A 57,671-nucleotide genomic window follows, 5' to 3' on the forward strand; every position below is an offset into this window, starting at 1 on the left:
CCGAGCGCGTCCCCGAGACCATGCCCGGCGACACCCTGCTCGCCGAGGTCCGGAGCCGCGGCTACCAGATGGTGATCGTCGTCGACGAGTACGGCGGCACCGCCGGTGTCGTCACGCTCGAGGACCTCGTCGAGGAGATCGTCGGCGAGGTGTCCGACGAGCACGACCGCGCACGCATCGACGTCGTGCGCTCCCGGAACTGGTTGACCTTCCCCGGACTCCTGCGTCCCGACGAGCTCGAGGACCGCGCCGGCGTGACGGTCCCCGAGGACGGTCCGTACGAGACCGTGGGCGGGTTCATCATGTCCTCCCTCGGACGCCTGCCCGCCGTCGGTGACGAGGTCGCGCTCGACGACGGCGTCTTCCGCGTCGAGCGGTTGGACGGTCGCCGTGTCGACCGCGTCCGCTGGACCCCGACGCACCCCGATCCCGTCCCGACCACCGGCAGCACCGCGACCGCGCAGCGCCCGGCCACCGGGATCATCATCCCCGCCACGAAGGAGGGCTCCCGATGAGCGCCGCGTCCGTCCACGACGGCATGGTCGTCCTCGCCGCCGGTGAGTCCGCGTCGAGCGGCTCCGACTGGTGGGGCATCTTCTGGCTCGTCGTCCTGCTGCTCGGCAACGCGTACTTCGTCGCCGCCGAGTTCGCCGTGATCTCCGCCCGCCGCTCGCAGATCGAGCCGCGCGCCGAGGCCGGGTCGAAGGCCGCCCAGACGACGCTCGCCGCGATGGAGCACGCCACGCGCATGCTCGCCACCACGCAGCTCGGCATCACGGTCTGCTCGCTCCTCATCCTCAACGTGTCCGAGCCGGCCATCCACCACCTGCTCGAGGTCCCGCTCGGACTGACCGGCTGGAGCGTCGAGGTGATCGGCACCGTGGCGTTCGTCTTCACGCTGCTGCTCGTGTCCTTCCTGCACGTCGTGTTCGGCGAGATGGTGCCGAAGAACATCTCGTTCTCGATGCCCGACCGGGCCGCACTGCTGCTCGTCCCGACGCTCTGGTACATCGGCCACGCCCTGCACTGGGTGATCGTCGGCCTGAACGAGACCGCGAACGCCGTGCTCCGTCTGTTCAAGGTCGAGCCGAAGGACGAGGCCGTCAGCGCGTTCACCGTGGAGGAGGTCCAGACGATCGTCGAGCAGTCCCGCCGCGAGGGCACCCTGACGGACGACGGCAAGCTCGCGATGGCGTTCGAGTTCACGGAGAAGAAGGTCAAGGACGTCGCGGTGCCGATGTCCGACCTGGTCACCCTCCCCGAGGACGCCACGCCCGAGGACGTCGAGCGCGCGGTCGCCCAGCGTGGCTTCTCGCGGTACGTGCTCGTCGGCGACGACGGCGACCCGACGGGCTACGTGCACGTCAAGGACGTCATCGACCTGCGTCCGGACGAGTTCGACGTGCCGGTGCCCCCGAAGCGGATCCGGCAGCTCATCTCCCTGTACACGGACATGGACCTCGAGGACGCCCTCGCGACCATGCGTGCGGCGGGCCGTCACGTGGCGCGGGCGTTCGACGCCGAGGGGCGCACGATCGGTGTGCTGTTCCTCGAGGACATCCTCGAGGAACTGGTGGGCACCGTCGAGGACGCGACCCGGCGGCGCTGACCGCACCGGACGACGGACGGGCGCGCCCAGCTCAGCGGCGACGCGAAGCGTTGCGCGGGGCGCGCCGACCGAGCCTGCGAGGGAGGACGGTGCCAGCTGGCACCGCGCCTCCCGTCCGTCTGTCGGTCCTGGTCGAGACTCGGCCAGGCGGACACGTTCGGGGCGGTGGGACCGCGAAACTGTCCGTGGAACCGAGACTCGCGCCAGCGGCCGACCACCCCGCGCCGCTACCAGCTCACGGGGAGCGGCTTGCCCTCCTCGTACCCGGCGGCCGACTGGATGCCGACGAGCGCCCGCTCGGCGAACTCGGTCAGCGAGGACGCCCCCGCGTACGTCGCCGAGCTGCGGATGCCGGTGGTGATCATGTCGAGCAGGTCCTCGACGCTCGGCCGCTCCGGGTCGAGGTAGATCGTCGACGACGAGATGCCCTCGGCGAAGAGCGCCTTGCGGGCCCGCTCGTACGGGTCGAGGCGCTCGAAGCGCTCCCGCACGGCCTTCGCCGACGCCATGCCCCAGCTCTCCTTGTAGGCCTTGCCCGCGGCGTCGCGGCGGAGCACGCCCGGCGCCTCGAGCGTGCCGGCGAACCACGAACCGATCATGACGGCGGAGGCTCCGGCGGCCAGCGCGAGTGCCACGTCGCGCGGGTAGCGGACGCCGCCGTCGGCCCAGACGTGTGCGCCGAGCGACCGGGCGGCCGCGGCGGTCTCGAGCACGGCGGAGAACTGCGGGCGACCGACGGCCGTCATCATGCGCGTGGTGCACATCGCGCCCGGTCCGACGCCGACCTTGATGATCGTCGCACCGGCGTCGACGAGGTGCGCGACGGCGTCGGCGGTGACGACGTTGCCGGCGACGATCGGCAGGCCGAGACCCAGCGCCGAGACCGTGCGGAGCGCGCGGAGCATGCCCTCCTGGTGGCCGTGCGCGGTGTCGAGCACGAGCACGTCGACCCCGGCGGCGGCCAGGGCCTTCGCCTTCGCGGCGACGTCGCCGTTGATGCCGACCGCGGCGGCGACCCGCAGGCGACCGTCCCCGTCGACGGCGGGCGTGTAGATGTCGGAGCGGATCGCGCTGGTCTGGCTCGTGGTGCCGACGACCCTGCCGTGCCGGACCACGGGCGCGAAGTCGACCTCGGCGGCGGAGAGCACGTCGTACACGTGCCGCGGGGTACCGGCGTCGTCGGCGTCGATTGCCGTCGAGGGTCCGTGCAGCAGGTCACCGATCGTCGCGTCCGCACCCGCGGTGCCGAGCCGGGCGGCGGGCACGCAGCCGAGGTACTCCCCCGCCCCGTCGCGGACCACGACGCCCCGGCCCGCCACCGGCAGCAGCTGCTCGAGCGCCTCGGCGACGGTGGTGTCGGCGCGCATGTCGTAGGCGGTGTCGAAGTCGACCGGCTGCTCCTTGACCCAGCGGATCGCGGCGTCGAGGTCCTGCAGGTGCATGTCCTGCGGCAGCACACCGAGCCCACCGCGGCGGGCGAGGGTCGCGGCGAGCCGCGGGCCGGTCACCGAGTTCATGTTCGCGCTGACGATCGGGATCGTGGCGCCCGTGCCGTCGTTCGTGGCGAGGTCCACGTCGAAGCGGCTCGTCACCCCGGACCGACTCGGCACGAGGAAGACGTCGGAGTAGGTCAGGTCGTGCGTCGGCCGCGTCTCGTAGAACCTCATGGGTGCCACTGTACGGCTCCGCAGCCGCGCGGACACGCGTGCGGGAGGTCTCCCCGGCGCACCGTCGACGCCGGAGCAGGACCCCTGCTGCGCGACACCCGTCGTCGGGTCCACCGGTCCGGCGGGCGGCCCCCGTCCCGACACGCGCGAGCACGGCCGGGAGGCGCGGCGCGCGTCCGACGGTCACCGAACGGTCGGCGCGGAACGGCTAGGCTGGCGGCCAGTGCGGAGCAGGGTTGCCCCGCACGACACACACGAGCATCTATCGACGGAGAGTGGGCGATCGGCTGTGTCGAGCCATCTGACGGGTACGGACGAGACCGCGGGCGAATTCGGGGCGAACGAGTGGCTGGTCGACGAGCTCTACGAGCAGTTCGTCGCCGACAAGGAGTCCGTCGACAAGTCGTGGTGGCCCGTGCTCGAGAGCTACCACCGCTCGCAGACCGGGGGCGACGCCGCCGCCGGCTCGGCGCCCAGCGCACCCGCCCCCGCGCAGTCCTCGTCGCAGTCGACCACGCAGCAGCCCGCCACGGGTGACGCCCCGGGCGAGGCGAAGCCCGCCGGTCCGATCCAGGCGAAGACGACCTCGCGCCAGCCCACCCCGCAGCCGATCCCGGCCGAGGCCAACGACGAGGCCGACGACCACGAGGAGACCCACGAGGACGTGGCGACCCCGCTCCGGGGCATGGCGAAGACGCTGGCCTCGAACATGGACGCCTCGCTCACGGTCCCGACCGCGACCAGCGTCCGGACGATCCCGGCGAAGCTGATGATCGACAACCGCATCGTCGTCAACAACCACCTGCGCCGGGCCCGGGGCGGCAAGATCTCCTTCACCCACCTGATCGGGTGGGCGATGGTGCAGGCGCTGAAGGACTTCCCGAGCCAGAACGTGTTCTACGAGGAGCGCGACGGCAAGCCCTTCGTGGTGGAGCCCGCGCACGTGAACCTCGGCATCGCGATCGACGTCCCCAAGAAGGACGGCACCCGCTCGCTCCTCGTCCCGAGCATCAAGCGCGCCGAGACCCTGACCTTCGGCCAGTTCCTCGCCGCGTACGAGGACCTCGTCAAGCGCGCCCGCGACAACAAGCTCACGCCGGCCGACTTCCAGGGCACGACGATCTCGCTCACCAACCCGGGCGGCATCGGCACCGTGCACTCGGTCCCGCGCCTGACGAAGGGCCAGGGCTCGATCATCGGCGCCGGTGCGCTCGAGTACCCGGCGCAGTTCCAGGGCTCCGCGACGAAGACCCTGGTCGAGCTCGGCGTCGGCAAGACGATCACGCTGACGAGCACCTACGACCACCGGGTCATCCAGGGCGCCGGCTCGGGCGAGTACCTCAAGAAGGTGCACGAGCGACTCATCGGCGAGCACGGGTTCTACGAGGGCATCTTCTCGGCGCTGCGCATCCCCTACAAGCCCATCCAGTGGGCGAACGACATCAACGTCGACCTGGCCCACCGCGTCAACAAGACGTCGCGCGTGCAGGAGCTCATCAACAGCTTCCGCGTGCGCGGGCACCTGATGGCCGACATCGACCCGCTCGAGTACCGGCAGCGCACCCACCCCGACCTCGAGCTCGAGAACCACGGGCTGACGTTCTGGGACCTCGACCGCGAGTTCGTCACGGGCGGCCTCGCCGGCACCACGACGGCACCCCTGCGCGACGTGCTCGGCATCCTGCGCGACGCCTACTGCCGCACCGTCGGTGTCGAGTACATGCACATCCAGGACCCGGAACAGCGCCGCTGGGTGCAGGGCCACATCGAGGTGCCGTACTCGAAGCCGTCGAAGGACGAGCAGCTCCGCGTCCTCGGCAAGCTCAACGAGGCCGAGGCGTTCGAGACCTTCCTGCAGACGAAGTACGTCGGCCAGAAGCGCTTCTCGCTCGAGGGCGGCGAGTCGACCATCGCGTTCCTCGACACCCTCATCCAGCACGCGGCGGGCGCCGGCCTCGACGAGGTCGCCATCGGCATGGCCCACCGCGGCCGCCTCAACGTGCTGACGAACATCGCCGGCAAGACCTACGGGCAGATCTTCCGCGAGTTCGAGGGGTCGTCGCTCCCGGGTTCCGTGTCCGGTCAGGGCTCCGGTGACGTGAAGTACCACGTCGGCACCGAGGGCGTCTTCCGCGCGTCGGACGGCTCGAGCATCCCCGTCACGATCGCCGCGAACCCGTCACACCTCGAGGCCGTCGACGGCGTGCTCGAGGGCATCGTGCGCGCCAAGCAGGACCGCACCCCGCCCGGCACCTTCGGCGTGCTGCCGGTGCTCGTGCACGGCGACGCGGCCATGGCCGGCCAGGGCGTCGTCGTCGAGACCCTGCAGATGTCGCAGCTCCGGGGCTACCGCACGGGTGGCACGGTGCACCTCGTCATCAACAACCAGGTCGGGTTCACCACGCCCCCGGAGTCCGCGCGCAGCTCGGTGTACTCCACCGACGTGGCGAAGACGATCCAGGCGCCGATCTTCCACGTCAACGGGGACGACCCCGAGGCCGTGGCCCGCGTCGCCGAGCTCGCCTTCGCGTACCGCGAGGAGTTCCACCGCGACGTCGTGATCGACCTCGTCTGCTACCGCCGCCGCGGCCACAACGAGGGCGACGACCCCTCGATGACCCAGCCGCTCATGTACAACCTCATCGAGGCGAAGCGCTCCGTCCGCACCCTGTACACCGAGGCCCTCGTCGGTCGCGGCGACATCACGCAGGAGGAGTACGACGAGGCGCACCGCGACTTCCAGGACCGCCTCGAGCGCGCCTTCGCCGAGACCCACGAGGCGCAGACCGGCACGATGCCCGTCATCACGACGGACGACGACGGCGCCGTGGACGGTCTCGAGCGTCCGACGGCCCAGCGTGACGACGCCGAGATCGAGGTGCACGAGACGGCGATCTCCGAGGAACTCGTCCGGGCCATCGGCGACGCGCACAGCAACCCGCCCGCCGGCTTCTCGATCCACCCGAAGCTGCAGCAGCTCCTCACCAAGCGCACCGAGATGACCCGCTCCGGCGGCATCGACTGGGCGATGGCGGAGCTCATGGCGATCGGCTCGGTGCTGGTCGAGGGCAAGCCCGTCCGGCTCGCCGGCCAGGACGCCCGACGCGGCACCTTCGTGCAGCGCCAGGCGGTCTTCCACGACCGGGTGAACGGGCAGGAGTGGCTGCCGCTCGCCAACGTCGCCGAGGACCAGGCCCGCCTGTACATCTACGACTCGCTGCTCAGCGAGTACGCGGCGATGGCGTTCGAGTACGGCTACTCGGTCGAACGTCCCGAGGCCCTCGTGCTGTGGGAGGCGCAGTTCGGCGACTTCGCGAACGGCGCGCAGACCGTCATCGACGAGTTCATCTCGTCCGCCGAGCAGAAGTGGGGACAGCGCTCCGGTCTGGTGCTCCTGCTCCCCCACGGCTACGAGGGTCAGGGGCCGGACCACTCCTCGGCGCGCATCGAGCGGTACCTGCAGCTCTGCGCCGAGGACAACATGATCGTCGCGCGTCCCTCGACGCCGGCGTCGTGGTTCCACCTGCTCCGTCGCCAGGCGTGGGAGCGCCCGCAGAAGCCGCTCGTCGTCTTCACGCCGAAGGCCATGCTCCGCCTCCGCCAGGCGACGAGCCCGGTCGAGGCCTTCACGAACGGCTCCTTCCACGAGGTGCTCGACGACGACCGCGTGACCGACAAGGCCGGGGTGCGCCGCGTCGTGCTGCACTCGGGCAAGGTGCACCACGACCTCCGCGCCGAGCTCGACAAGTCCGGCGCGACCGACGTCGCCCTCGTCCGGTTGGAGCAGCTCGCGCCGCTCCCCCTCGACGAGCTGCTCCGGGTGCTCGCGGGCTACCCGCAGGCCGAGGTCGTCTGGGCCCAGGAGGAGCCGGAGAACCAGGGCGCCTGGCCGTTCGTGTGCATGAACCTGTCCCCGCACCTCGACGGCCGTCCGCTCTCCGTGGCCTCGCGCCCGGCGAGTGCCGCACCGGCGACGGGCTCGTCGAAGCGTTCCGCGGGTGAGGCCGCCGACGTCGTCCGCAAGGCACTCGGCTGATCCGCCGCGCCCCCTGACGCACGATGCGCCCCGTGGAGACGGGGCGCATCGTTCGTCAGGGCGCGCATCTCCCGGGCACGCAGACGCACCGACGGCGGCGGCAGCAGCGGCGGCCGCACGCGGCACGCAGCAGCACCGACGTGCAGCGCCAGGGGCTGCCCGACGCTACTTCAGCTTCGTGTAGCGGACCCCGGCCTCGTGGTACCCGCGCTTCTGGTAGAACCGGTGCGCGCTGTCCGTGGCGGCGGCGGACACGGCGCTCAGCCGGTGCGCCCCCTGCTCACTCGCCCACGTCTCGAACGTGTCGATGAGCGCGGAACCGGTCCCGAGCCTCCGGGCCGACGGGTCGACCACCAGCAGCAGGAGCTGCGCGGTGGGCTCGTCGCTCGCGTACGACCACGTGACCTGCGCACCCGCCACGGCGACCGCTCGGCCGTCGTCGCCACGGACCAGCCACGTGCGGTGTCCGGCCTCGGGCACGAGCCGTTCCAGCCGTGCGCGCATCGCGGACTCGTCGACGACGTGCCCGAGCAGACGGACGAGGGCGGTGACGTCGGCGACGTCCGTGTCGGACCAGGTGGTGATCGACTCGGCGGTGAGGGTCATGGGGCGACCCTACCCAGCGCCGGCGACGTGTGACGACCGCGGACGGTCGCGCCTAGTGCGTCGCCTGCTCCACGCGGATGCGCGCGAGGATCTCGGTCCGGAGCTGGTCCGGCGCGGTCTCGGCGCAGGCGCGCTTCACCGTCTCCATGAGGACGACGCCCACGCGGTGCTCGCTCGTGCAGTCCTCGCAGGACTCCATGTGCTCGCGGATGTCCGCGGCGTCCTCGCGGCAGAGCTCGTCGTGCAGGAACTCCTCGAGCTCGGCCTTGGCCTTCGAGCAGTCGCAGCCGCTCATCGTGCGTCCTTCCCGTCGGTGCGACCAGCGGCCGCAGTCGTCTTCCGGCCCCGCCCGCGCATCGTCGCCGTCGATGCTGCGTCCGGGACGATGCCGGTCTCGCGTGCGTGGTCCGCCAGGAGCCCGCGGAGGAGCCGGCGTCCACGGTGGAGACGGCTCATGACCGTCCCCACGGGGGTCTTCATGATGTCGGCGATCTCCTGGTAGGAGAAGCCCTCGACGTCCGCGAAGTACACGGCCATCCGGAAGTCCTCGGGGATCGACTGGAGCGCGTCCTTCACGGCGGAGGACGGCAGGTGGTCGATCGCGTCGGCCTCGGCGGAACGCGCCGAGACGGACTGCGTGACGCTCTCGGCGCCGCCGAGCTGCCAGTCCTCGAGCTCGTCGATCGTGCCCTGGTACGGATTCCGCTGGTTCTTGCGGTACGTGTTGATGAACGTGTTCGTGAGGATCCGGTAGAGCCACGCCTTGAGGTTCGTGCCCTGACGGAACTGCCGGAACGCCGCGTACGCCTTGACGAAGGTCTCCTGCACCAGGTCCGACGCGTCGGCCGGGTTACGGGTCATCCGCATCGCGGCGCCGTAGAGCTGGTCCATGAACGGGAGCGCCTGGTCCTCGAACAGGGAGCGCAGTTCGGCCTCGGACACGGTCTTCTCGTCCGCCGGTTCGGCCTCGGGCTCGAGGGCGTCCGCCTCCTCGGACACCGCGTCGAGCTGCGCCTCGGTCTCCTCGACCAGGTCGTGCGGTGCTGCCTGCGGTTCGTCGGTCGTCATCACGGACGAGTCTAGGCCGAGCCCGCCGAGCGAGCCGTCGATCGTCGTCCGCACGGTCGGCAGTGCCGTCCGTGACCGTTCGAGTGTCGCTGTCGCCAATGGTCCTCCCGCGGTGTTCAGTACCCTGGTGAACCGATGGCCCAGTCGACGCATTCCCAGCAGCCCGATCCCTGGATCGCACCCCTCGCCCGCGGACCCCTGCGCGGCGACGTCGCCCTGCCCGGCTCGAAGTCGCTGACGAACCGGGAGCTGGTCCTCGCGGCGCTGGCCGACGGCCCCTCGACCATCCGGCTCCCCCTGCACTCGCGCGACTCCGCCCTGATGGTCGCCGCGCTCCGGCAGCTCGGCGTCGGGATCGACGAGGTCGTCCCCGCGGACGGCACGGCTCCGAACCCGTACGGGCCGGACCTCCGGATCACACCCGCGCCGATGCACGGCGACGTCGCCGTCGACTGCGGGCTGGCCGGCACCGTGATGCGCTTCCTGCCGCCGCTCGCCGCGCTGGCGACCGGCCCCGTGACGGTCGACGGCGACCCGTACGCGCGGAGGCGACCGATGGGCGCGATCATCCGCGCCCTCGCGGACCTCGGGGTCGACGTGACGGACGACGGCGACGGCGCGATGCCGTTCTCGTTCACCGGCACCGGATCGGTCCGCGGGGGCCGTCTCGAGATCGACGCATCGGCGTCGTCGCAGTTCGTGTCCGGGCTGCTGCTGTCGGCGCCCCGCTTCGACGAGGGCCTGCACCTCACCCACGTCGGCGAGCGGCTGCCGAGCCTGCCGCACATCGACATGACCGTCGCGGCGCTCCGCGCTCGAGGTGTCCGCGTGGGCCAGCCGACCGTCGGCGAGTGGGTGGTGCACCCGGGCCCGATCGCGGCGCGCGACGTCGTCATCGAGCCCGACCTGTCGAACGCCGCGCCGTTCGCGGCGGCTGCGCTCGTCGCGGGCGGCACCGTCCGGATCCGCACCTGGCCGACCCACACCACGCAGGTCGGTGCCGACCTCGAGACGCTCCTGCCCCTGTGGGGCGCGACCGTCACGCGGGACGGCGACGACCTCGTCTTCGACGGCGGCGTCGGGGTGGCGGGTGGAGCCTCCCTGCCGGGTGTGACGCTCGACCTGTCCCGCGGCGGCGAACTCGCACCGGCGCTCGTCGCGCTGTCGGCCCTGGCCGACGGGCCGAGCGAGATCACCGGGATCGGCCACCTGCGTGGCCACGAGACGGACCGCCTCGCCGCGCTCGCGGCGGACGTGAACCGGTCGGGAGGCTCGGTGCAGGAACTCGACGACGGCCTGCGGATCGCGCCCGCCCGCCTCCACGGCGGTGGCTGGGCCGCGTACGACGACCACCGGATGGCAACCGCGGGCGCCCTCGTCGGTCTCGTCGTCGACGGCGTCGCCGTCGACGACGTCGGCTGCACGGCGAAGACGCTGCCGCAGTTCCCCGAGCTCTGGGCGGACCTGGTGGCGACCGGTGCGGACCAGGCTGCGGGCCACCGGGACGGGAGCGTGACGCCGTGAGCTGGTGGGACGACGTCGACGGGGACGACACCGACGAGGACGAGCCGTACGGACAGTACGAGTCGAAGGTGCGGATCCGGCCGAACCCGAAGGGCAACCGGCCCCGCACGAAGACCCGTCCGAACTACGACGACGCCCCGACCGGCTGGGTGACGAACGTCGACCGCGGGCGCTTCGGCGTGCTGGTGTCGGCCGGCCAGGACGACGAGCGGGTGATCACGGCGACGAAGGCCCGGGAGCTCGGCAAGAAGTCGGTCGTGACCGGCGACCACGTGTCGCTCGCCGGGGACGTCTCGGGCGACGCCGGTTCGCTCGCGCGGATCGTCAAGGTCGCCGAGCGGTCGACCCTGCTCCGACGGAGCGCGGACGACAGCGACGAGGTCGAGCGCGTGATCGTCGCGAACGCCGACCAGATGCTGATCGTCGTCGCGGCGGCGGACCCCGAGCCGCGCCCGCGACTCATCGACCGGTACCTCGTCGCGGCGTTCGACGCCGGCCTGGACCCCGTGCTCTGCATCACGAAGACCGACCTGGCCGACCCGGCACCGTTCCTGGCGCACTTCGCCTGCCTGGACCTCCGGATCGTCACGAGCCGGTCGGACGACGTGCCGTTCGACGCCCTGCACGAGGTGCTCGACGACACGGTGACCGTCACCGTCGGGCACTCCGGCGTCGGCAAGTCGACGCTCGTGAACGCCATCACCGGCTCGACCCGCGCGACCGGCGTGGTCAACGCGGTCACCGGTCGCGGGCGGCACACCTCGTCGTCCTCGATCGCGCTGCGCGTCCGTGACGGTGGGTGGATCATCGACACCCCCGGCGTCCGGTCGTTCGGGCTCGGGCACGTGCAGCCGGAGAACGTCTTCCGGGCCTTCGCGGCGCACGCCGTCCCGGTGCGCGAGCCCGCCGACGGCATCCCGCTCGCACAGGCGCACGACTGGGAGATCGTCGACCGCGTGCACGACGGGGAGCTCGGGGCGACCGGCGTCGAGCGGCTCGACTCCTTCCGCGCCCTGCTCACCGGCATGGGTGCGGACGACCCCGGCGCGGACTGACCCGAGGCGGGGGTCGTCCCGCGCGTGGGGACCGTCGCGTGCGTGGTGACCGTCGCGTGCGGCGCGGGTGTACCGTTGCCCCTCGTGCCCGAAGTTGCAGAACACAACACAGCCAGACCCGAACCGGTCCACCACGGTGACCACGCGGCGGAGCACCCGTCGCGAGCCGACCGCCCCACGGCGGCGATGGCGGCGGTCCTGCACCCCGAACACCTCGGACGGTCGCTGCGGTCCTTCGGGTCGCACATCCTCGTGCCGCTGTTCCTGGCGGTCGGGATGAGCCTCGCCTACCTCGGCGCGTTCCACGCCCCGACCCCGCACGAGCTCCCGGTCGGGATCGTCGGCCAGGGCCCGGAGGCCCAGGTGTTCGCCCAGACCGTCACCGACGGCTCCGACGGCCGGCTGGTCGCGCACGTCGTCGACTCGCCGGCCGAGGCCGAACGGCAGGTCCGGGACCGCGACCTCGCCGCCGTGTACGCCCCGGGGACGGACGGCGCCGTGCTCTACGTCTCCACGGCCGCGAGCGAGACCACCGCGACCGCAGCCCAGAAGGTCTTCCTGCCGATCGCGTACGAGCAGCACCTGCCGTTCACCGTGCACGACGTCGTGCCCACCGGTGACGAGGACCCGACCGGCCAGGGACTCTTCTTCCTGCTCGTCGGCCTGAGCGTCGGCGGGTACGCCTCGGCGATCGCCGTCGCCGCGGCGGCCGCGAAGCTCCGCGCGCTCTGGACGGTCGTCGTCGGCGCCGTCACCGCCGGGGTCGTCGCCGGCATCGGTGTCCTGGTCGCCGGACCGCTGTACGGCGTCATCCCGGACCACCGCTGGCAGGTCTTCCTGTTCGCGTGGCTCTACGACGCCGTCATCGTCGCCCTCGGCGTCGGGATGCACCCGCTGCTCGGGCGGTGGACCACCCCGATCCTGACGATGCTCTTCGTGATGCTCAACTTCACGAGCTCCGGCGGGATCTTCCAGCCGTCGTTCCAGCCCGGCTTCTTCGCGGCGCTCAACACGTTCTGGAGCGGCGCGGCCTGGCTCGGCGCCGCGCAGGACCTCGTGTACTTCCCCGGAGCGTCGCTGACCCGGTCGGTGGTCGTGCTCGTGCTGTGGCTGGTCGTCGCGGTGCTGCTCGGCGTCCTCGTGCACGGGCTCGCCGCACGCCGGACCCGCATCGCGCGCGAGCGCGCGGTGTCACGCTACGAGGAGGAGCAGGTCGTCGCGGCCTAGGGCGCTAGCCTGACCTCCGTGGACCTCAGCGCCGACCTGGACTTCGCCCGCTCCCTCGCCGACACCGCCGACGCGATCAGCCTCGAGCGGTTCCGCGCCGCCGACCTGCACGTCACGACGAAGGCCGACAGCACGCACGTCACGGACGCCGACCAGGCGGTCGAGCGCGCCCTGCGCGAGCGCCTGGCGGCCGAGCGCCCGGACGACGCGTTCCTGGGCGAGGAGACGACGGCGGACACCGGCGCCGATGCCCTGAGCGAGGGGCACCGGCAGTGGGTGGTCGACCCGATCGACGGCACCGCGAACTACCTGCGGGGAGTGCCGGTCTGGGCGACCCTCATCGCCCTCGCCGTCGACGGCCGCCCGGTGCTCGGCGTCGTCAGCGCCCCGGCGCTCGGCAAGCGCTGGTGGGCCGCGGAGGGGCTCGGCGCGCACTCGACCGACGGACCCCTGCGGGTCTCCGGCGTCACGGCGCTGTCCGAGGCGAGCCTCAGCTACAACAGCATCCAGCAGTGGGACGAGGACGACCGGCTCGACGCCCTCGTCACCCTGTCCCGCAAGGTCTGGCGCACCCGGGCGTACGGCGACATGTGGTCGTACATGCTCGTCGCCGAGGGGGTCCTCGACGTCGCGGGCGAACCCGACCTCAAGCCGTGGGACATCGCGGCCCTCGTGCCGATCGTCGAGGAGGCGGGCGGCCGCTTCACCTCTCTCGACGGCGACCCGGGCCCGTGGCACGGCAGCGCCCTCGCCACGAACGGGCACGTGCACGACGCCGTCGTGGACGTCATCCGGCGTCCGTAGCCCCTGGTCGTCCCGACAGGGGCGGCACCGGGGCAGGGCGGGCGCTGCGCCGCGGTGTACCCCGCTTGTCCCCTGCGCGCGGCCCCGCCGACGGTGCCGGACCCCCGGACGGGGGCAGGGACCCCCCGGACTGGGGCCAGGCGAGTCGGACACTCTGCTGACGAGCACTTCGGTGGCGTCCGATGGGCGGGTTATCGTGCTCACGACTGATCGGACGCACCGGGTTCCCTAGACCCGGACCGTGTCGGGTCCGTCGTCCATTACTCGTCCGAAAACCCTGACCCGAGGGGTGGTCCAGACGATGACTTCATCGTTCCCAGGCGGAACCGAGTGCACCCTCACTCGTCGTCCGCGTTATCTCACCGACAGCCCTGGTGTGCGCTCCGTCGCCGCCTCGCGTCCGTCCGTCGCCACGGTCCCTGCCCGTGACGCCGACCGGATCCCGTCCGTCGCCGTGGTCTCCCGCCGCGCTGCCGACCGGACGCCCACCGCAGTCTCCGTCCCCGGACCCGGAGGCCGGTGAGTCATGGCACTCACCGGTCGCCGTCTCGAGGTCGACCGGATCGCGACCCTCGCTGTACTCCCTCGTGAGTCCGCGATGGTCGTCGTCGGCGACCCTGGTTCCGGGCGCAGCAGCGTCCTCGACGCGGTCGCTGACCGCGTCTCCCTCCCCGTCGTGCGGGTCGGTGTCAACGGGAGCGAGTCCCGCTGGCCCCTGGCCGGCGTGACCTCCCTGTTCACCGCACTCGACGATCCGCGGGCGACCGCCCACATCGCGCACCTGCTGCAGGCCGGTGGCGCGACGAGCGGGCTCGCCGCCGCGCACGACTTCCTCGAGGCCGTGCAGACCCTGACCCTGCCGCCGACGGTCGTCCTGATCGACGACCTCGACCGGATGGACCGCGAGAGCCAGGAGCTCATCGCGTTCCTGGCGGGTCGGCTCGCCGGCACGGCACTGCGCCTGGTCGCAACGGTCCGGACCGTGCCGTCGGACGGTCCGCTCACGGCCCTCCCCGTGCTGCGGCTCGAGCCGCTGGCCGCCGACGTGTCCCTCGCGCTGGCCCGGTCGATGGCACCGGAGGGCGCGAACGACGGCGTCCTCGCGATCCTCGCCGATGCGACGGGCGGCAACCCCGGTGCGCTCCGCGAGCAGTTCGACATGCTCTCGACCGCCCAGCTGACCGGCACCGAGCCGCTCGTGCTGCCGTTGCGCCCGACCGCCACGACCGAGGCCATCGCGGCGCTGACCCTCGACGTGGTCGAGGGTGCCGCCGACACCGACACCGACACCGACGACGCGGGACGTGGTCTGGACGTCCTCGCCCGGCTGTCCCTCGTGCCGGTCGCCAGGACGACCGGATGGGACCGCGACGCCGTCGACGACCTCGCCGACGCCGGGCTCGTCGTCGTGCGCGGCCAGACCGTCACGGTCCGCGACCCGCTGCTGCGGTCGGCGCTGTACTGGCGGATGTCCGCACGCACCCGGCGCACGCTGCACCGTGAGCTCGCCGTGGCGAGCGCCGAGGCGGACGAGCGCGCCGCCGCGTGGCACCGGAGCTTCGTCGACGACGTCCCCGACGTGGTCGCGCTGCTCGACGCCGCCGCGGGCTACGTCGCCGACGGGGCACCGCACGCCGCGGTCGCCCTGGCCGAGCGTGCCCTGCACGTCGGCTCGGGCGGTGAGGACGAGCGGACGGCACTGCTCGCCGTCACCGAGGCGCTGTTCGCACAGCGTCAGCTCGGGCTCGCCGCGCGCTACCTCACCGCGATGCGCCCGTTCCGGCGCGGGTCGGACGAGGTCCGGCGCCTGCGGGTCCTGTACTCCGTGCAGTACCTGCGCGGCGAGACCGTGCACGCGGACGAGCTCCTCGTGCCCGTGGACGCGGAGGCACCCGAAGCCCCCGCGACCGCCGGGCTCCTGGCGATGGTCGCGAGCTTCCGGGCGGAGACGTGGGACCTCGAGCAGGCCCGCGACCTGCTCGCCCGGGTCGAGCAGCTCGGTCCGGTGATCACCCCGCACACCGCGGAGATCGCCGGCGCCGTGCAGTGCCTCGTCGCTGCGCTCGACGGTTCGCTGCCCGCCGACACGGAGCTCTACGACGGACTCTCGACGGCGCGGCTGATGGCGATGTCCGACCCGGCACTCCTGCTCGTCGCACACGCGCTGAGCCTCGCCGAGCGGTACCGGAGCGCACGTCGCGTCTTCGCGCTCGTCGTCGCCCGCGGGCAGGACACCGAGGCCGTGTGGGTCGAGGGAGCCCGCTACCTGTCCGCCGAGAACGAGCTGCGCTCCGGCAACTTCCGGCAGGCCCTCCGCGCGATCGACGCCTGGGAGGCCGGGAGCGCCCTGTCCGCGCAACGGCTCCGCGAGCCGTCGCGGGCGGTCGCGGTCGCGTGGCGCCACTTCGCCGAGGGTCGTTCGCTCGAGGCGCTCGAGGTGGTGGACCGGTGCCTGGCGCTCCGCTCCACGGTGCTGCTCTGGGGCACCACGGCCCGGCTGCACGCACTCCGCGGGCGTGTGCTGCTGCTCGACGGTCGTGTCGACGAGGCGGTGACCGCCCTCGAGGCGGCGGACGCCGTCGGCCGGTCGCTGCGCAACCCGACCGTGCTGCGGCACCTCGGCGACCTGGTCGAGGGCTACGTGCGCCTCGGCCGGATCGACGACGCCCGGAACGCGACGGCCCGGCTCGCGGCCGACCACCACGCCCGGCCGTCCCGCTGGGGGGCGCTCGTGCTGGCCCGCAGCCTGGCGCTCGTCGCCGACGACGCCACCCGTGAGACGGCGCGTCGTCGAGCCCTCGAGCTGTTCCAGCCGCACGACTCGCAGTACGAGCGCGCTCGCACCTTCGCCGCCCTGACGGCGGTGGGCACGGACGCCGAGCGGCCCCGCCTCGGCGCCGCCGCCGCGGCCGCGTACGAGGCGGCCGGTCTGCGACGACCGCTGGCGACGCCCGCGCCGACGGCGGTCATGCCGGCCTTCGGCGTGCCGACGTCACTGCGGTCCGGACCGGTGCTGTCCGCCCCGGTCCCCGGGTCACCGCGGAGCGCACCGGACGCGTCCGTCGTGCTCACCCAGCTGACCGCGGAGGAGCGCGCCGTGGTGCAGAAGGTGACCGAGGGCTACCGCAACCGCGAGATCGCCTCGTCGCTGTTCATGTCCCAGCGCACCGTGGAGCTGCGCCTGACGCAGATCTACCGGAAGGTCGGTGCGCGCTCACGCTCGCACCTCGTCGCGCTGCTCACCTGATCGCGCGACCCGCGGACGCAGGGCGACCGCTCGACGGACGGGAGGCCCGGTACCAGCTGGTACCGGGCCTCCCGTCCGTCACGCCCGACGTCGGACCGCGAGCCGGCTTGCGGGAGTCCGCACCGACGACACGTCGGGTCGCACCGCTCGCGCGGTGAACCGCAAGAGCCGCTGCGCGGTGTTGTCCCGGCGGACCCGCCGGGCGAGGCTCGTGGTGCACCGACCGTCGTGCCCTTCCCGGAAGGGCCCGTCCGCGGATCACGACCGTCCGGTACCCGAACCGCCGACCCTCCCGGTCCGCCCCCGCCTGATCCGCGGGTGGACCGGCCGGGCGACGGACCCGGACCCGCGGCAGACCCGGCGGCGGTCGGTGCCGCTCCCCGGCACCGGGCCGGTCCACCACCCGAACGGACACCGTATGTGCGGCATCATCGCGGCGCGCGTCAGCGACGACGTGACCCCCTTCCTGCTCGACGGTCTCGAACGGCTGGAGTACCGGGGGTACGACTCCGTCGGCGTCGCGGTGCGGACCGCCGCCGGTCGGATCGCCACGGTCCGGTCGGTGTCCCGCGTCGCGGACCTGCGGGCGGACCTCGCTGCACGGGCGGCCGCGGTACCGGCAGAGGACGCCTCGACCGGGCTCGGGATCGGGCACACCCGCTGGGCGACCTGCGGGACGGTGCGCGAGGAGAACGCGCACCCGCACGCCGACTGCTCCGGCCGGATCAGCGTCGTGCACAACGGGACCGTCGAGAACGCGGGACGGGTGCGGGCGACGCTCGAGCAGCAGGGGCACGTGTTCCGGTCCGAGGTCGACTCCGAGGTCATCGGGCACCTGGTCGAGCGTGCACTCCGCGTCGATCCCGACCTCGTGCTCGCGGTGCAGATCGCGACCGCGCAACTGCGGGGCTCCTGGGCGATCGTCGTGCTCGACGCCCGGGACGGCCGCATGGTCGCCGCCGCGAACCGGTCGCCCCTCGTCGTCGCACGCTCGGCACGGGGTGACTTCGTCGCGAGCGACGTCGGCACCATCGCCCGGTGGTGCGAGACCTTCGTGCCGCTCCGGGACGGCGACGTCGTCGAGCTCGGCGAGGCGTGGAGCTGGTCGTCGGAGGGCATCGCCGTGCCCGTGCCCTTCCCCACCCCGTCCCCGTTCGCCACGACCGCGCTCGACGTCGACCTCGGCGACCACCCGGACCACACGGCCAAGGAGATCGCCGAACAGCCCCGGGTCATCGCCGACCTGCTCGAGCGCGTCCGGCAGCGCACGGCGGACGGCAGCACCTGGACGGGGCTCGGGCTGCCGGCGTTCGAGCGGCTCGCCGTCGTCGCCTGCGGGACGTCGCTGCACGCCGGCCAGGTCGTCGCCGGCACCGCGCGCACCCTCGGCGGCGTGCCCACCGACATCGTCGTCGCGAGCGAGGTGGACCACGCCGTCCTCGGTCGCGGCACCCTCGTCGTCGCCATCAGCCAGTCCGGGGAGACCGCGGACGTCCTCCGGGCGCTCGACCGGCTCGACGACCGGTACCCGGTCCTGGCGCTGACGGACGACGTGCACTCGTCCCTCGCCCGCCGAGCCGACGCGGTGCTCGCCTGCCACACCGGCCCCGAGGTCGGGCTCGCCGCGACGAAGACCTTCACGGCGCAGGTGGTCGTCGGCGTGACCGCGGTCCTGTCGGCACTGGTCGCCTCGGGCCGGCTCGAGCCGACCCGCGCCGCAGCCCTGGTCGACGAGCTCTCCGGACTGCCCGAGCGGATGGCGGCCGCCGCCGCGGTCGCAGCTGAGCGCATCCCGCTCCTGGCCGCGACGGTCCGTGACGCGCCCGGCTTCCTGTTCGTCGGCCGCGGGCCCGGGCTGCCCTACGCAGCCGAGGGTGCGCTGAAGGTGGAGGAGCTCGCCTACCGGTGGGCACGGTCCTGCCCCGTCGGTGAGCTCAAGCACGGTCCGCTCGCGCTCGTCGACGACGGCACCCCGGTCGTGGTGGTCGACCACGGGGACCCGCGCATCGCCTCCGCCGTCGCCGAGGTCCGGGCCCGCGGGGGCCTCGTCGTCACGATCGGCGGTGCGGGCTCCGACGTACCGGCGATCACCGACCGCGCGGAGGCCACCGACCTGGCCTGGGGACGGTCGCTCGCACCCTGGGGTCCGGTCGAGGCGGTCGTGCCCCTGCAGATGCTGGCGCGTGAACTCGCGCTGCAGCTCGGTTGCGCGGTGGACAAGCCCCGCGCCGCCGCGAGGTCGGTGACGGTCGAGTAGCCAGGCACGTGCAGCGCAACCGGGTGACGGTGTTCCTCGTCGTCCTGACCGGCCTCGCGGTCGTCGCGACGGTCGTCGTGGTGGTGCTCGTCGTCGTGGACGCCGTCCACTGACCCGACGGCCCGCGCGGTCAGCGTCCTCTTGGTGGGTGCTGCCATCCTGGCGTCTTGACCGCAGCAGCCCCGCCCCTCGTGTTCGTCGCCGTCCTGGTCGGCGCCGTCCTGCCCGTCGTGCCCCTGGTCGGCCGGGTCGCCCGGATCGCGGCCACCATCGTGCACGAGGTCGGCCACTGCGTCGTCGTGGTGCCGTTCGGCGGACGCATCGACCGGATCGACCTGCACGCCGACGGCTCCGGCGAGGCCTGGGTCCGACTCGGGCGCGTGCCGGCGGCGATCCGCTGGCTGGTCCGGGTCCTCAACCTCTTCGCCGGGTACAGCGCGCCGCTCTGGGCCGGGGTGCTGCTCGTCTCCGGGGTGCTCCAGGGGTCGCGGTGGCTCCCCGTGGTGGTGCTCGCCGTCGTCGGCCTGCTGGCCCTGGCGTTCGTGCGGAACTGGTTCGGCCTGCTCGTCGTGCTCGGCTTCGACGCGCTCGCGCTGTGGGTGGCGGTCCGGCCGTCGGAGGCCACCGTGCTCGTCGTCGCGGCGGTCGGCACCGCGTTCGTGGTGGACGGTCTGCGGTCCCTCGTGCACGTCGCCCGCTGGCTGCTGACCGGCGCCCGGGTGCAGACGGACTTCCACATCGCCGCCGCCGAGATGCGGGTGCCGGCCGTGCTGTGGTTCGTGCTCTTCGTGGCGGTGAACGGGGTGGCGGTGTGGCTCGCCCGGGAGCCGCTCCTCGCCACGTGGGACACCGTCGCCGCCGGGGTGCGCACACTGTTCTGACCCGGGGCCGAGGCGTCGGCGGGCCGGCGTCGGCAGCCCGGCCGCGCTCCTGCGACATCGCACGCGTCGATCGACCGGTGCGGTGTCGTACGGTGCACACGCACACGATGCCGGCGCACGAACCGTCCCACGCGTCGATCGACACGCGTCTCGTCGCGTGCACGTACCCGTCCGCCGTGCCACGATCGTCGGATGCGCCCCGCCGATGCCCTCGCCGCGCTCACCGACGCGCCGTCGCCCGACCGCGAGCGGTTCGTCGGGTTCGTCCGCGGCACCGGGGACGCTGCACTCGACCGTTCCCTCGGCACGGAGCACCTGACGGCGTCGTGCTTCGTGTTCTCGCCCGATCGGTCCCGCGTCCTGCTCTGCCTGCACCGCAAGGGCCGGTTCTGGGTGCAGTTCGGCGGGCACCTCGAGCCTCGGGACGCCGACCTGGCCGGGGCGGCTCGGCGCGAGGCCCGCGAGGAGTCCGGCATCGTCGGTCTCGAGCTCGACGACGGCGTCGTGGCCGACCTGGACCGCCACGACCTGCACGGCGGCTTCTCCTGCGCGGCGCACTGGGACGTCGGCTTCGTCGCCACGGCGGACCCATCCACCCGGACGACGGTGAGCCACGAGAGCGAGGACGTCCGGTGGTTCCCGGTCGACGCGCTCCCGGAGCCGATCGCCCCGGGACTCCCCCGACGCCTCGCCGCACTGCTCGCCGGAGCAGACGCAGACACAGACACAGACCCAGACGCAGACGTGAGCACGGCCGCTCCCGCTCGGGATGGCACCGCCGGCCCGTAACCCGACGCCGCAATGCCCCACCGGCCCGTCCGGCCTGCGAGAGTACCCGCACGACGGACACGCCAGGAGGACCCCATGTCGAACGACGGCCACGGCTTCGCCACCGAGCAGGTGCACGGCGGCTTCCTGCCCGACAGCGCACACGGAGCGCGGGTCCCCGCGATCCACATGACCTCGGGCTTCCTCTTCGGCGACTTCGAGCAGGCCCGCGAGCGCTTCGCCGGTGTCGACGACGGGTACACCTACACACGGCTGGGCAACCCGACGAACGCCGACGTCGAGCGCCGCGTCGCACTGCTCGAACGGAGCGCCGAGGCGATCCTCGTCGGCAGCGGCCAGGCGGCGGTGACGGTGGCGCTCCTCGGGCTCCTGCAGGCGGGCGACCACGTCGTGAGCGCCCGGAGCATCTACGAGGGCACGAAGGGCCTGCTCCTGCAGAACCTGGCGCGCCTCGGCATCGAGGTCGACTTCGTCGCGGACCAGCGCGACCTCGACGCGTGGGCCCGCGCGGTCCGACCGAACACGAAGCTCTTCTTCGCCGAGACGATCCCCAACCCGAAGAACGACGTCCTCGACATCGCCGGGGTCGCCGACACCGCGCACCGGGCGGGCGTGCCGCTCGTCGTGGACAACACCCTGGCGACGCCGTACCTGGTGCGGCCGGTCGAGCACGGCGCCGACGTCGTGGTGCACTCCGCGTCGAAGTTCCTCTCCGGGCACGGTGCCGGCCTCGGCGGGCTCGTCGTCGACGGCGGGACCTTCGACTGGGGCCGCATACCGGAACGCTTCTCCCACCTCACGACGCCGGACCGCGCCCTCGGCGGGCAGAGCTACGTCGAGCGCCACGGCAGCCGGGCCTTCGCGGTGTACGCGCGTGACGTCGTCGCGTCACGGATCGGTCCGACGCCGTCGCCCTTCAACGCCTTCCTGCTGCGTCAGGGCATCGAGACGCTGTCGCTCCGCGTCGAGCGCCACGTCGCGAACGCGCTGGCCGTCGCGTCCTTCCTGGAGCGCCAGCCGGAGGTGACGAGCGTCGACCACGCGGGGCTCGCCTCCAGTCCGTACCACGACCTCGCCCAGCGCTACCTGCCCCGTGGGGCCGGCTCGGTCTTCGCCTTCACGCTCGCCGGTGGCGAGCCGGCCGCCCGCGCCTTCATCGACGCGGTGCAGCTCATCAGTCGGATGACCCACCTGGGTGACGTGCGCTCGCTCGTGCTGCACCCCGCGACCACCACGCACGCCGGCCGCACCGCGGCCGAGCGGGCCGAGCTCGGCATCGGCGACGGCCTGGTCCGGCTGTCCGTCGGCATCGAGGACGTCACCGACCTGCTCGCCGACGTGGAGCGCGGCCTCGCGGCGGTCCGTGCGGCCACCGGACGGGACGGCGCCGGCCGGGAGGCCCGCCCCGCCCCCGCCACGGAGGTCGCGGCCCTCGCACGCGCCGTCCCGCAGGGCCACCTCGTCGGGCAGGAGGTCTGACGGTGGGCGACCTGCAGCACTTCGGGTACTTCTTCTCGCGGGGGTTCGGCCCGCAGGCCTGGGGACGGTCCGACTGGGACTGGGGCCACGACTGGACGGAGCCCGACCTGTACCAGCAGTCCGTCCGGGCGCTCGAGCAGGCGGGGATGGACCTCGTGATCGCCGAGGACGCGATCTCCCTCGGCAGTCCGGCGACCCTCGACCTGCGGATCCGGCAGGCGTACGGCGGTCCGAAGCACGACCCGCTGCTGCTCGCGCCGTACCTGTTCGCGGTGACGCAGCACATCGGCATCGCACCGACGGTGAACGCCGGCATCACGCCGCCGTACCTCGCCGCGCGGCAGGCCGCGACACTCGCGCACCTGTCCTCGGACCGCTTCGGGCTGAACGTCGTGACCGACACCGGCAGCGCCCGGCACGTCGGTGCGGCACCGCTCCCGCACGACGCCGCGTACGACCGCGCCGAGGAGTGGATCACGCTGCTCCGACGGCTCTGGCACTCGTGGGGCGACGGCTACGTCGGGGACCCGACGGACTGGCACTTCGCCGACGGCGACGCACTCGACGCATTCCACCACGAGGGCGCGTACTTCACCGCCGACGGCCCGCTCAACGCGCTCCCGCTCGACGCTGACCCGGTCGTGGTCTCCCCCGGCGGATCCGGACGCGGGCTCGGGTTCGCCGGGACGCACTCGGACGTGCAGCTCGCACTCGCACCGTTGACGGCCGAGGCGGTCCGTGCGTACCGGTCCCGGGTGCTGACCGCCGCGGCCGACGCCGGGCGCAGCGCGGACGACCTGCGGGTGCTGTTCGTGCTCAAGCCGGTCCTGGTGCCCTCGGTCGAGGAGGCCGAGCGGGTCGTCGCCGCGTCACGACACCCGTCGGATGCTGATCTCCGAGCCGCCGCCGTCGCGTGGTCGAGCGACTCCGAGACGGATCTGCTCGCCCTCGACCTGGACGCACCGATCCCGGACGGGACCTTCGGCGACCACGTGTCCGCGGGCACGGTCCGTGGGCTGGTCGGGGACACGCCGGACGCGCCCCTCCGGGAACTCCTGACCCGGAAGGCCCGGCTCGGGCGGATCAGCGCGCGCGCGGGGTTCGTCGGGACGGCCGAGGAGTTCGCGGACTTCGTGGAGGAGCTCGGGGCGGACGCGGACAACGACGGGTTCATCCTGTCCGGCGACCTGCACCCGGCGCAGGTGTACCGGCTGACGGGCGACCTCGTGCCCGCACTGCGCCGCCGGGGGCTGCTGCGCCGGGAGTACGGCGACGGCGGCCTGCGGGCGAACCTGTTCGACTTCTGACCCGGCCCTACCGCGTGGTCCTACTGCTTCTTGTCGGACTGCTTCTTGTCGGACTACTTCTTGTCCTTCTTCTTGCCGGACTTCTTCTTCTTGTCCTTCTTCTTCTTGTCCTTCTTCTTCTTGTCCTTCTTCTTCTTGTCGGACTGCTTCTCGTCCTTGTCCTTGGTCTTCGTGCCCTCGTCCTGCTCGCCGGGCTGTTCCGCCGGGAAGTCGTCGTCGACCACCGGGCGCGAGGCGCGGACACCGGAGGGCGCGATCCCGTCGACCGGCTCGACCACGACGGACGTGCCGGTGTCCGAGAGCACGTCGACCTGCTGCTCCTCGACCACGGGTGCCAGGGCGTCCTCGACCCGCTCCACCACGAGCTCTGCCCCGTCCTCGGCGAGCCGCAGGAGCGCCTGGGCAGCACGGACCCGCGTGGTGGTCCTCCGTGCGAGCACGTCGGCCCGGGCTCCCTCGAGGAACCCACGCAGCGCCAGCTCCACCGCCGAGCGACCACGCGGCGCCGACCGATCGAGGCGGTCGAACTCGCCGGCGATGCCCGCGACGTCGTCCTCGACGTGCTCGTCGCGCACCGACGTCACCAGCGCGGCCACCGCCGACGCTGCCCGTTCCACCGCGGCCGAGCGCTGGTCGAGCACGACGAGCATCTCGAACACGGTGCCGTACGACACCGTCTCGAGGCGCACCGGCTCGGCACCACGACCGCGGACGACGAGCCGTGACCCGGGCGTCGGCAGCCAGGCGACGACGGCGGCGACGGTCGCGACGGACCCCACGATCCGCTCGTACTCCGCCAGTCCCAGACGGTCCTGCTCGCGCAGACGGACTCGGATCGCGATCTCCTGCACCACGTGCTGCCCTCCCGGTCGGCTCGACGCAGGACCAGCCCCGCGCTCGCTCCGGACAGTAGTCCGGGACCCCGGGGGAACGACGAACGCCCCGGCGCCGTCCTGGGGGACGACGACGGGGCGTTCGGGTGGCGATCTCGGTTCGATCAGCGCGACAGCGGCTCGACGGCACGGCGTTGGTGGAGATGGGGGGAATCGAACCCCCGTCCATCGCTGCGGTTCGACGTCTTCTACGGGCGTATCCGGATGAGTCGTTCTGCTCGGCCCCGTCCTTTGCTACCGGCTTCTAGGACGACGGGCCCAGTCTCAGTGCAAGTCCCGCACGGCCCTGAGGCGCAACCGTGCAGCAAGTCCTCTGGATGACGCCGGAACTCAGGTTAGAAGACGATCACCTGGCCGACGGACTTCATGTGCTGGGCTGCTTACGCAGCGAGAGCGAAGTCAGTGCGCTTGGAATTGGCACTTGTTGTTTTCCACGGATCGTTCACGAGATGACCGTGGGTCCTCGGCCCGCTTCCCGTCGGCACACAGGCAATGTCGAAACCGATCATCCCCGTACGGGCCGTGACGTGCGAGCCGCTGTCACGCTGTTGAGTTGCCAATGCTCCCCGTGAGGAGCGGACCCCAGCCTAGCGGGGTGTGCTGGACGACGCCACCGACGTTCGCCGAGGGCTCACCCCGCCGCGCTCACTCGCCGAGGCGGTTGCGCGAGCGCATGGCGCGCTCGGCCTCGCGCTTGTCGGTCTTCTCGCGCAGGGCCTGACGCTTGTCGAACTCGCGCTTGCCCTTGGCGACCGCGATCTCGACCTTCGCCCGGCCGTCGTGGAAGTAGATCTTCATCGGCACGAGCGTGTACCCGCCCTGCGCGGTCTTGTGCGAGATCTTCACGATCTGCTGCTTGTGCAGGAGGAGCTTGCGCTTCCGCCGCGGCGCGTGGTTGTTCCACGTCCCCTCGGTGTACTCGGGGATGTGCACGGAGTCGAGCCAGGCCTCGCCACCGTCGATGAACGCGTAGCCGTCGACGAGTGAGGCCCGCCCCTCGCGGAGGGACTTCACCTCGGTACCCGAGAGCACCATGCCCGCCTCGTACGTGTCCTCGATCAGGTAGTCGTGGCGCGCGCGACGGTTGGTCGCCACGATCTTCTCGCCGCGTTCCTTCGCCATGGTGACTCCCTTCGTGACCGGGCACGGGCCCCGGTGCTGCTGCGCAGCCCTACAGCCTAGTGAACACGACGACCGCGGCGCACCTTCCCGGCGCGCCGCGGTGCGCCGGCAACCCCAGGCTCGCGCAGGCGGACACGTTCTTGGCAGGACCACCGCGAAGATGTCCGCCACGGCGAGCCTCGCGCCGGACGATCGACCGCCGCCCGGGCCGGGTCAGACGCGCAGGTACCGGCGGATCGCGATGAGCGCCGAGACCCCGGCCAGGAGCACGCCGATCACGATCACCGCGGGCACGACCACGGCCGCGTCGCTCATGCCGATGAAGGCGGTGCCGGAGAACCGCTGCGCCAGGTAGTTCCGGACGAAGAACCAGACCACCGCGGTGATCGCGCCACCGGCGAGCACCGCTCCGATCGCGGCGGCGATCACCCCCTCGAGCACGAAGGGTGTCTGGATGAACCGGTTCGACGCCCCGACCAGGCGCATGATGCCGAGCTCGCGTCGCCTGCTGAACGCCGAGAGTCGGATGGTGGTCGCGATGAGCAGCACGGCCGCCACGAGCATCAGCGACGCGATGCCGATCGCCGTGTACGACGATGCGTTGAGCAGGTTGAAGATCGGCTGCAGGTACCCGCGCTGGTCGACGACGCTCTGCACACCGGCGACCTTCGACAGGCTCTCGACGAGCACGTCCGCCTGCGACGGGTTCTTCAGGTTCACCCAGAAGGTCTCGTTGAGGTACTCCGGCTTCACGAACTCGGTCGCGGGCGAGTCCTTGAACTGCTCCTTGAACCGCGTGAACGCCTGGTCCTGGTCCTCGTAGTACGTCTTCTCGATGTACGGCTTCAGGGTGGACGAGTCGAGCTGCGCCTGGACCTGCTCGCGCTGGTCCTCGGTCGCCTTGGCGCCGGTGCAGTTGCCGGTGGTGTCGGTGTCGGTGCACAGGTACACCGCGACCTGCGCCCGGTCGTACCAGTACCCCTTCATCTGGTTGATCTGCATCTGCAGCAGGATCGCCGTGCCCACGAAGGTGAGCGAGATGAAGGTCACCAGGACGACCGAGACCACCATCGACGCGTTGCGCCGCAGGCCCGAGCCGACCTCGGACATGACGAGCCCGAGCCTCATCGGATGAGCCCCGGGATCGTCTGGATGCCGGTCGTGTTCGAGACGCCGGAGCCGCGCTGGATCGGCAGCGCCTGCGTCTGGTACCCGCCGGACTGCTCGTCGCGCAGGACGGTGCCGTTCGAGAGCTCGATGACCCGGCGCTGCATCTGGTTCACGATGCTGGCGTCGTGCGTCGCCATGAGCACGGTGGTGCCTCCCTGGTTGATGCGTTCGAGGAGCGCCATGATGCCCGCCGAGGTGGTCGGGTCGAGGTTGCCGGTGGGCTCGTCGGCCAGCAGGATCGCCGGCTTGTTGACGACCGCACGGGCGATCGCGACGCGCTGCTGCTCACCACCGGAGAGCTCGTGCGGCATCCGGGTGGCCTTGCCGGCCAGGCCGACGAGCTTGAGCACGTCGGTGACGGCCTCGCTGATGAAGCCCTTGCTCTTGCCGATCACCTGGAGCGAGAACGCGACGTTGTCGAAGACGTTCTTGTTCGGCAGGAGCCGGAAGTCCTGGAAGACCACACCGAGGTTGCGGCGGAAGTACGGGACCTTGCGCGACGACAGCGCGCCGAGGCGCTGGCCGAGCACGTGGATCTGCCCGCGGGTCGGCTTCTCCTCCTTGAGCACGAGGCGGAGGAAGCTCGACTTGCCGGAGCCGGACGCGCCGACGAGGAAGACGAACTCACCCTTGAGGATCTCGAGGGAGAGGTCGTCGAGCGCGGGACTCGGGTTGCCCGAGTAGACCTTGGTGACCTGGTCGAATTTGATCATGACCGGATCAGGCTAGGTCGGGTGGGCCGGAAGTCAACCGAGGCGCGCGGCTCGACTCCCCCGCGAGCTCGCTCAGGAATCGTCGCCCTGCTTGCGCCAGCGGATGCCCGCGTTGATGAAGCCGTCAAGGTCCCCGTCGAACACCGACGACGGGTTGTTGACCTCGTGCTCGCTCCGGAGGTCCTTGACCATCTGGTACGGCGCCAGGACGTACGAGCGGATCTGGTCGCCCCAGCTCGCCGTGATGTTGCCGGCGAGCTCCTTCTTCTTCGCGTTCTCCTCCTCCTTCTTCAGGAGCAGCAGGCGCGACTGCAGCACGCGCATGGCGGCTGCGCGGTTCTGGATCTGCGACTTCTCGTTCTGCATGGACACGACGGTGCCGGTCGGCAGGTGGGTCAGGCGGACGGCGGAGTCCGTGGTGTTGACCGACTGGCCACCGGGGCCGGAGGACCGGAACACGTCGACCCGGATGTCGTTCTCCGGGATGTCGATGACCGCGGTCTCCGGCATGAGCGGGATGACCTCGACCGCGGCGAACGAGGTCTGGCGCTTGCCCGCGGCACCGAACGGCGACATGCGGACGAGGCGGTGCGTGCCGGCCTCGACCGAGAGCGTGCCGAAGGCGTACGGCGCGTCGACCTCGAACGTCGCGGACTTGATGCCCGCTTCCTCCGCGTAGGAGGTGTCCATGACGGTGGTCTTGAAGCCGTGCTGCTCGGCGTAGCGCAGGTACATGCGGAGGAGCATCTCGGCGAAGTCCGCCGCATCGACACCGCCGGCACCGGCGCGGATCGTGATCACCGCGGGGCGCTCGTCGTACTCGCCGTCGAGGAGGGTCTGCACCTCGAGGTCGCCCATGGTCTTCTGGATGGCCTTGAGCTCGTCCTGCGCCTCGGCCGCGGAGTCGGCGTCGTCGGCCTCGTTCGCCATCTCGACGAGGACCTCGAGGTCGTCGATGCGCTGCTCGGTGTCGGTCATCTTCCGGAGCTCGGCCTGCTTGTGCGAGAGCGCGCTCGTCACCTGCTGCGCGTGCTCGACGTCGTCCCACAGGTCCTGGGCACCCGCCTGCTCGCTCAGTTCGGCGATCTCGCGCTGGAGCCGGTCGACGTCGACGACCGAGCGGATGTTGCCGAAGGTCTCGCGGAGGGCGGACAGCTGCTCGGTGAAGTCAAGTTCGACCATGGTCACCGATCCTACCGGTGCCCACCGGCCGGGAGGCTCGCCGCACTCCGCCGTGTGGGCTCGCGTCCGGCAGGTGGCCGCTGTGGAGAGCCGTGGGGACCTGGTCGCTCAGCGTCCGAGCAGAGGCGTCCGGGACGCCAGGCCGGCTGCGCCGGCCCGGGCGACCGCGTCGGGCAGCGCGGCGAGGAAGGCGTCGACGTCGGCCTCGGTCGAGGTGTGCCCGAGCGTGATGCGCAGGGCGCCGCGGGCCTCGTCCTCGGACAGGCCCATGCCGAGCAGCACGTGCGACGCCTCGGGGACGCCGGCCTGGCAGGCGGACCCGGTCGACACGGCGACCCCGGCCGCGTCGAGCAGGAACAGCAGCGAGTCGCCCTCGCACCCGGGGAAGGTGAAGTGGGCGTTGCCGGGGAGCCGGTCGACCGGGTCGCCCATGAGCACGGCGCTCGGGACGCGTTCCAGGACCCCCGCGACGAGCCGGTCGCGCAGGGCCGACGCGTCGTGCAGCCCGGCCTCCGCGGCGACACCGAAGGCCGCCGCCGCCGGGGCGTCCTGCGTCCCGCTGCGGACCTGTCGCTGCTGGCCACCGCCGTGGATGAGCGGCTCGACCGTCGCACGGCGCCCGAGGACCAGCGCGCCGATCCCGACCGGCCCACCGATCTTGTGCGCCGACACGCTGAGCGCGTCGAGGCCGGAGGCCGCGAACGACACCGGGACCTGCCCGTACGCCGCGACGGCGTCGCTGTGCACCGGCACACCGGCGGCGTGCGCCAGCTCGACGATGCGGTCGACCGGCTGCAGGGTCCCGACCTCGTTGTTCGCCCACAGGAACGTGACCAGGGCGACGTCCGAGGCGTCGGCGAGCCGTGCCTCCAGGCCGACGAGGTCGACGCGACCCTGCGCGTCCAGCGGGACCACGTCGACGACGGCGCCCTCGTGGCGCTCGAGCCACTCGACCGTGTCGACGGTGGCGTGGTGCTCGCCCGCCGGCACGACGATGCGCGGCCGCGGACGGTCCTGCTGCCGCGCCCAGTACAGCCCCTTGACCGCGAGGTTGATGCTCTCGGTGCCGCCGGAGGTGAAGACGACCTCGACCGGCTCCGCGTCGAGCGACCGGGCGACCGCGGCGCGACCGTCCTCGAGCAGCATCTTCGCGCGCTGGCCGGCGCTGTGGATCGACGACGGGTTGCCCACCGTGGCCAGGGCCCGGGTGAACGCGGCGAGCGCCGCGGGCAGGATGGGCGTCGTCGCCGCGTGGTCGAGGTAGACCGGCATGACTGCGCCCCTTCCGTGTGCGTTCACAGGATACCTCCGGCCCCTCGTACCCTGGTCGTCATGCACCGCACCGCGATCGACGAGACCCCCGGCTTCCGCCTCGGTGACGGCGTGCCCCGCTTCTCGGTGCGTTCCGCCTCCGCGACCGCGGTGACCCTCGTGGTCGTCGACGCCGACGGTGTCGAGACCCGCCACGTCCTGTCGCGGACCGACGGCACCGACCGGTGGGCGGCGGAGACGCCGGACGTGCGGCCGGGCGATCGGTACCACCTGCTCGTCGACGGTCCGGACGGACCCCGCCACGCGTTCGACCCCGCGCGACCGCTGCTCGACCCGTACGCGCGTGGCATCGTCCCCGCGGCGACGGCCGCTGGGAGCGGCGGCCCACGGTGGACGAGCGTCGTGGTCGACGATGCCTTCGACTGGGGCGGTGTGCCGAAGCCCGACGTCCCCCTGGACCGGACCGTCGTGTACGAGGCGAACGTCCGCACGCTCACCGCTGCGAACCCCGACGTCCCCGAGCACCTGCGCGGGACGTACGCCGGCGTCGCGCACCCGAGCACCATCGCCCACCTGCGCCGCATCGGCGTGACGACCCTCGAGCTGCTGCCCGTGCACGCGTTCGACACCGAGGCGTGGCTCCGGGACGCCGGTCGCGAGAACGCGTGGGGCTACAACACCCTCGGGTTCTTCGCACCGCACGCGGCCCACGCCTCGTCGGACGCCCGTGCCGCGGGTGCCTCCGCGGTGCTCCGCGAGTTCAAGGGCATGGTGCGACTCCTGCACGAGGCGGGCATCCAGGTGCTGCTCGACGTCGTCTACAACCACACCGCCGAGGAGGGCACCGGCGGACCCACCACCTCGCTGCGCGGCATCGACGGGGCGGGGCGGTACCGCTGGACCGAGGACGGTACGTCGTACTACGACACCACCGGCTGCGGGAACACGCTCGACACCTCGGTCGAGGCCACCGCGGACATGGTCGTCGACAGCCTGCGCTACTGGGCGCGCGAGGTGCAGCTCGACGGGTTCCGGTTCGACCTTATGGCGGCGCTCGCCCGCGACGAGCACCACGTGTTCGACCCGGCGCACCCGTTGCTCGAGCGCATCCGGCAGCACCCGGACCTGCAGGACGTGCTCGTCGTCGCCGAGCCGTGGGACGTCGGTCCCGACGGGTGGCGCACGGGGGCGTTCGGCCCCGGCACGAGCGAGTGGAACGACGGGTTCCGGAACACCGTCCGCCAGTTCTGGCTGACCGACGTCGCCGAGGAACGCCGGAACGGCACCCCGCAGGCGGGCATCGGTCGGCTCGCCGAGGCGCTCACCGGGTCCCGCGGCACCTTCGGCCAGGAGCGCGGCCCCCTCGCGAGCGTCAACTTCGTCACGGCCCACGACGGCTTCACGCTGCTCGACCTCGTCTCGCACGACCGCAAGCACAACGAGGCGAACGGCGAGGACGGGCGGGACGGGTCCGACGACAACCGCTCGTTCAACCACGGGATCGAGGGCGACACGGCCGACCGCGGGGTGCGTGCCGCCCGGGGCCGGTCGATGCGGAACCTCGTCGGCACCCTGATGCTCTCGGCGGGCATCCCGATGCTGACCGCCGGCGACGAGCGCAGCAGGACGCAGCACGGCAACAACAACGCCTACGTCGTGTCCGACGACCTGACCGCCGTCGACTGGTCGGACGACGAGGACGCCGAGGCGATGACCGAGGCGGTCGCGGCGCTCACGCGGCTGCGCGCAGCGCACCCGGCGCTCCGGCCGACGCGCTTCGGGGTCGAGGGGCGGGAGACGCCCGGAGCGTCGCGCATGGCGTGGTACGGACCGGACGGGCAGCCGATGACCCCCGAGGGGTGGGACCAACCCATCCACCGGGTCGTGCAGTACTTCGCCGAGTCGACCCCGGAGCACGAGCCGTTCGACCGGGTGCTCGTGGTCGTGCACGGCAGCGGGCGGACGCGGGACCTGACGCTGCCGGCGCGCCAGGACGTGCTCGGGTACCGGTTGGCCTGGTCGAGCGAGAAGCACCGCGACCACGAGCGGCTCCGGCCGGGCGGGCAGGTCTTCACCGCGTACGGCCCCGGCATCCACGTCTTCGAGGTGGCGTAGGGCGGTCGTGGCCCTCCGCGCGCCCGTCCGGGGAAGGAACGGGCGACGGAGCCCGCACGTGCGCGTCCTGCACAGGCCGTGTGACGCGCCCGACACTGCACAGGGAACGCGTTCCGGGGAACGCGAGCGCTCCGGCCGGGTAGCGTCGCCTCCGTGGCCACCGCAGATCGACCCCGCCGACCGAAGATCGGACGCATCCCGATCACCCAGCTCGCGCCGACGACCCCGAACGGGTTCCCGGGCAAGGCGTTCGACGGCGAGGTGATCACGTTCGGCGCGACCGTCTTCCGCGAGGGCCACGGGATCATCGGCGCCGACCTCGTGCTCGAACGCCCGGACGGCGGCACACGCACCGTGCCGATGCTGCTCGGCGCCCCCGGCACGGACCGCTACGAGGCCACCGTGCAGGTCGACCACGTCGGCGTCTGGACGTGGCACGTCGAGTCGTTCTCCGACGACTGGGCGACGTGGCTGCACGCCGCCCGGCTCAAGATCGCCGCCGGTGTCGACACCGAGGCGACGCTCCTCGACGGCGCCGTCCTGCTCGACCGACTCGCCGCCGAGACCGACTCCAGCGCCGCCGTCCGCGCGGCCGAGCAGCTGCGGGACACCGACCTCGGGCCGACCGAGCGCCTCACGGCCGTCGACGACCCGCGCATCACGGGTGAGGTCGAGGACTCCCCGCTGACCTCGCTCCGGACGCACTCCCCCACGCAGCTCCTCGACGTCGAGCGGCAGCGCGCGGGCGTCGGCGCCTGGTACGAGTTGTTCCCCCGCAGCGAAGGGGCGAAGAAGAACGCCGACGGCTCGTGGAGGAGCGGCGACTTCCGCACCGCGGCCCGCCGGCTCCCGGCCGTCGCGCGCATGGGCTTCGACGTGGTCTACCTCCCGCCGATCCACCCGATCGGCATTACGGCGCGCAAGGGCCCGAACAACACGCTCACCCCGGGACCGCACGACCCGGGCAGCCCGTGGGCGATCGGTGGTCCCGAGGGCGGGCACGACGCGATCCACCCCGACCTCGGCACCGAGGACGACTTCCGCGTCTTCGTCGAGACGGCGAAGAACAGCGGGATGGAGGTCGCGCTCGACTTCGCACTCCAGTGCTCCCCCGACCACCCGTGGGTGGACCAGCACCCCGAGTGGTTCACGGTCCGGGCGGACGGGTCGATCGCCACGGCCGAGAACCCGCCGAAGCGGTACCAGGACATCTACCCGATCCAGTTCGACAGCGACCCCGAGGGCATCGTCACCGAGGTCCTGCGGGTCCTCGAGCACTGGATCGCGTTCGGGATCCGCATCTTCCGCGTCGACAACCCGCACACCAAGCCGCTCTGGTTCTGGGAACGCGTCATCCGCGAGGTCCGCGACCAGCACCCGGACACGGTGTTCCTCGCCGAGGCCTTCACCCGCCCGGCGATGATGCGCGCCCTGGCCGAGGCCGGGTTCCAGCAGTCGTACACGTACTTCACGTGGCGGAACACGAAGGAGGAGATCGAGGACTACTTCGCCGAGCTCAGCCACGAGACGAGCGCCTACCTGCGCCCGAACCTCTTCGTGAACACCCCCGACATCCTCACCGAGTACCTGCAGTTCGGCGGTCGCGCCGGTTACAAGGTGCGCGCCGCGCTCGCCGCGACCGGGGCGCCGACCTGGGGCATGTACGCCGGGTACGAGCTCTTCGAGGACGTCGCACGCCCGGGGTCCGAGGAGAACATCGACAACGAGAAGTACGAGTACAAGCCGCGCGACTTCGCCCTGGCCGAGGCCGAGGGCGCGAGCCTCGCGCCGTACGTCACGATGCTCAACCGCTTCCGTCAGGCCCACCCCGCGCTGCGTCAGCTCCGGAACCTGCACGTCCACGACGCCGAGGACCCGGCGATCGTCGTCTACTCGAAGCACCTGCCCGCCGAGTTCATCCGGTCGGGCCGCGCGGACACGGTGATCGTCGTCGCGAACGTCGACCCGCACTCGGCGCGCGAGACCACCGTGCACCTCGACCTCGCCGCGCTCGGGCTGCCGAACGAGCAGCCGTTCGTCGTCCGCGACGTCGTCACCGGGCAGCGCTGGGAGTGGGGTTCGTCCAACTACGTCCGCCTCGACGCCTTCCAGGAGCCCGTGCACCTGCTCGTCGTGGAGGGACCCGTCCGATGACCGACAGCGACCCGAAGGGGACCCCGCCGATGGGCTCCGACCGTCCCACCCCCGCCACCCCGGACCGAGGCCAGGGGCCGAGCGTCCCGCCGGTGCCGCCCCCGCCGCCGCCCGTGACCCGCTCCCGTGCCCCGGGCGTGGTCCCGCCGGCCGACCAACCGGCCCCCCGGTACGAGCCACGGGTCTCGGCACCGCACGAGGACCTCCCCGGCGCCGCGCCCGTGGCGAAGGAGACGCCGGACCGCGGGGTCCCGGAGTCGGCGACCCTCGCCGGCGCAGCTCGTGACGGCTCCCCGGCACCGACCGGCCCGGAGCCCACGGACCCGACCGGTCTGTCGGCGGACGGCGCGGACGCACCGCTCTCCGAGGGTGGACGCTCGGCGGCACCGGGAGCGACGGCGACCGCGGCGGACCTCGTCCCAGCACCCGAGTCCGCAGCACCACAGCCCGCGGCACCGCAGCACGCAGCACCGCAGCACGCAGCGCCCGCCGGCGGCTCCGACGTCGCCCCGACCTCGGGAGCGGCTCCCCGGCCGGCGCCGGTCGAGGACTGGCTCCGCCAGCAGGTGGCCGAGGGCCGTTGGTCCCAGCCGCACGACGTGCTCGGTCCGCACCCGGTGGACGGGGGCACGAGCGTGCGCGTCGTCCGGCACCTCGCGACGGCCGTCCGCATCGTGCGCCCCGACGGCGACGACGTCGAACTGACCCACGAGGGCGACGGTCTCTGGGCGGGCGCCACGACCGGCACGCTCGGTCGGTACCGCGTCGAGGCCGACTACGACCTCGACGAGTCCACCGACGCCGACGACGCGACGTGGACCACCGACGACGCCTACCGCTTCGCGCCGACCATCGGCGAGCTCGACCTCCACCTGTTCGGCGAGGGCCGTGACGAGCAGCTCTGGCAGCACCTCGGCGCGCACGTCCGCACCGTCGACGGCGTCGACGGCGTCGCGTTCACCGTGTGGGCACCCCGCGCCACCGCCGTCCGCGTGATCGGGGACTTCGAGGGGTGGGAGGGCCGCACCACCGCGATGCGTCGCCTGAACGACCTCGGCGTGTGGGAGCTCTTCTGGCCCGGCGCCCTCGTCGGGCAGCGGTACAAGTTCCAGATCCTCACCGACTCCGGCTGGGTCGAGCGAGCGGACCCGTTCGCCCGACGCACCGAGGTCCCGCCGCTGACCGCCTCGGTCGTCACCGCCTCCGACCACACGTGGTCCGACGGCGACACCGCCTGGATGGAGCGTCGGGCGCAGACGACGACCCACGATGCGCCGATGAGCGTCTACGAGGTGCACCTCGGATCGTGGCGCCCCGGGCTCTCCTACCGCGAGGCCGCCGATGCGCTCATCGGCCACGTGCAGCACCTCGGGTTCACCCACGTCGAGTTCCTGCCGCTCGCCGAGCACCCGTTCGGTGGCTCGTGGGGCTACCAGGTCACCGGGTACTACGCTCCGACCGCGCGCTTCGGCACGCCGGACGACCTGCGCTACCTGATCGACCGCCTGCACAGCGCCGGCATCGGCGTGATCATGGACTGGGTACCGGGACACTTCCCGAAGGACGAGTGGGCACTCGCGAAGTTCGACGGCTACGCGCTGTTCGAGCACCCGGATCCGCGTCGCGGTGAGCAGCTCGACTGGGGCACCTTCGTGTTCGACTTCGGGCACCCGCAGGTCCGCAACTTCCTCGTGGCGAACGCGCTCTACTGGTTCGAGGAGTTCCACATCGACGGCCTGCGGGTCGACGCCGTGGCCTCGATGCTGTACCTCGACTACTCCCGCACCGAGTGGCTGCCGAACATCCACGGCGGTCGCGAGAACCTCGAGGCGATCTCGTTCCTGCAGGAGACGAACGCCACGGCCTACAAGCGCTACCCCGGCATCGTGATGATCGCCGAGGAGAGCACCTCGTGGCCCGGTGTCACCCAGCCGACGAGCGCCGGCGGGCTCGGCTTCGGCCAGAAGTGGAACATGGGCTGGATGCACGACTCGCTGCAGTACGTCGAGCGTGACCCGGCGTACCGCGCGTACCACCACGACGAGATCACGTTCTCGCTGGTCTACGCCTTCAGTGAGCAGTTCACCCTGCCGATCAGCCACGACGAGGTCGTGCACGGGAAGGGTTCGCTCTACGGGAAGATGCCCGGCGACGAGTGGCAGAAGCTCGCGAACGTCCGGGCCTACCTCGCGTTCATGTGGGCGCACCCCGGCAAGCAACTGCTCTTCATGGGCCAGGAGTTCGCCCAGCCGTCGGAGTGGTCCGAGGCCCGGGGGCTGGACTGGTGGCTCCTCGACGATCCGGGACACCTCGGCGTGCAGGACCTCGTGGCGTCGCTGAACCGCGTCTACAAGGAGACCCCGGCGCTGTGGACGCACGACTCCTCCCCCGAGGGCTTCGAGTGGATCGAGGGCGGCGACGCGCCGCACTCGACGCTCGGGTTCCTCCGGAAGGACGGCGACGACCGCCTCGCGGTCTTCGTGAACTTCTCCGGGGTACCCGTCGAGCGCCGGTTCGGGCTGCCCGCTGCGGGCACCTGGCACGAGGTGCTCAACACCGACGCCACGGAGTACGGCGGGTCCGGTGTCGGCAACATGGGTTCGGTCACGGCCGACGAGACGCCGTGGGCCGGCCGCCCGGCCTCGGCCCACCTGGTGGTCCCGCCGCTGGGAGCGGTCTGGCTGCGACTGGCCGACTGACCCCGCCGCCGCGCGGACGCGACCACGGGACGGACGGGAGGCCCGGTGCCAGTTGGCACCGGGCCTCCCGTCCGTCGTCCGCCCGTGTCGTCCGCCCGTGTCGTCCGCGGTGCACGCCGCGCGAGACGCCCCCGAACACAGGAGACGCCCCCGTTCCCGGGGGCGTCTCGTGGTTCCTGCGGCGTCTCGCACTGACGCCGGCGTCTCGCACCGGCCGACGGTGGTGCGTCGATCAGTACAGTGCGCTCGCCAGACGGCGCCGTGCCGCGGCCACACGCGGGTCGTCCACCCCGATCAACTCGAAGTACTCGACGAGCCGGACGCGCAGCGTCTCGCGGTCCGCACCGAACACCGTCGGGACCAGGTCGAGCAGCCGCCCGAAGGCGTCCTCGACGTGCCCTCCGCTGACGTCCAGGTCGGCGACGGCCATCTGTGCCTCGACGTCCTGCGGCGCCGCGGCCGCGGCACTGCGGAGCTCGTCGGCCGTGCGACCGTTCAACCGGTCGAGCAACGAGACCTGCGCGAGCCCGGCGACGGCCATCTGGTCGTTCGGGTCCTGCGCGATCGCGGTCTTGTACTCCTGCACGGCGGCGGCGTAGTCGCCCCGCTCGATGGCGTCGTACGCTGCCTGGTGGTGCGGCGGCAGCGGCTCGGGAGCGGGCTCGCCCTGGGGCTCCGTCTCGGCAGCGCCGTCGACGGTGACCCGACCGGTCACGCCGTTCTGCTCGGCAGCGGCGACGACCTGCTCGAAGACGTCGCGCACCTGCGCCTCGGGCAGCGCGCCGACGAAGAGTCCGAGCGGCCGACCACCGATCACGGCGGCCACGGTCGGGATCGACTGCGCCTGGAACGCCTGCACGAGCTGCGGGTTGGTGTCCGCGTCGACCTTGGCGAGCACCACGCGACCGTCGTACTCCGCGGTCAGCTGCTCGAGGATCGGCGAGAGCTGCTTGCACGGCCCGCACCACTCCGCCCAGATGTCGACGATCACCGGGACGACGGACGAGAGCTGCAGGACGTCCTGGAAGCTCTGGTCGGTGACGTCGATGACGAGCGACGGGACGGTCAGGTCGGCATCGGGACCGGCACCGGTCGCCGGGACGCCGCCCGGCACGGCAGCGGCGCCGGCGCCGCCGGTGCCCGCGGCTGCGCCCGGGCCTCCGGCGGGAGCACCCGCTTGCTGCGTCGGCCGCTGAGCGCGGTCGACGAGGGACGACAGGTCGACGGCTCCGCGGAGACCGGACGGGGTCGGGGGGACGTTGGTCATTGCACCTCACTCGCTGCGGTCAGGCCCTGCGTGAACCCGAGCAGGACCACCTTCTCATCACTGCCGACCGGCGGCACGGAGAACAGCAGCTGGACGCTGTACGTCGCGCTGATCCCCTTCGTGCTCGAGTCGACGCCGGAGAGGGCCTTGACCGCCCCCTCGGTGTTGACCTCGGCGCCGGCCGCGGTCGGGGTCACCTTCTCGACCTCGTCGAGCGAGGCCGACACGAGCGCACCCGCACCGTCCGTGGCGATCGCCACGGCGCCGTCGTCGGGCACCTCGGACGAGTACTCGATCTTCGCGGTGTCCGGCAGCGACTCGGCCTTCTTGTCCTTGTACGCCTTGCCGATCGTCGAGCGCAGACCGTCGCCGTCGGAGGCGAAGAGCGAGGCGGAGTCGCTGTCGGAGTCCTTCGCCAGCACGTCGCCGTACGCGGCCGCGATGTCGTCGGGTGCGATGCGCAGGAGCTTCGTGTCCCCGGCGAGCCGTGCCGCACCGATCGACGTCGGCGCCAGGCTCGGGATCTCCGCAGCGGCCTCGAGCGACACGTCGTAGGCGACCTTGTAGTCGTCGCGCGCGCTGTCCTGCACCAGGGTGAGGGCCTGCGGAGCGGTCTTCGCGGAGCAGTCCTCGGCGACGACCGTGAAGATCGTGCGCGGCCAGCTGTCGGTCTGCTGCGGGAGTGCCACGCAGACCTGACCGGCCGAGATCGCGGGCGGCGTCTCGACGTCGGTGTCCTTCTCGCGGATCGCGTAGTTCGCCTTGCGGAAGTCGAGGGCGGCCCCGGTGAAGCGGGTCTCGAGCAGCGTCGCGTCACGGTCGGCATCGGCCTTCGACGCGACCTCGGCGACCCGCTCGACGATCCGGCGGATCTGCTGCTCGGTCGCAGCGGTCGGTTCGGTCGAGTCCGCGGCGCCGGTGGCCGAGGCGGTCGGCGTCGGGGTGGCGCCGGAGCCACCGCCCTGCGGCCAGTAGTCCGACGAGCAGCCCGCGAGACCGAGCGCCCCAACGAGCACGATCGGCACGGCCACCAGGGAACGACGGCCACGACGACCGCGGACCGGCACCTGTGCCCCCGCGGCGGCTGCACGACGCGACGCCCGCACGCGCGGCGGACGCGACCCACCGCTGCGGCGACGCGGACCACGACCACGACGCTGGTGCAGGAACGCCCAGACCAGCAGCGCGACGCCACCGACCAGGAAGAGTCCGCCCGCGACGAGGAGCGGACCGACGGAGGGCGTCGCGGTGTCCCGCGGCCAGGTCACCGACACGTCGGTCGGCGCGGCGTCGGACCCGTCGGCGAGCACCACGACCGAGACGTCGGCGGGCAACCGGACGGTGAACCGCCCCGCACCGTCCCACTCCTGGTACCAGAGGTCGCTGCCCTTCGGGTCCGGCACGGAGTCGGCCGATCCCGTCGTGCGGCCGACCAGGCGGTCCTGCTCGGCGTCGAAGCGCAGGGTGGTGTGCTTCGCGTCACCGATCCACGCGTCGACGTCGGCGGTCCTGCCGTAGGCCGCGAACACCGTCCCGGAACCCGAGACGTCGATGCGCTGGTACCCGGGGTTCGCGTTGAGCGTCGACCCCGGGATCACGGTCACCGGGGCCGAGGCCGCGCTCGACGACTCCGCGACGAGCGACGAGGGTGGCGCGAACACGGTGCGCTGCCCGACCGCGAGACCGACGAGCAGCAGACCGATGACGAAACTGACGATCGCCAGGACGAATCGCACGGATCTTCTCCCTACCGCGCCGGGGGTGGGGGGATCGGCGCGCGAAACAGCGCTCCAGGATAGCGAGGCACCCTGGACATCGCATCCCCCACCGCTGTCCACGGGCTCAGTCGGCACCGGTGGGCCGCCACTAGACTCGTCCGCGGGCCAAGGGCTGGCCCTCCGCCGACCCCCAGGAGCAACACGTGGCGAACGACGAGGCCGAGTTCGGGACCGAGCTGCGCGGGTACCGCCGCGACGAGGTGGACCGCTCGGTGAACGAGCTCCGCCGCGAACTCATCAAGTCGAACACCGACCGCGCCGAGGCCGCCAAGGAGATCCGTCTCCTGCAGGCGCGTGTCGCGGACCTGCAGGGCGAGCTCGACGAGGCCGGCACCCCGACCTACAGCGGGCTCGGCACCCGCCTCGAGTCCACCCTGCGCGTGGCCGAGGAGCAGTCGACCCGACTCATCAGCCAGGCGGACATCGACGCCCAGCGGCTCCGCGCATCGAGTCGGCACGAGGCCGAGCGTCTGCTCCGCGAAGCCCGGCAGGAGGCGTCGGAGACCCTCGAGGACGCCCGCTCCCGTGCGACCGACGAGCTCACCCGCGCCCGGGCCGAGTCGTCCGACACGATCGAGCGTGCCCGTGCCGAGGCCGGCCTGCTGACCCAGGACGCCCGCAACGAGGCCGCCGCCGTCCGGGGTGCAGCCGTCACCGAGGCCGCCGAGGTCCGCTCGGTCGCCATCCGCGAGACCGATGCCCTGCGTGCCCGTGTCGAGCGCGAGGTCGCCGAGCTGCGCGAGGACGCGCAGCGCGCGGCCGAGGACGCCCGTCGCGCCGCTGCCGACCTCGACCGTGAGACCGAGCACCGACGCAGTGTGTTCGAGGCCGACCACGCCCGGCGCACCGCGGACCTCGACCGCGAGGAGACCACGCGGCGCGCCGCCCTCGAGCGGGAGGTCGCCGAGGGCCGCGCTGCCTGGCAGCGCGAGCGCGACGAGCAGCGCCGAGCGCACGAGCTCGCGCTCGAGACCGGCCGGGCCGAGCTCGAGTCCGAGGTCGAGCGCGGCCGGGCCGCACTCGAGGCGGAGACCAGCGACCGTCGTCGTGAGCTCGACGCCGAACTCGGTGCCGCCCGCGCACGCTGGGAGCGCGAGGCAGCCGAGGCCCGCACCGCCCTCGACCAGGAGCTCGAGGCCGCCCGTGCGCAGCTCCGTGTCGACGAGGAGCAGACCCGGGCCGAGAACGCACGCTTGGTGGAGGAGACCGCTGCCCGCATCGCCGCGGAACTCGAGGAGCACCGCGCCCGCCTCGAACGCGAGCGCGCCGAGGCCGACGCCGCCGCCGAGCGCGCCGCTCGCGAGCACGCCGACGAGCTCGCTGCGCGCCGCGAGCGGGAGCACGCCGAGGTCGACACCGAGATCGCCGACCGCCGCACGGCCGAGCTCTCCGACCTCGAGGCCGAGCGCACGGCGCTGCAGCAGGAGGTCGACACGGTGCGCGCCGACCTGCAGCAGGAACGCGACGAGGTCCGCACGGCGATCGCCCGAGAACGCGACGAGGCCCGCGCGGCGCTCGAGTCCGAGCTCGCCGCCCGCCGTGACGACGCCGAGCAGGACTACCTGCAGAAGCACCAGGAGACGGTGGCCGAGACGCAGAAGTACCTCGACGAAGCCAACCTGCAGCTCGCCGAGGCGACCCGCCGCGCGTCCGAGGCGCGGGAGCGCGCCGAGCGGCTGCAGCAGGAGGCCGACGACCTCGAGCGTACGAGCACCGCGCAGGCACAGGAACGTGCACGCACCATCGTCAGCGACGCCCAGGAGCGGGTCCACCGGATGATCGCGGAGGCCGAGGAACGGTCGGCCGCGGCGATCGCCGAGTCCGAGGACCGGCTCGCCGCCATCCGCACCGAGCGCGACGCCGTCGCCGGGTACCTGGAGAACCTGCGCGGCGTGCTCACGCACGCCACCGGGCTCCTCGACGAGTCCCCCGTGGCGGCCGGCCGGCCGGCGGACGACGAGGCCCTCGACGAGGACGCCACCGCCCGCTGAGGACGGCATCCGCGACCCGGCCTGGAGGCGCACCGCGCGCCTCCGGGCCGGGTCGCGTCCCCCCGCGCCAGCCGTAACGCTCGCCGCTCACCCGGGACGGTCGGCTCGCGGGGCACGGTCGCCGTCCGGCCCTGACCGGTCGGTGGCGTCAGCCCGGTCGCGACGCCGACCGTGTGGTCAGTCGTCGAGGTGCGTCGGCAGCGGCGCGCTGCCCGGGACCACGAGGTCCGCGACGGCGTCGAGGACCGTGCGGACGTACCGTTCCCCGACCCACAGGTGCTTCGCGCCCGCGACGGGGACGACCCGCACGTTCGGCGCGACGGCGAAGCGGCGGACCGCGTCCTCCGGCTGCAGGAAGTCGTCGTGCTCCGGGACCAGCGCGACGACCGGGACGTCCACGTCCGCCCAGCGTCGGAGCTCGTCGTCCGAGGTCCGGTGCAGCGGGGGCGACAGCAGCACCACGCCGGCGACGTTCCCCGCGGCGACGTGTTCGAGGCCGTGCTTGAGGACGACCTCGGTGCCGAACGACCAGCCGAGGAGCCACGGGGTCGGCAGTCCGCGTGCGACGGTCTCCTGCACGGCGGCGCGGAGGTCGAAGCCCTCGGACTCACCGTCACCGAAGACGCCCTCGGACGTGCCCCGTGGCGAGGTCACCGACCGGAAGTTGAACCGCAGCACCGCGATGTCCGCCAACGCGGGCAGGCGCGAGGCCGCCTTCTTCAGCACGTGGCTGTCCATGAAGCCGTGCGCGGTCGGCAGCGGGTGGAGCGTCACGAGCGTGCCCCGCGCGGGCCGGTCGAGCGGCTCGGCGAGCTCGCCGACGAGGGTGAGGTGGTCGTCCGTCACCAGTTCGATGTCGGTACGACGGGCGGGGAGCTCGGTGTTCGAGCGGATCTCGGTGCTCATGCGATGCTCCAGCAGTGGTTGTGCCAGTGTCGGCGGGACGCCAGGTCGGCGTCGTCCCCGAGCACACCGTCCGCGCGCCAGACCACCACGTGCGCGACACCCGGCAGCACGGCCAGGCCGCAGCCCGGACAGACGTACTCCTTCTGTGCGGACGCCGCGGACACCGGTTGCACGGTGAAGGTACGACCGCGACGGACCTCGGTCCGCCTCCACGAACTCATGAGGCGGTCGAGACCGGTCTCGTCCTCGGTCGGCTCGGGACCACGACCACGGGGTCGCCGCGGTCGGTTGCTGCGCGGCACCCCGGAACTGCCGATCAGTACCAGTTGTAGGACTGGCTGTGGCCCCACGCGCCGCAGGGGGTGCCGTAGACGCCGGAGATGTAGTTGAGACCCCAGGTGATCTGCGTCGCGGGGTTCGTCTGCCAGTCCGCACCGGCCGTGGCCATCTTGCTGCCGGGCAGCGCCTGCGGGATGCCGTAGGCACCGCTCGGGTTGTACGCGTTGACGCGCCAACCCGACTCCTTGTTCCACAGCGACACGAGGCAGTTGAACTGCTCGCTCCCCCAGCCGCGTGCGGCGACCATCTGCTGGGCGATCTCCTGCGCGCTGCCCGGGTTCGGCGTCGCGGCCGTCGCCGCGAGCGTGTTCGACGGCGTGACGGCCGTGCTCTTCGCTGCCGGGTCGGCCTGGTCGTCGGTGGCTTCGGCCGGCTTCTCCTCGACCTTGGGCTTCGGCAGCGTGACGCCGTAGCCGTCGCGCGTCACGTCGAACGCGGCGTACGTGCCGTGTGCCGTGAACTGCTGCGGCTCCACGGGCGCCTTGACGAGCACCGGGGCGACGACGGCGGCCTGGGCGACGTCGGGCTGCATCGGGTTGAACAGCGAGCCGCCGACGAAGCCGAAGACGGCGAAGAACGACAGCGTCGGGATGGTCGCGCGTCCGCGCATGAACGAGTTGAGGGTCCGGGCGGCCTTCGGCTTCGCCGGTGCGGCGACCGCGCGTCGCTGCTGGACGATGCGCGGGTCTGCAGCACCGGTCGGTGCGATCGGTCCGCGGACGAGGACCGGAGCGGTCGCCGGTGCGGCGGACGTCGCGACCGGGGTCGGCGCCGTCACGGGTGCGCCCAGCGGTGTCGACGGCAGCGCTGCCGTCTCGACCCGCGGGGTCGCGTGGAGGACCGAGTGCCCCGTCGTGCGGAGTCGGTCGCGTGCCGCGCGGCGCTCACCGACGACCGGACGGTCGAGGTGCTCGCGGGTACCGCGGTCGAAGCTGAGGTCTGCCGTGTGCCTGCCCATGAGTGGGTCCAGGATAACGGAACGGTCACGGGAAGAGAAGCACCGGTGTCCCGCGCGTCGTCAGCGGACGGCGAGCATGACCTCGACGACCGCGTCGAGCAGCGCGTCCACCTGCGCCTCGCGGTAGCCGCCGTGCTTCGGGCGGAACACCACCGACCGGACCTCGGTCAGGCTGAGCGGCTTGCCGTCGCGGAAGTAGCCCGCCAGCCGCTCCGCGAAGACGTCGACGTCCTTCGGGTGGTAGCCGGTGCCGAGCGGGCTGGTGCGTGCGAACCGCTGCCCGGTGGGACGCTCGAGTCGCGCGACGACGTCCGACGCCTTGGCGCGGGCCTCGGCGTACCAGGCCTTCTGACCCGTCTCGGCGATCTCGCGCTCCCGCTCGCGAGCGGCGAAGGCGTCCTCGAGGCGCTCGAGCGCGGCGTCGACGTGTGCCGTGGAGTAGCCGCCCTTGCGCATGGAGAAGGCGGTCCTGCGGATCTTCGCCGCCTCGATGCCGGGAGCGGTGTCGCCGGCGGTGTACGCACGACGGGCGTCCTCGAGGAACCGCTCGACCTCGTCGACGTCGTACCCGAGGGACTTGCGGTCTGCGGAGGGGAAGGTCGTGGCCACGGCGACATTCTGCCAGCACCGGACCATGGCGCCACCTGGACGCGCGGTCCGACAGGGCGTCGGGCGCTCAGGTCAGTGGACGACCACCAGGAACAACACGTAGGCCACGGCCGACGACGGCAGGATGCTGTCGATGCGGTCGAGCAGCCCACCGTGCCCGGGCAGGAACGACGAGATGTCCTTGATGCCGAGGTCGCGCTTGATCATCGACTCGGTCAGGTCGCCGAGCGTGGCGGAGCCCGAGATGAGGACACCGAGGACGATGCCGGTCCACCAGGGTAGACCGAGCATGAGCCAGGTCACCACGATGCCGACCAGGATGCTCGCGGCGACCGATCCCGCGAAGCCCTCCCAGGTCTTCTTCGGGCTGATCCGCGGCGCCATCGGGTGCTTGCCGAGGTTGAGCCCGGTGGCGTACGCACCCGTGTCGACGGCGACGACCACCAGGATGAAGGCGATCACCCACAGCTCACCGCGGGGCTGGGCCGAGAGCAGCACGATGCACGCACCGAGCAGGGTGATGTAGGCCTGCACGAACAGACCGTTCGTCAGGTCGCGGGCGACGTGACCGGCCGGCGGCTTCTCCCGCGCGATCGCGACCTCGACGAGCCGCCAGACCGCGATGAGGACGATGCCGCCGAGGATCGCGAACAGCGCTGCGACCTGCCCTCCGAGGAACGCTGCCGGGACCATGACGACGGCCGCGGCCACGCTCGGGATGCGCGGCACGTCGCGCCCGGCGAACCGCATCGCACTCGCGAGCTCGTAGACGGCCACCCCGAGCAGGAAGGCCGCGACGACCATGAACGCCGGCTTCCAGATGAGGAGCGACCCCAGCATGACGACCGCGAACGCCAGGGCGATGGCGATCGCGGCCGGCAGGTTGCGGCCGGTGCGGGCGGTCAGTGCCTCGTTGCGCGCGCCGAAGTCCGCCTTGCGCTGCTTGAGCTGCGCCTCGAAGTCGGCGCGAGCCGCACGGGCACGGGCATCGAAGTCCTGACGGAGCCCCTTCTTCGTGGTCGGGGCTGCTCCGGTCGGGCGCGGTTCTGTGGGGCGGTCGCCGCCCGGCTCGGGGAGACGCATCAGACCTCGAGGAGTTCGGCTTCCTTCTTCTTCAGCGCGTCGTCGATCTGGTCGACGTGCTTCTTCGTCAGGGCCTCGAGGTCCTTGTCGCCGCGGGCGATCTCGTCGTCGGAGATCTCACCCTTCAGCGCGTCGAGGTCGTCCTTCGCGCGGCGACGGATGTTCCGGATGACGACCTTGTGGTCCTCACCCTTGCCGCGCACGAGCTTCACGAACTCCTTGCGGCGGTCCTGCGTGAGCTCCGGGATCGTCACGCGGACGATCTCGCCGTCGTTCGACGGGCTGGCGCCGAGGTTCGGGAACGTCGCGATCGCGCGTTCGATCTCCTTGAGGGCCGACTTGTCGTACGGCGTGACGATGAGCGTGCGTGCCTCGGGCGTCTGGAGCGACGCGAGCTGGGCGAGCGGCGTCGGGGTGCCGTAGTAGTCGACCGGGATCTTCTGGAAGAGGGCGGCGTTGATGCGTCCGGTACGGACGGTCGCGAAGTCGTCCTTGGCGACGTCGACGGCCTTCGCCATCTTCTCGGTGGCTTCGGTCAGGACATCACTGATCACGGTGGTTCTCCTTCGGTACTGCGTCGAGTCTAGTCAGCGTGCGGGTCAGTTGCTGACGACCGTGCCGATGCGCTCCCCGCGGATGGCGGCCGCGACGTTGCCCTCGCCCTCCATGCCGAAGACGTGCATCGGCATGCCGTTGTCCATGCAGAGCGAGAACGCCGTCGCGTCGACGACCTTCAGGCCCTGCAGCAGGGCGTCCTGGTACGTGACGTGGTGCAGCTTCTCGGCGGTGGCGTCCTTCTTCGGGTCGGCGGTGTACACACCGTCCACGCCGTTCTTGGCCACGAGGACCTCGTGCGCGTCGATCTCGAGCGCACGCTGGGCGGCGACCGTGTCGGTCGAGAAGTACGGCAGGCCCGCACCGGCGCCGAAGATCACGATGCGCCCCTTCTCGAGGTGCCGCTCGGCGCGCCGCGGGATGTACGGCTCGGCGACCTGGGTCATGCTGATCGCAGACTGCACCCGGGTCGCCGCTCCGGCCTGCTCCAGGAAGTCCTGGAGCGCGAGCGCGTTCATCACGGTGCCGAGCATGCCCATGTAGTCGGCACGACCGCGGTCCATGCCGCGCTGCGAGAGCTCGGCACCGCGGAAGAAGTTGCCGCCGCCGACCACGATGGCCACCTCGACGTCCTGCGCGGCCTGCGCGATCTCCTTGGCGATGGTGCTGATGACGTCCGGGTTCACCCCGAGGGACCCGGCCCCGAACGCCTCCCCCGACAGCTTCAGCAGGACCCGGCGGCGTCCGGTCTTCTCGTTCGTCATGTGGCGCACCCTTCGTCGAATGTCTCGTGGGAATCTACCCGGCCGCAGCCGGTCCGGCGGAGGAGGTCGTGCCTCCCGGCCGGCTCCGCGCGTGTCGCAGCGCGCAGAAAACGGGGCCCGGAACCGATGTGGTTCCGAGCCCCGTCACGGGTTCGTTACGCGCCGACCTTGACGCGGGCGAAGCCCTGGATCGTCAGACCGGCGTTCTCGGCGGCCTTCGCGACGGACAGCTTGTTGTCCTTCGCGTAGTCCTGCTCGAGGAGCGCGACCTGCTTGCGGTACGCGTTGAGGCGACCCTCGACGATCTTCGGCAGGGCGGCCTCCGGCTTGCCCTCCTCGCGCGTGATCGCCTCGACGGTCGCGCGCTCCTTCTCGATGGCCTCGGCCGGGATCTCGTCGCGGGTCAGGTACGTCGGGTTCGCGAACGCGACGTGCTGGGCGATCGACCGCGCCTCGGCGGCGTCGGAGCCCGCGTAGGCGATGACGACGGCGATCTGGGGCGGCAGGTCCTGGCTGGTCTTGTGCAGGTAGACCTCGAAGGCGTCGCCCTCGACACGGACGACGGTGCGCAGCGCGAGCTTCTCACCCAGCGCGGCGGCGGCCTCGTCGATCGTCTCGGCGACGGTCTTGCCGTCGAGCGGCGCGGCGTTGCCGGCCTCGACGTCGGACGCACCGGCGGCGGCGACCGCGGCCACGACCTTGTCGGCGAGGGTGGTGAACTTCTCGTTCTTCGCGACGAAGTCGGTCTCGCTCGCGAGCTCGACGACGGTGGCGGCGCCACCCTCGGTCGTCGCGACGACGACACCCTCGGAGGTCGCACGGTCGTCGCGCTTGGCGACGGCCTTCGCGCCCTTGATGCGGAGCAGCTCGACGGCCTTGTCGTAGTCGCCGTCGGCCTCGACGAGCGCGTTCTTCGCGTCCATCATGCCGGCCCCGAGGTCCTCACGGAGCTTCTTCACGTCAGCAAGGCTGTAGTTGGCCATTGACTGGAGTCCTTTCTGGACTGGTGTTGTGGAGAGAGAGGGAAGGGGCGCCGAGCCGACCGGCCCGGCGCCCCCGGTGACTACTCGGCCGAGGTGGCTTCGGCGTTCTTGGCCTCGTCGGCGATCGGCTCGCCGATCTCCTTCGCGGCGACCTGCGCGTCGGCGTCGTTCTCCTCGACGGGAGCCTCGGCTGCGGGGGCGGCCTCGGCTGCCGGAGCGGCCTGCGCGCCACCCTGCTCACCGGAGAGGAGCTCCTGCTCCCACTCGGCCAGCGGCTCGGCCGTCTCCTCGTCCCCGCCGTTGTGGCGGGTCTTCAGGCCCTCGGCCGCGGCGTCGGCGACGATGCGGGTCAGGAGACCGACGGAGCGGATCGCGTCGTCGTTGCCCGGGATCGGGTAGGTGATCTCGTCGGGGTCGCAGTTGGTGTCGAGGATGCCGATGACCGGGATCCCGAGCTTCTGCGCCTCGTCGATCGCGAGGTGCTCCTTCTTGGTGTCGACGACCCAGAGCGCGCTCGGGGTCCGCGTGAGGTTGCGGATACCACCGAGGGTCTTGTGGAGCTTGTCCAGCTCGCGCTTCTTGATGAGGAGCTCCTTCTTGGTGAAGCCCTTCGTCGTGTCGTCGAAGTCGATCTCCTCGAGCTCCTTCATGCGCGCGAGGCGCTTGGAGACCGTCTGGAAGTTCGTGAGCAGACCGCCGAGCCAACGCTGGTTGACGTACGGCTGGCCCACGCGGGTCGCCTGCTCGGCGATGGAGCCCTGCGCCTGCTTCTTGGTGCCCACGAAGAGGATCGTGCCACCGTGCGCGACCGTCTCCTTGACGAAGTCGTACGCGCGGTCGATGTAGGCCAGCGACTGCTGCAGGTCGATGATGTGGATGCCCGAGCGCTCGGCGAGGATGAAGCGCTTCACCTTCGGGTTCCACCGACGGGTCTGGTGTCCGAAGTGGACGCCGCTGTCGAGCAGCTGGCGGATGGTGACGACGGCCATGCCGTCCCTCCTTGTTCTCGGCACACGACTGTTCGGCCGTGCGCACGGTTGCGGTTGTGTCGGTCGCGACCGGTGGCCGTGACCCCTGGCGCCCTGTCCGCGCGGCCGCCCGCTCGTGAGAGCAGGACCGGTGGCCGCGGAACGTGTCGTGGCGAGAGCACTGCTGTTGGACGAGCACTGCTGTTGCACGAGCACTGTGGACGCGCGAAGTCAGCGCGCCGGAGCGCGCTGCGGTCGCAATGTTAGCAGGTCCGGACGCCCAGGCCGTCGCCGGACACGACGGAGCCGGGACGCACGGGAGGCGCGGTGCGGGTCCGACCCGCACTGCGCCTCCCGTCAGGTGGTGACGCCGGTGGACGCTACTTCGCCGACACCGTGTCGCCCTCTGCCGTGATGCCCATCTCCTCGAGGGAGCGGCCCTTCGTCTCCGGGATCTTCGCGATGACGAAGAACAGCGAGAGCAGGGCGAACAGGGCGTAGATGCCGTAGGTCACCGTCAGGTTGAAGCCGGAGAGCACCGGGAACGAGATCGTGACCACGAAGTTCGCGATCCAGTTGGCGGCCGAGCCGACACCGAGCGCGGTCGCGCGGATGCGGTTCGGGAACATCTCGCCGAGCAGGACCCACATGAGCGGACCCCAGGTGGCGCCGAAGGAGACCACGAACAGGTTCGCGAAGATCAGCGCGATGATGCCCCAGGAGCCGGGCAGGCTCGGCGCGCCGTCCACGATCGTGGCCTGCGAGAACGCGATCGCGACCATCGTGAGCGAGACGAACATGCCCGACGAGCCCGCCACGAGCAGCGGCTTCCGGCCGAGCTTGTCCACGGTGAAGATCGCGATGAACGTGACGGCGACGTTGACGATCGACGTGATCGTCGAGATGAGGAACGAGTCGCTCTCCTTGAACCCGACCGCCTGCCAGAGGGTCGTCGAGTAGTAGAAGATCACGTTGATGCCGACGAACTGCTGCAGCACGGCGAGGATGATGCCGACCCAGACGATGGGCTGCAGGCCGAAGCGGTTGCCCCGGATGGAGCCCTTCTTCTCGTTGGCCTCCTTCTTGATGCCGTCCTGGATCTCCTCCAGGCTCGTGTTCACGGTGTCACGCGGGACGATCTTGCCCATGACCTCACGGGCGTCGTCGGCACGGCCCTTCGAGAGCAGGAAGCGCGGGGACTCCGGCAGGGTGATCGCGAGCACGCCGTAGACGACGGACGGCACGACACCGACGAGGAACATCCATCGCCAGGCGGCGAGGCCGAGGACCTGCTCCGAGGCGCCACCGGCGGTCACCGCGAAGAGCTGGTCGGAGAGCAGGGCGGCGAAGATGCCGAGCGTGATGGCGAGCTGCTGGAAGGACGCCAGTCGGCCGCGGATCGCCTTCGGGGAGACCTCGGAGATGTACGCGGGGGCGATCACCGACGCGGTACCGATGCCGAGGCCACCGACGAGACGCCAGATGACGAGGTCCCAGGTCGCGAACGCGAAGGCGGAGCCGATCGAGCTGACGAAGAACAGCACCGCTGCCCAGAACATGACGCGCGTCCGGCCCCAGCGGTCGGCCAGGCGACCGGCGAAGTAGGCACCGAAGGCACAGCCGATGAGCGCGGAGGCGACCGCGAAGCCGCTGGCGGCCTCGGACAGGCCGAACTCGCCCTTGATCGCGTCGACGGCTCCGTTGATGACGGAGGAGTCGAATCCGAAGAGGAAGCCGCCGACTGCCGCCGCGATGGCGAACAGGGTGACCTTCCCCTTGAACGCACGGTCCTCGCCGTGCTGGGTGGACGTGTTCGACACGGTGCTCCAGGTTCTTGCCGCCGTGCTGGGTGGCGCACGGTGCCCCGGCGGTCGGCTGGTTCGCCGTCCGAGCGGCGTTGCGTGTTCCGGAGCGGCCCCGACTGTACTCGCTGGCGGCTCGCGGGGCACATCGGGGCGCGGCGGCGCGGCGGCGCGGCGGGGCATGCGGGGTGGACGCGTTCTGGGGTCGCCGTGGATCGCACGGGTTCGCCGACGTTGCACGCGTCGATCGACGCGTGTCGTGTCGCAGCCGGCACCGCGAGAGGACGTGGTGTGGCGCGGCGCCGTCCGACAGCCGTCCCTGCACAGCCCTGGAGGCAGCGGGCACCGTCCCCAGATCGGCCCGCCGCCGCCCGTGCCCGGGCGCGTCTCGACGACCCTCGTCACATGAGACGGTCACCGCTCCTCCCTCGGCCCGGGCGGCCGGGTGGGCTCCTCGTCCTCGCGGTCGCACTCCTGGTCGCACTCGCGGGTCCGCTCGTGGTCGCGCTCGCGAGTGCGCTCCTGTCGGGGCACCCGGCGACGTCCGACGAGGCTGGCCGCTCGGCCGGAACGATCGTGGCGAGCGAGGACGTCGCTCCGGCGCCGTGGGTCTGGCCGACGGGCACGCGCGAGGTGGTCCGACCGTTCGAGGCACCCGCGGACGACTACGCGCCCGGTCACCGCGGCATCGACCTGGCTACGTCCGTCGGTACCCCTGCGGTCGCGGTGGCGGACGGCACGGTGTCGTTCGCCGGGCAGGTCGCCGGCAGGGGCGTCGTGACCATCGACCACGGTGAGGGCCTCGTGAGCACGCTGGACTCCGTCGAACCCTCGGTGGCGACGGGCGACGCCGTCCAGCAGGGGATGGTGGTCGGTGTCGTCACGGTCGGACACTGTCCCGCCGCCGATCCGTGCCTGCACCTCGGCGCACGGGTCGAGGGTCGCTACGTCGATCCGCTGCGGTTCCTGTCGCCGGCTGCCTGGCCGGTCCTGCTCCCGGAGTCGGCGTGGCCGGGGTGACGTGCCGGAGGCCGCGAGGCCGCGAGGCCGTGCGGCGGAACGGCGTCGGGACTCCCGCCCGGCCGTTCGCCGTCAAGCGCGGGGGTGCGCCGTTCGGTAGACCTCCCGGAGCCGGGCGGACGAGACGTGCGTGTAGATCTGCGTCGTCCCGAGGCTCGCGTGCCCGAGGAGCTCCTGCACGGCCCGGAGGTCCGCTCCCCCGTCGAGCAGGTGCGTCGCCGCGGTGTGCCGGAAGGTGTGCGGCCCGCTCGGACCCGCGCCCGGCAGGTCTCCGAGCGCTCGAGCGACCACCCGGTACACGCTGCGGACCCCGAGTCGGCCACCCCGGTCGCCGAGGAAGAGCGCGGGCCCGCCGGAGCGCTGCACCTGCTGCTCGGAGGGGTCCGGCTGCGGGGAGGTGTCCGACTGCCGGGCGGGGGCCGGTGACCGCTCGGCAGCGCGCGCAGCGAGGACCGGGCGACCCCGTCCGAGCCAGGCCTCGAGCGCGTCCCTTGCGGGCACGCCGAACGGCACCACCCGTTCCTTGCCGCCCTTGCCGAGCACTCGCACGGTCAGGCGGTCTCGGTCGACGTCCTCGACGCCGATGCCGACGAGCTCGCTCACCCGGATCGCCGCGGCGTAGAGCAGTTCGACGACCGCCAGGTCGCGGAGCGCAGCAGGGTCGTCCGTGTCCGCCCGAGCCGCGAGTCCGTCGAGCACCGTCCGGACCTGGTCGGTCGACACGACGCGCGGCAGGTGTCCCGCCCCCTTCGGCGCGCGCAGCCGGGCGCCGGGGTCGGTGTCGAGCAGACCGGTCTCGCTGGCCCAGCGGGTGAACGCCCGCACCGACGACGACCGGCGCGCGATCGTGGACCGGGCGAGCCCGCGTCGGTCCGCTTCCCACAGCCAGTCGCGGAGCACCTCGAGACCGAGGTCCGCGGTGGCGGCGATCCGCCGCTCGTCGGCGAACTGCACCAGCTGGTCGAGGTCGTTCGCGTAGGCACGGACGGTCTGGTCGCTCAGACCCCGGGCGCCACGGACGTGGTCGAGGAACGACTCCACCGCCGCCACGAGTCGCCTGTCCGTCTGCTCCGCCACGGGCCCCAGGGTAAGCGTCCGGCGCCGTCACGACCTGGTCCACCCGCCGACGGTGTGCGTGACGAGACCCTGCAGTTCGGCCAGCGCGAGCGCGTCCGCCACCGCACCCGCCGACATGCCCGAGCGCACGGCGATCTCCTGCTCGCCGAGCGCCCGCCGTCCCAATGCGTCCAGGACCCGGACCACCTCGGGGTCCTGCCGACCACCGATCGGCTCGTCGGCGTGCGTCGGCCCAGCGTCCCTCGACGGGTGTCCTCGCCCGGATCCGCGTCGTCCGACGACGGCCTCGACGGGGTCGCCCGGACCCACGACGATCTGAGCACGCCCCTGCGCCACGAGACGGTGGCACCCGACCGACGCCGACGACGAGAACGCCCCCGGGACGGCGAACACGGGTCGGCCGAGCTGCGCAGCGTGGTGCGCCGTGTTCAACGCGCCCGAGCGGGCCCCGGCCTCGACCACGACGGTCGCCGCACCCAGCGCCGCGATCAGTCGGTTCCGTGCGAGGAACCGCCACCGTGTCGGCCGGGTACCCGGCGGGGACTCGGCCAGCAGGCTGCCCTGCCGTGCGACGTTCCGCAGCAGTTCGACGTTGCCCGTCGGGTAGAGCTGGTCGATCCCGCCGGCCAGGACCGCCACCGTCGGCGTGCCCGCCGCGACCGCGACCCGGTGCGCGGTCGCATCGATGCCGTAGGCCCCACCGCTCACCACCGTGCACCCGGCGTCGGCGGCCGCCGAGGCGATCTCCGCGGTCGCCTCGGCCCCTGCGACGGTGTTCGCCCGCGAACCGACGACGGCCAGGGCAGGACCGGAGGCCCGACGCCCCGACCGCGTCCAGAGCACGACGGGCGCGTGCGGCCCGAGGTCGTCGACGCCGGTGGGCCACCCGGCCGTGCCCGGCACGACGAGCCGCGCACCGACCGCGCGCGCCGCCTCGAGCGTCGTCAGGACGTCGACCCGGGCGAGCCGTGGGCGCCAGCGCTCGAGGGCGATCCGCAGCGTGCGGGCGAAGGGCGCCGGGGACTCAGCCCCCGGGACGCCCCGATCGATGCAGGAGTCGAGCAGGCCCACGGGTCCGTCGTCGCACGCCGACCGGACGAGCGCGAACGAGCGCTCGGCCCCGAGTCCCTGGACGAGTATCCCCGCCACCGCGTCCCCCGGCTCCACGACGGCCGACCACGCCACGCGCGCCGCTGCCTCCACCGGGTCCACCGCGTCGGCCACAGCCCGACCGAGGAGCACCGCGACCGTCTCGAGCAGGTCGGGCGCCCCGGTCACAGCGCACTCCGGAGGGCGAGGGCCTCGCGCACGTGCCGTTCGCCCGGCCGGTCGTCCCCCTGCAGGTCCGCGAGCGTCCAGGCGAGGCGCATCGTCCGGTCCCAGCCGCGCATCGTCAGCGTGCCGAGGTCGAGCGCCTGGTCGAGCGCCGTCGTCGCCCGCCGATCCACCCGCCCGGGGCCGCGGAGCCACGCCCCCGACACCTCGGCGTTCCGGGTCCACCCCGTACCGACGAGCCTGGTGCGCATCGCGTGGCGTGCCGCCTCGACGGTCGCTCGAGCCTGCGCCGTGCTGGGCGTCGTGCCGTCCTCACCGCGGATCAGGCCGGTGGTCACCCGCGGCACGCGCACGCGGATGTCGATGCGGTCGAGCAACGGCCCGGACATGCGGCCGAGGTACCGGCGGACGGTGGCCGGCGCGCACTCGCACGGTTGCCGCATCGAGCCGGCGTTGCCGCACGGACACGGGTTCGCCGCGAGCACGACCTGACAGCGTGCGGGGAACTCGGCGGCCCCGGCGGCCCGGTGCACCGTGATCCGTCCGGACTCCAGGGGCTGTCGCAGCGCGTCGAGCACCGCGCGCGGGAACTCCGGGGCCTCGTCGAGGAACAGCACGCCCTGAGTCGCGCGCGAGACGGCGCCCGGTCGGACCGTGCCGGAGCCGCCACCGATGAGGGACACCGCGGACGCCGAGTGGTGCGGGGCCTCCCACGGAGGTCTCGTGGTCCACGATGCGACCCCGTGCCCGGCGACCGACCGGACCGCCGCGACCTCGAGCGCCGCGTCGTCGTCGAGGTCCGGCAGCAGGCCCGGCAGCCGTTCCGCGAGCATCGTCTTGCCGGCGCCCGGCGGTCCCACGAGCAGGGCGTGGTGTCCGCCGGCGGCCGCCGCGACGAGGGCACGGACGCCGGTGGGGTTGCCCACGACCTCGGCCAGCTCGGCGACGGGTGATCGCTCGGGGAGGACCGGCGGTGCGGCGACCGGGTCGACCTCGACCGGCGGGAGGAGCGCCCCGGCGTCGATCGCGGCGGCACGGAGCGAGTCCACGGCGCGGACGTCCACACCGCGCACGAACCGGGCCTCCTCGGCGTTCCCCGTGGGGAGCACCACCCGCTCGGCTCCGGCGTCCCGTGCCGCGAGCAGCATCGGCACGACCCCGGGTACGGGCCGGAGTCGCCCGTCGAGCCCGAGCTCCCCGATGTACACGACCCGTTCGCTCACACGGGGCGCGACGTCCGCGCCGGCGAGCACCGCCATGGCGATCGCCAGGTCGAAGCCCGATCCGCGCTTCGGGATCGCCGCCGGCGTCAGGTTGACCGTGATCCGCCGGGCCGGCAGGGGCGCCCCGGCGTTCGCCGCTGCGGCCCGGACCCGCTCTCGGGCCTCGCCCAACGAGGTGTCCGGCAGTCCGATGATGCTGAAGGCGGGCAGCTGGCTCGTCAGGTGCGCCTCGACCTCGATCCGCCGTCCGGTCACGCCGAGCAGGGCGACCGCGGCGGACCGACCGATGCCGGTCACAGGATCCCCGTCAGGTGCTCGATGCCGTGCCGGTCACCGGCCACGTGCACCGCCAGCGCATCGAGACGGACCGCCGGGGCGTGCGTGTCGGGATGCGCCGCGAACCACATCGGCACCAGCCGTCGGAGGCGCGCGGTCTTCGCCGTGGTGATCGCCTCGAACGGGTGCCCGGTCGCCGTGCCCGCTCGCGTCTTGACCTCGATGAACACGAGTGTCCGCCCGTGCCAGGCGACCACGTCGACCTCGCCGCGTGCGCACCGCCAGTTCCGTTCCACCAATCGGTACCCGCGCGCCGTGAGCCATTCCACCGCGCGGTCCTCGCCGTACTGCCCCAGTGTTCGTCGTTCCATGTCGTTGCCTCCACCGACGACGATGCGGCAATGCAACCGGCGCCGTCGGTCGGATGGCGGAACTGTGGATGAGCACTCTTGATGGAAATGTTGTGCAGGAATGACGAGACCCCGGATGTCGTCAGGACATCCGGGGTCTCGTGAGGTCGTGCGTCAGTGCGCGGCTGCGTACGCTTCCTGCACCTGGGTCGAGATACGGCCGCGGCTCGAGACCTCGTAACCGTTCTCCTTCGCCCAGTCGCGGATCTTCGCGAGTTCCTCGGAGTTCCCGCGCTTGGGTGCGGACTTCGGCGCGGAACCACTGCTGCCACCGGAACGACGACCGGAGACCTTCCGTGCCGCTGCGACGTAGTCCGAGATCGCTTCGCGGAACTTGTCCACGTTGTCGTCGGACAGGTCGATCTCGTAGTTCGAACCGTCGAACGCGAATTCCACGGTGCGGCCTTCGCCGGCGGCGATGGGCGAATCGTCGAGGTCGTCGACGAGCTGGACGGTGACCTTCTGTGCCATGTCGTGCTCCTGGGTCGAGGGGTGGTGATCCCCGTGACGGTGGGTCACGGGAAAAGCTTCACCACCACCGTAGCGCGACAATTGCGGGAATGTCGTCGGAAGAAGCCCGAGTCGCAATTCCAGAAAAGCTGTGGATCACTCGTCGAGTGCGAGTTCCTTGGGCAGTTCGAGTTCCCGCGACGTGAGTTCCTCGACGTTCACGTCCTTGAACGTGAGGACACGCACGGACTTCACGAACCGGTCGGAACGGTAGACGTCCCACACCCACACGTCGTTCATCGTGAGCTCGAAGTAGAAGTCGTGCTCGGTGTCACGGCGGACGAGGTCGACCTCGTTCGCCAGGTAGAACCGCCGCTCGGTCTCGACCACGTACCGGAACTGCGACACGACGTCGCGGTACTCGCGGTACAGGGCAAGTTCGACCTCGCGGTCGTAGTCGTCGAATTCGTCGTCATCCATCGCCCGCACAGTCTACGGCGAGCCGACCGACGATGGACGACGAGGTGGGTCAGCCGGTGACGGCCAGCTCGTCGAACCCGTCCAGGGCGACGCTCGACGCCTGGTGCAGCCAGCTCTTCCGGTGCAGCGCGTGCGCCCCGACGGACCGGATCCCGTCGTAGTGCGCCGTGGACCCGTACCCCTTGTTCGACGCCCACCCGTAGTGCGGAGCCCCCTCGTGCGCAGCGACCATCAGGGCGTCGCGCTCGACCTTCGCCACCACGGACGCTGCGGCGACGGAGGCGCAGTCGCGGTCCGCCTTCACGCGCACCACGACGTCGAGCGGCCGGGCGGACGGGACCAGTGCTGTGGGGACGGCACGGGACAACCAGTCGAACGAGCCGTCCAGCACCACGACGGCGTCGTCGAGGCACAGCCCGTCGTCGACGAGCGCGCCGAGCGCCGCCGCACCGGCCTGGCCGAGCGCGGGGACGATCCCCTGCTGGTCGACCACGTCCGCCGTCGCCATGCCCACGGCGGTCCGTGCCCACCGTCGGACGACGGGCTCGAGCTCGGTGCGCCGAGCGGCTGACAGCAGTTTC

Annotated in this window: 47 protein-coding genes and 1 other RNA gene (2 of these 48 running past the window's edge); 18 read left to right on the forward strand and 30 right to left on the reverse strand. The window is 72.2% G+C overall.

Going from position 1 to position 57,671, the window contains the following annotated elements; all coding sequences use genetic code 11:
* Positions 1 to 515 carry the 3' end of a hemolysin family protein gene (locus tag PIJ49_RS05385; protein ID WP_066654758.1) on the forward strand. 874 nt of this gene lie to the left of the window's left edge, so 515 of the gene's 1,389 nt are visible here — the last part of the coding sequence; its start codon lies beyond the left edge, outside the window; the stop codon is at positions 513 to 515.
* Between the two features lie 23 nt (positions 516 to 538).
* On the forward strand, positions 539 to 1,609 hold the full coding sequence (locus PIJ49_RS05390; RefSeq protein WP_066658342.1) for a hemolysin family protein: 1,071 nt from the start codon (positions 539 to 541) through the stop codon (positions 1,607 to 1,609).
* Positions 1,610 to 1,836: 227 nt separating this feature from the next.
* On the opposite strand, the gene guaB1 is transcribed toward PIJ49_RS05390, so the two are convergent.
* Complete coding sequence (gene guaB1 / locus PIJ49_RS05395; protein ID WP_251159708.1) at positions 1,837 to 3,276, reverse strand: GMP reductase; 1,440 nt, start codon at positions 3,274 to 3,276, stop codon at positions 1,837 to 1,839.
* Positions 3,277 to 3,565: 289 nt separating this feature from the next.
* On the opposite strand from guaB1, the gene PIJ49_RS05400 reads away from it, so the two are divergent.
* On the forward strand, positions 3,566 to 7,312 hold the full coding sequence (locus PIJ49_RS05400; RefSeq protein WP_271826035.1) for a multifunctional oxoglutarate decarboxylase/oxoglutarate dehydrogenase thiamine pyrophosphate-binding subunit/dihydrolipoyllysine-residue succinyltransferase subunit: 3,747 nt from the start codon (positions 3,566 to 3,568) through the stop codon (positions 7,310 to 7,312).
* A 165-nt stretch (positions 7,313 to 7,477) separates the two neighbouring features.
* On the opposite strand, the gene PIJ49_RS05405 is transcribed toward PIJ49_RS05400, so the two are convergent.
* The 3 genes from PIJ49_RS05405 to PIJ49_RS05415 are packed head-to-tail and all read right to left on the reverse strand — an operon-like array spanning position 7,478 to position 8,986.
* Positions 7,478 to 7,918 carry a GNAT family N-acetyltransferase gene (locus PIJ49_RS05405; protein ID WP_066654762.1) on the reverse strand — a complete coding sequence of 147 codons (441 nt, stop codon included), beginning with the start codon at positions 7,916 to 7,918 and terminating at the stop codon, positions 7,478 to 7,480.
* Between the two features lie 52 nt (positions 7,919 to 7,970).
* Positions 7,971 to 8,213 (reverse strand): zf-HC2 domain-containing protein, encoded by a 243-nt coding sequence (locus tag PIJ49_RS05410; RefSeq protein ID WP_066654764.1) that lies wholly within the window; start codon positions 8,211 to 8,213, stop codon positions 7,971 to 7,973.
* A complete protein-coding gene (locus tag PIJ49_RS05415; protein ID WP_066658348.1) occupies positions 8,210 to 8,986 on the reverse strand; it encodes a sigma-70 family RNA polymerase sigma factor in 777 nt (258 codons plus the stop codon). Before PIJ49_RS05415 ends, PIJ49_RS05410 begins: the two co-directional genes overlap by 4 nt.
* Positions 8,987 to 9,121: 135 nt before the next feature.
* On the opposite strand from PIJ49_RS05415, the gene aroA reads away from it, so the two are divergent.
* The 10 genes from aroA to PIJ49_RS05465 all read left to right on the forward strand — a co-directional run bounded on the left by aroA (position 9,122) and on the right by PIJ49_RS05465 (position 23,556).
* A complete protein-coding gene (gene aroA / locus PIJ49_RS05420) occupies positions 9,122 to 10,510 on the forward strand; it encodes a 3-phosphoshikimate 1-carboxyvinyltransferase (protein WP_271826036.1) in 1,389 nt (462 codons plus the stop codon).
* Complete coding sequence (gene rsgA, locus PIJ49_RS05425) at positions 10,507 to 11,565, forward strand: ribosome small subunit-dependent GTPase A (protein ID WP_271826037.1); 1,059 nt, start codon at positions 10,507 to 10,509, stop codon at positions 11,563 to 11,565. Before aroA ends, rsgA begins: the two co-directional genes overlap by 4 nt.
* Positions 11,566 to 11,649: 84 nt before the next feature.
* Positions 11,650 to 12,792, forward strand: coding sequence for an ABC-2 transporter permease (locus PIJ49_RS05430; protein WP_271826038.1), 1,143 nt, complete (start codon positions 11,650 to 11,652; stop codon positions 12,790 to 12,792).
* An 18-nt stretch (positions 12,793 to 12,810) separates the two neighbouring features.
* A complete protein-coding gene (locus tag PIJ49_RS05435) occupies positions 12,811 to 13,596 on the forward strand; it encodes an inositol monophosphatase family protein (protein ID WP_209682271.1) in 786 nt (261 codons plus the stop codon).
* A gap of 526 nt (positions 13,597 to 14,122) precedes the next feature.
* Positions 14,123 to 16,843 carry a helix-turn-helix transcriptional regulator gene (locus PIJ49_RS05440; RefSeq protein ID WP_271826039.1) on the forward strand — a complete coding sequence of 907 codons (2,721 nt, stop codon included), beginning with the start codon at positions 14,123 to 14,125 and terminating at the stop codon, positions 16,841 to 16,843.
* A gap of 418 nt (positions 16,844 to 17,261) precedes the next feature.
* Positions 17,262 to 19,100, forward strand: coding sequence for a glutamine--fructose-6-phosphate transaminase (isomerizing) (gene glmS, locus PIJ49_RS05445; RefSeq protein ID WP_271826040.1), 1,839 nt, complete (start codon positions 17,262 to 17,264; stop codon positions 19,098 to 19,100).
* Positions 19,101 to 19,267: 167 nt separating this feature from the next.
* The gene (locus tag PIJ49_RS05450; RefSeq protein WP_251159699.1) at positions 19,268 to 19,981 is read left to right on the forward strand and encodes a M50 family metallopeptidase; all 714 of its coding nucleotides are present in this window, start codon (positions 19,268 to 19,270) and stop codon (positions 19,979 to 19,981) included.
* Positions 19,982 to 20,173: 192 nt separating this feature from the next.
* Positions 20,174 to 20,770, forward strand: coding sequence for an NUDIX hydrolase (locus tag PIJ49_RS05455; protein ID WP_271826041.1), 597 nt, complete (start codon positions 20,174 to 20,176; stop codon positions 20,768 to 20,770).
* A 75-nt stretch (positions 20,771 to 20,845) separates the two neighbouring features.
* The gene (locus PIJ49_RS05460; protein ID WP_271826042.1) at positions 20,846 to 22,249 is read left to right on the forward strand and encodes an O-acetylhomoserine aminocarboxypropyltransferase/cysteine synthase family protein; all 1,404 of its coding nucleotides are present in this window, start codon (positions 20,846 to 20,848) and stop codon (positions 22,247 to 22,249) included.
* 2 nt (positions 22,250 to 22,251) lie between these two features.
* Positions 22,252 to 23,556 carry an LLM class flavin-dependent oxidoreductase gene (locus tag PIJ49_RS05465; RefSeq protein ID WP_251159696.1) on the forward strand — a complete coding sequence of 435 codons (1,305 nt, stop codon included), beginning with the start codon at positions 22,252 to 22,254 and terminating at the stop codon, positions 23,554 to 23,556.
* A 53-nt stretch (positions 23,557 to 23,609) separates the two neighbouring features.
* Here the strand turns inward: PIJ49_RS05465 and PIJ49_RS05470 are convergent, their stop codons facing one another.
* The 7 genes from PIJ49_RS05470 to PIJ49_RS05500 all read right to left on the reverse strand — a co-directional run bounded on the left by PIJ49_RS05470 (position 23,610) and on the right by PIJ49_RS05500 (position 29,908).
* A complete protein-coding gene (locus PIJ49_RS05470; RefSeq protein ID WP_271826043.1) occupies positions 23,610 to 24,410 on the reverse strand; it encodes a hypothetical protein in 801 nt (266 codons plus the stop codon).
* Between the two features lie 174 nt (positions 24,411 to 24,584).
* Positions 24,585 to 24,962, reverse strand: a transfer-messenger RNA (tmRNA) gene (ssrA, locus tag PIJ49_RS05475).
* Between the two features lie 132 nt (positions 24,963 to 25,094).
* A complete protein-coding gene (gene smpB, locus PIJ49_RS05480) occupies positions 25,095 to 25,571 on the reverse strand; it encodes an SsrA-binding protein SmpB (RefSeq protein ID WP_066654782.1) in 477 nt (158 codons plus the stop codon).
* Positions 25,572 to 25,784: 213 nt separating this feature from the next.
* Positions 25,785 to 26,699 (reverse strand): permease-like cell division protein FtsX, encoded by a 915-nt coding sequence (gene ftsX / locus PIJ49_RS05485; protein WP_209682249.1) that lies wholly within the window; start codon positions 26,697 to 26,699, stop codon positions 25,785 to 25,787.
* The gene (ftsE, locus tag PIJ49_RS05490) at positions 26,696 to 27,454 is read right to left on the reverse strand and encodes a cell division ATP-binding protein FtsE (RefSeq protein WP_066654786.1); all 759 of its coding nucleotides are present in this window, start codon (positions 27,452 to 27,454) and stop codon (positions 26,696 to 26,698) included. The genes ftsX and ftsE overlap by 4 nt, the downstream gene beginning before the upstream one ends.
* A gap of 72 nt (positions 27,455 to 27,526) precedes the next feature.
* A complete protein-coding gene (gene prfB, locus PIJ49_RS05495) occupies positions 27,527 to 28,636 on the reverse strand; it encodes a peptide chain release factor 2 (protein WP_066654787.1) in 1,110 nt (369 codons plus the stop codon).
* A 108-nt stretch (positions 28,637 to 28,744) separates the two neighbouring features.
* Positions 28,745 to 29,908: a cysteine desulfurase family protein gene (locus PIJ49_RS05500; RefSeq protein ID WP_271826044.1), complete on the reverse strand. Its 1,164-nt coding sequence runs from the start codon at positions 29,906 to 29,908 to the stop codon at positions 28,745 to 28,747.
* 60 nt (positions 29,909 to 29,968) lie between these two features.
* On the opposite strand from PIJ49_RS05500, the gene PIJ49_RS05505 reads away from it, so the two are divergent.
* The 3 genes from PIJ49_RS05505 to glgB all read left to right on the forward strand — a co-directional run bounded on the left by PIJ49_RS05505 (position 29,969) and on the right by glgB (position 36,876).
* Positions 29,969 to 32,023, forward strand: a complete 2,055-nt coding sequence (locus PIJ49_RS05505; protein WP_271826045.1) for a glycogen debranching protein — start codon at positions 29,969 to 29,971, stop codon at positions 32,021 to 32,023.
* A 153-nt stretch (positions 32,024 to 32,176) separates the two neighbouring features.
* The gene (locus tag PIJ49_RS05510) at positions 32,177 to 34,177 is read left to right on the forward strand and encodes an alpha-1,4-glucan--maltose-1-phosphate maltosyltransferase (RefSeq protein ID WP_271826046.1); all 2,001 of its coding nucleotides are present in this window, start codon (positions 32,177 to 32,179) and stop codon (positions 34,175 to 34,177) included.
* A complete protein-coding gene (gene glgB / locus PIJ49_RS05515; RefSeq protein WP_271826047.1) occupies positions 34,174 to 36,876 on the forward strand; it encodes a 1,4-alpha-glucan branching protein GlgB in 2,703 nt (900 codons plus the stop codon). Before PIJ49_RS05510 ends, glgB begins: the two co-directional genes overlap by 4 nt.
* Positions 36,877 to 37,108: 232 nt before the next feature.
* Here glgB and PIJ49_RS05520 read toward each other — a convergent pair whose 3' ends face one another.
* Positions 37,109 to 38,143 (reverse strand): tetratricopeptide repeat protein, encoded by a 1,035-nt coding sequence (locus PIJ49_RS05520; RefSeq protein WP_271826048.1) that lies wholly within the window; start codon positions 38,141 to 38,143, stop codon positions 37,109 to 37,111.
* A complete protein-coding gene (locus PIJ49_RS05525; RefSeq protein ID WP_271826049.1) occupies positions 38,140 to 39,879 on the reverse strand; it encodes a DUF8094 domain-containing protein in 1,740 nt (579 codons plus the stop codon). Before PIJ49_RS05525 ends, PIJ49_RS05520 begins: the two co-directional genes overlap by 4 nt.
* Positions 39,880 to 40,064: 185 nt before the next feature.
* Between PIJ49_RS05525 and PIJ49_RS05530 the strand changes: the two genes are divergently transcribed.
* Positions 40,065 to 41,912: a coiled-coil domain-containing protein gene (locus PIJ49_RS05530; protein ID WP_066654799.1), complete on the forward strand. Its 1,848-nt coding sequence runs from the start codon at positions 40,065 to 40,067 to the stop codon at positions 41,910 to 41,912.
* A gap of 177 nt (positions 41,913 to 42,089) precedes the next feature.
* On the opposite strand, the gene PIJ49_RS05535 is transcribed toward PIJ49_RS05530, so the two are convergent.
* The 10 genes from PIJ49_RS05535 to PIJ49_RS05580 all read right to left on the reverse strand — a co-directional run bounded on the left by PIJ49_RS05535 (position 42,090) and on the right by PIJ49_RS05580 (position 50,897).
* Positions 42,090 to 42,818: an alpha/beta hydrolase gene (locus tag PIJ49_RS05535; RefSeq protein WP_209682241.1), complete on the reverse strand. Its 729-nt coding sequence runs from the start codon at positions 42,816 to 42,818 to the stop codon at positions 42,090 to 42,092.
* Positions 42,815 to 43,120, reverse strand: coding sequence for an Rv1322 family protein (locus PIJ49_RS05540; RefSeq protein ID WP_251159688.1), 306 nt, complete (start codon positions 43,118 to 43,120; stop codon positions 42,815 to 42,817). Before PIJ49_RS05540 ends, PIJ49_RS05535 begins: the two co-directional genes overlap by 4 nt.
* Before the next feature lie 14 nt (positions 43,121 to 43,134).
* Positions 43,135 to 44,115: an aggregation-promoting factor C-terminal-like domain-containing protein gene (locus PIJ49_RS05545; protein ID WP_271826050.1), complete on the reverse strand. Its 981-nt coding sequence runs from the start codon at positions 44,113 to 44,115 to the stop codon at positions 43,135 to 43,137.
* Between the two features lie 60 nt (positions 44,116 to 44,175).
* Positions 44,176 to 44,724: a DivIVA domain-containing protein gene (locus PIJ49_RS05550; RefSeq protein ID WP_200884098.1), complete on the reverse strand. Its 549-nt coding sequence runs from the start codon at positions 44,722 to 44,724 to the stop codon at positions 44,176 to 44,178.
* A 72-nt stretch (positions 44,725 to 44,796) separates the two neighbouring features.
* Positions 44,797 to 45,807: a phosphatidate cytidylyltransferase gene (locus PIJ49_RS05555; protein ID WP_081984918.1), complete on the reverse strand. Its 1,011-nt coding sequence runs from the start codon at positions 45,805 to 45,807 to the stop codon at positions 44,797 to 44,799.
* Positions 45,807 to 46,361, reverse strand: a complete 555-nt coding sequence (frr, locus tag PIJ49_RS05560; RefSeq protein ID WP_066654807.1) for a ribosome recycling factor — start codon at positions 46,359 to 46,361, stop codon at positions 45,807 to 45,809. The genes PIJ49_RS05555 and frr overlap by 1 nt, the downstream gene beginning before the upstream one ends.
* 45 nt (positions 46,362 to 46,406) lie before the next feature.
* On the reverse strand, positions 46,407 to 47,126 hold the full coding sequence (pyrH, locus tag PIJ49_RS05565; protein ID WP_058729969.1) for a UMP kinase: 720 nt from the start codon (positions 47,124 to 47,126) through the stop codon (positions 46,407 to 46,409).
* Positions 47,127 to 47,281: 155 nt separating this feature from the next.
* Positions 47,282 to 48,109 (reverse strand): translation elongation factor Ts, encoded by an 828-nt coding sequence (tsf, locus tag PIJ49_RS05570; protein WP_066654809.1) that lies wholly within the window; start codon positions 48,107 to 48,109, stop codon positions 47,282 to 47,284.
* Between the two features lie 80 nt (positions 48,110 to 48,189).
* On the reverse strand, positions 48,190 to 49,098 hold the full coding sequence (gene rpsB, locus PIJ49_RS05575) for a 30S ribosomal protein S2 (RefSeq protein WP_066654811.1): 909 nt from the start codon (positions 49,096 to 49,098) through the stop codon (positions 48,190 to 48,192).
* 359 nt (positions 49,099 to 49,457) lie between these two features.
* On the reverse strand, positions 49,458 to 50,897 hold the full coding sequence (locus tag PIJ49_RS05580) for a sugar porter family MFS transporter (protein ID WP_066654813.1): 1,440 nt from the start codon (positions 50,895 to 50,897) through the stop codon (positions 49,458 to 49,460).
* Positions 50,898 to 51,284: 387 nt separating this feature from the next.
* Between PIJ49_RS05580 and PIJ49_RS05585 the strand changes: the two genes are divergently transcribed.
* Complete coding sequence (locus PIJ49_RS05585; RefSeq protein WP_066654815.1) at positions 51,285 to 51,899, forward strand: M23 family metallopeptidase; 615 nt, start codon at positions 51,285 to 51,287, stop codon at positions 51,897 to 51,899.
* Between the two features lie 72 nt (positions 51,900 to 51,971).
* Here the strand turns inward: PIJ49_RS05585 and PIJ49_RS05590 are convergent, their stop codons facing one another.
* The 7 genes from PIJ49_RS05590 to rnhB all read right to left on the reverse strand — a co-directional run.
* Complete coding sequence (locus PIJ49_RS05590; RefSeq protein WP_271826051.1) at positions 51,972 to 52,976, reverse strand: tyrosine recombinase XerC; 1,005 nt, start codon at positions 52,974 to 52,976, stop codon at positions 51,972 to 51,974.
* Positions 52,977 to 53,003: 27 nt separating this feature from the next.
* A complete protein-coding gene (gene dprA, locus PIJ49_RS05595) occupies positions 53,004 to 54,254 on the reverse strand; it encodes a DNA-processing protein DprA (RefSeq protein ID WP_271826052.1) in 1,251 nt (416 codons plus the stop codon).
* Positions 54,251 to 55,771 (reverse strand): YifB family Mg chelatase-like AAA ATPase, encoded by a 1,521-nt coding sequence (locus PIJ49_RS05600; RefSeq protein ID WP_209682227.1) that lies wholly within the window; start codon positions 55,769 to 55,771, stop codon positions 54,251 to 54,253. Before PIJ49_RS05600 ends, dprA begins: the two co-directional genes overlap by 4 nt.
* The gene (locus PIJ49_RS05605) at positions 55,768 to 56,121 is read right to left on the reverse strand and encodes a YraN family protein (protein ID WP_066654820.1); all 354 of its coding nucleotides are present in this window, start codon (positions 56,119 to 56,121) and stop codon (positions 55,768 to 55,770) included. Before PIJ49_RS05605 ends, PIJ49_RS05600 begins: the two co-directional genes overlap by 4 nt.
* A gap of 153 nt (positions 56,122 to 56,274) precedes the next feature.
* Positions 56,275 to 56,631 carry a histone-like nucleoid-structuring protein Lsr2 gene (locus PIJ49_RS05610; protein ID WP_066654821.1) on the reverse strand — a complete coding sequence of 119 codons (357 nt, stop codon included), beginning with the start codon at positions 56,629 to 56,631 and terminating at the stop codon, positions 56,275 to 56,277.
* A 135-nt stretch (positions 56,632 to 56,766) separates the two neighbouring features.
* The gene (locus tag PIJ49_RS05615; protein ID WP_058730091.1) at positions 56,767 to 57,090 is read right to left on the reverse strand and encodes a DUF2469 family protein; all 324 of its coding nucleotides are present in this window, start codon (positions 57,088 to 57,090) and stop codon (positions 56,767 to 56,769) included.
* Between the two features lie 49 nt (positions 57,091 to 57,139).
* Positions 57,140 to 57,671, reverse strand: the 3' portion of a protein-coding gene (gene rnhB / locus PIJ49_RS05620) for a ribonuclease HII (RefSeq protein ID WP_066654823.1). 173 nt of this gene lie beyond the right edge of the window; 532 of the gene's 705 nt are visible here — the last part of the coding sequence; the start codon falls outside the window, past its right edge; it ends in the stop codon at positions 57,140 to 57,142.

Source organism: Curtobacterium uvaldense, from assembly GCF_028307415.1.
Classification (GTDB): domain Bacteria; phylum Actinomycetota; class Actinomycetes; order Actinomycetales; family Microbacteriaceae; genus Curtobacterium.

Excerpts from the sequence above, each read along its gene's own strand:
- PIJ49_RS05390 (WP_066658342.1), top strand. The coding sequence starts at position 539 with ATGGTCGTCCTCGCCGCCGGTGAGTCCGCGTCGAGCGGCTCCGACTGG.
- guaB1 (WP_251159708.1), bottom strand. The coding sequence starts at position 3,276 with ATGAGGTTCTACGAGACGCGGCCGACGCACGACCTGACCTACTCCGAC.
- PIJ49_RS05405 (WP_066654762.1), bottom strand. The coding sequence starts at position 7,918 with ATGACCCTCACCGCCGAGTCGATCACCACCTGGTCCGACACGGACGTC.
- PIJ49_RS05410 (WP_066654764.1), bottom strand. The coding sequence starts at position 8,213 with ATGAGCGGCTGCGACTGCTCGAAGGCCAAGGCCGAGCTCGAGGAGTTC.
- PIJ49_RS05415 (WP_066658348.1), bottom strand. The coding sequence starts at position 8,986 with ATGACGACCGACGAACCGCAGGCAGCACCGCACGACCTGGTCGAGGAG.
- aroA (WP_271826036.1), top strand. The coding sequence starts at position 9,122 with ATGGCCCAGTCGACGCATTCCCAGCAGCCCGATCCCTGGATCGCACCC.
- PIJ49_RS05440 (WP_271826039.1), top strand. The coding sequence starts at position 14,123 with ATGGCACTCACCGGTCGCCGTCTCGAGGTCGACCGGATCGCGACCCTC.
- glmS (WP_271826040.1), top strand. The coding sequence starts at position 17,262 with ATGTGCGGCATCATCGCGGCGCGCGTCAGCGACGACGTGACCCCCTTC.
- PIJ49_RS05455 (WP_271826041.1), top strand. The coding sequence starts at position 20,174 with ATGCGCCCCGCCGATGCCCTCGCCGCGCTCACCGACGCGCCGTCGCCC.
- PIJ49_RS05460 (WP_271826042.1), top strand. The coding sequence starts at position 20,846 with ATGTCGAACGACGGCCACGGCTTCGCCACCGAGCAGGTGCACGGCGGC.
- smpB (WP_066654782.1), bottom strand. The coding sequence starts at position 25,571 with ATGGCGAAGGAACGCGGCGAGAAGATCGTGGCGACCAACCGTCGCGCG.
- ftsX (WP_209682249.1), bottom strand. The coding sequence starts at position 26,699 with ATGAGGCTCGGGCTCGTCATGTCCGAGGTCGGCTCGGGCCTGCGGCGC.
- ftsE (WP_066654786.1), bottom strand. The coding sequence starts at position 27,454 with ATGATCAAATTCGACCAGGTCACCAAGGTCTACTCGGGCAACCCGAGT.
- prfB (WP_066654787.1), bottom strand. The coding sequence starts at position 28,636 with ATGGTCGAACTTGACTTCACCGAGCAGCTGTCCGCCCTCCGCGAGACC.
- PIJ49_RS05500 (WP_271826044.1), bottom strand. The coding sequence starts at position 29,908 with ATGCCGGTCTACCTCGACCACGCGGCGACGACGCCCATCCTGCCCGCG.
- PIJ49_RS05505 (WP_271826045.1), top strand. The coding sequence starts at position 29,969 with ATGCACCGCACCGCGATCGACGAGACCCCCGGCTTCCGCCTCGGTGAC.
- glgB (WP_271826047.1), top strand. The coding sequence starts at position 34,174 with ATGACCGACAGCGACCCGAAGGGGACCCCGCCGATGGGCTCCGACCGT.
- PIJ49_RS05520 (WP_271826048.1), bottom strand. The coding sequence starts at position 38,143 with ATGACCAACGTCCCCCCGACCCCGTCCGGTCTCCGCGGAGCCGTCGAC.
- PIJ49_RS05535 (WP_209682241.1), bottom strand. The coding sequence starts at position 42,818 with ATGAGCACCGAGATCCGCTCGAACACCGAGCTCCCCGCCCGTCGTACC.
- PIJ49_RS05545 (WP_271826050.1), bottom strand. The coding sequence starts at position 44,115 with ATGGGCAGGCACACGGCAGACCTCAGCTTCGACCGCGGTACCCGCGAG.
- PIJ49_RS05555 (WP_081984918.1), bottom strand. The coding sequence starts at position 45,807 with ATGCGTCTCCCCGAGCCGGGCGGCGACCGCCCCACAGAACCGCGCCCG.
- pyrH (WP_058729969.1), bottom strand. The coding sequence starts at position 47,126 with ATGACGAACGAGAAGACCGGACGCCGCCGGGTCCTGCTGAAGCTGTCG.
- tsf (WP_066654809.1), bottom strand. The coding sequence starts at position 48,109 with ATGGCCAACTACAGCCTTGCTGACGTGAAGAAGCTCCGTGAGGACCTC.
- rpsB (WP_066654811.1), bottom strand. The coding sequence starts at position 49,098 with ATGGCCGTCGTCACCATCCGCCAGCTGCTCGACAGCGGCGTCCACTTC.
- PIJ49_RS05585 (WP_066654815.1), top strand. The coding sequence starts at position 51,285 with ATGAGACGGTCACCGCTCCTCCCTCGGCCCGGGCGGCCGGGTGGGCTC.
- PIJ49_RS05605 (WP_066654820.1), bottom strand. The coding sequence starts at position 56,121 with ATGGAACGACGAACACTGGGGCAGTACGGCGAGGACCGCGCGGTGGAA.
- PIJ49_RS05610 (WP_066654821.1), bottom strand. The coding sequence starts at position 56,631 with ATGGCACAGAAGGTCACCGTCCAGCTCGTCGACGACCTCGACGATTCG.
- PIJ49_RS05615 (WP_058730091.1), bottom strand. The coding sequence starts at position 57,090 with ATGGATGACGACGAATTCGACGACTACGACCGCGAGGTCGAACTTGCC.